This is a genomic window from Pseudomonas sp. 3JA (genome assembly GCF_036961705.1).
Lineage (GTDB): Bacteria > Pseudomonadota > Gammaproteobacteria > Pseudomonadales > Pseudomonadaceae > Aquipseudomonas > Aquipseudomonas fluorescens_Q.
In genome coordinates this window covers 1-57,671 of the sequence record NZ_JBAMDJ010000010.1, presented here as the reverse complement: position 1 = coordinate 57,671, position 57,671 = coordinate 1, and the positions used below count along the sequence as shown (strand labels likewise).

At 59.8% G+C, this 57,671-nt stretch carries 43 protein-coding genes (1 of these 43 running past the window's edge); 21 read left to right on the top strand and 22 right to left on the bottom strand.

Annotated features, from left to right (window positions below; all coding sequences use genetic code 11):
- Positions 1-12 carry the final stretch of a GNAT family N-acetyltransferase gene (locus V7773_RS10220; RefSeq protein ID WP_336073278.1) on the top strand. Its footprint begins 1,113 nt before the window's first position, so only the last 12 of its 1,125 coding nucleotides appear in the window; the start codon falls outside the window, past its left edge; it ends in the stop codon at positions 10-12.
- 17 nt (positions 13-29) lie between these two features.
- Here the strand turns inward: V7773_RS10220 and aqpZ are convergent, their stop codons facing one another.
- The 5 genes from aqpZ to V7773_RS10195 all read right to left on the bottom strand — a co-directional run bounded on the left by aqpZ (position 30) and on the right by V7773_RS10195 (position 5,369).
- Entirely contained in the window at positions 30-719 is a 690-nt protein-coding gene (aqpZ, locus tag V7773_RS10215) for an aquaporin Z (RefSeq protein WP_092150831.1), read from the bottom strand.
- Positions 720-1,141: 422 nt separating this feature from the next.
- Positions 1,142-2,974, bottom strand: a complete 1,833-nt coding sequence (locus V7773_RS10210) for an ABC transporter ATP-binding protein (RefSeq protein ID WP_336073277.1) — start codon at positions 2,972-2,974, stop codon at positions 1,142-1,144.
- Between the two features lie 85 nt (positions 2,975-3,059).
- Positions 3,060-3,623: a peptidylprolyl isomerase gene (locus V7773_RS10205; RefSeq protein WP_336073275.1), complete on the bottom strand. Its 564-nt coding sequence runs from the start codon at positions 3,621-3,623 to the stop codon at positions 3,060-3,062.
- 4 nt (positions 3,624-3,627) lie between these two features.
- Positions 3,628-4,431 (bottom strand): alpha/beta fold hydrolase, encoded by an 804-nt coding sequence (locus tag V7773_RS10200; RefSeq protein ID WP_336073274.1) that lies wholly within the window; start codon positions 4,429-4,431, stop codon positions 3,628-3,630.
- 14 nt (positions 4,432-4,445) lie between these two features.
- On the bottom strand, positions 4,446-5,369 hold the full coding sequence (locus V7773_RS10195; RefSeq protein ID WP_060738713.1) for a LysR family transcriptional regulator: 924 nt from the start codon (positions 5,367-5,369) through the stop codon (positions 4,446-4,448).
- Positions 5,370-5,419: 50 nt separating this feature from the next.
- Between V7773_RS10195 and V7773_RS10190 the strand changes: the two genes are divergently transcribed.
- The 4 genes from V7773_RS10190 to V7773_RS10175 all read left to right on the top strand — a co-directional run bounded on the left by V7773_RS10190 (position 5,420) and on the right by V7773_RS10175 (position 9,604).
- Entirely contained in the window at positions 5,420-5,734 is a 315-nt protein-coding gene (locus V7773_RS10190) for a hypothetical protein (RefSeq protein WP_003198925.1), read from the top strand.
- Positions 5,735-5,884: 150 nt separating this feature from the next.
- A complete protein-coding gene (locus tag V7773_RS10185) occupies positions 5,885-6,484 on the top strand; it encodes an FMN-dependent NADH-azoreductase (protein ID WP_072341417.1) in 600 nt (199 codons plus the stop codon).
- A 304-nt stretch (positions 6,485-6,788) separates the two neighbouring features.
- The gene (locus tag V7773_RS10180) at positions 6,789-8,657 is read left to right on the top strand and encodes an ATP-binding protein (RefSeq protein ID WP_336073272.1); all 1,869 of its coding nucleotides are present in this window, start codon (positions 6,789-6,791) and stop codon (positions 8,655-8,657) included.
- An 80-nt stretch (positions 8,658-8,737) separates the two neighbouring features.
- Positions 8,738-9,604: a carboxylate/amino acid/amine transporter gene (locus V7773_RS10175; RefSeq protein WP_336073271.1), complete on the top strand. Its 867-nt coding sequence runs from the start codon at positions 8,738-8,740 to the stop codon at positions 9,602-9,604.
- Between the two features lie 129 nt (positions 9,605-9,733).
- On the opposite strand, the gene V7773_RS10170 is transcribed toward V7773_RS10175, so the two are convergent.
- Positions 9,734-11,032 (bottom strand): mechanosensitive ion channel family protein, encoded by a 1,299-nt coding sequence (locus V7773_RS10170; protein WP_336073270.1) that lies wholly within the window; start codon positions 11,030-11,032, stop codon positions 9,734-9,736.
- 193 nt (positions 11,033-11,225) lie between these two features.
- Between V7773_RS10170 and V7773_RS10165 the strand changes: the two genes are divergently transcribed.
- Both V7773_RS10165 and V7773_RS10160 read left to right on the top strand, forming a co-directional pair.
- Positions 11,226-12,572 (top strand): DEAD/DEAH box helicase, encoded by a 1,347-nt coding sequence (locus tag V7773_RS10165; RefSeq protein ID WP_063322464.1) that lies wholly within the window; start codon positions 11,226-11,228, stop codon positions 12,570-12,572.
- Between the two features lie 227 nt (positions 12,573-12,799).
- Complete coding sequence (locus tag V7773_RS10160; protein WP_170862028.1) at positions 12,800-12,961, top strand: hypothetical protein; 162 nt, start codon at positions 12,800-12,802, stop codon at positions 12,959-12,961.
- Between the two features lie 243 nt (positions 12,962-13,204).
- On the opposite strand, the gene V7773_RS10155 is transcribed toward V7773_RS10160, so the two are convergent.
- On the bottom strand, positions 13,205-13,480 hold the full coding sequence (locus V7773_RS10155; RefSeq protein ID WP_092150995.1) for a hypothetical protein: 276 nt from the start codon (positions 13,478-13,480) through the stop codon (positions 13,205-13,207).
- Positions 13,481-13,846: 366 nt separating this feature from the next.
- On the opposite strand from V7773_RS10155, the gene V7773_RS10150 reads away from it, so the two are divergent.
- The 6 genes from V7773_RS10150 (at position 13,847) to V7773_RS10125 (ending at position 33,545) form a co-directional block, all read left to right on the top strand.
- Entirely contained in the window at positions 13,847-16,351 is a 2,505-nt protein-coding gene (locus V7773_RS10150) for an exo-alpha-sialidase (protein WP_336073269.1), read from the top strand.
- A gap of 323 nt (positions 16,352-16,674) precedes the next feature.
- A complete protein-coding gene (locus V7773_RS10145) occupies positions 16,675-18,381 on the top strand; it encodes a ShlB/FhaC/HecB family hemolysin secretion/activation protein (protein ID WP_336073267.1) in 1,707 nt (568 codons plus the stop codon).
- Between the two features lie 24 nt (positions 18,382-18,405).
- Positions 18,406-31,920: a two-partner secretion domain-containing protein gene (locus tag V7773_RS10140; RefSeq protein WP_336073266.1), complete on the top strand. Its 13,515-nt coding sequence runs from the start codon at positions 18,406-18,408 to the stop codon at positions 31,918-31,920.
- 18 nt (positions 31,921-31,938) lie between these two features.
- Positions 31,939-32,298 (top strand): hypothetical protein, encoded by a 360-nt coding sequence (locus V7773_RS10135; RefSeq protein WP_336073265.1) that lies wholly within the window; start codon positions 31,939-31,941, stop codon positions 32,296-32,298.
- 179 nt (positions 32,299-32,477) lie between these two features.
- On the top strand, positions 32,478-32,687 hold the full coding sequence (locus tag V7773_RS10130; protein WP_336073263.1) for a hypothetical protein: 210 nt from the start codon (positions 32,478-32,480) through the stop codon (positions 32,685-32,687).
- A 162-nt stretch (positions 32,688-32,849) separates the two neighbouring features.
- Entirely contained in the window at positions 32,850-33,545 is a 696-nt protein-coding gene (locus V7773_RS10125; protein ID WP_336073262.1) for a transposase, read from the top strand.
- 60 nt (positions 33,546-33,605) lie between these two features.
- Here V7773_RS10125 and V7773_RS10120 read toward each other — a convergent pair whose 3' ends face one another.
- The 4 genes from V7773_RS10120 to V7773_RS10105 form a co-directional block, all read right to left on the bottom strand.
- Entirely contained in the window at positions 33,606-33,905 is a 300-nt protein-coding gene (locus V7773_RS10120) for an addiction module antidote protein (protein WP_063322459.1), read from the bottom strand.
- Positions 33,898-34,200, bottom strand: a complete 303-nt coding sequence (locus V7773_RS10115; RefSeq protein ID WP_063322458.1) for a type II toxin-antitoxin system RelE/ParE family toxin — start codon at positions 34,198-34,200, stop codon at positions 33,898-33,900. The genes V7773_RS10120 and V7773_RS10115 overlap by 8 nt, the downstream gene beginning before the upstream one ends.
- A gap of 117 nt (positions 34,201-34,317) precedes the next feature.
- Complete coding sequence (locus V7773_RS10110; RefSeq protein WP_336073261.1) at positions 34,318-34,590, bottom strand: hypothetical protein; 273 nt, start codon at positions 34,588-34,590, stop codon at positions 34,318-34,320.
- Positions 34,591-34,853: 263 nt separating this feature from the next.
- On the bottom strand, positions 34,854-35,585 hold the full coding sequence (locus V7773_RS10105) for a DUF899 domain-containing protein (protein WP_336073260.1): 732 nt from the start codon (positions 35,583-35,585) through the stop codon (positions 34,854-34,856).
- Between the two features lie 298 nt (positions 35,586-35,883).
- Here V7773_RS10105 and V7773_RS10100 point away from each other — a divergent pair, with 298 nt between their 5' ends.
- A complete protein-coding gene (locus tag V7773_RS10100) occupies positions 35,884-36,276 on the top strand; it encodes a hypothetical protein (RefSeq protein WP_063322456.1) in 393 nt (130 codons plus the stop codon).
- 62 nt (positions 36,277-36,338) lie between these two features.
- On the opposite strand, the gene V7773_RS10095 is transcribed toward V7773_RS10100, so the two are convergent.
- The 3 genes from V7773_RS10095 to V7773_RS10085 all read right to left on the bottom strand — a co-directional run bounded on the left by V7773_RS10095 (position 36,339) and on the right by V7773_RS10085 (position 38,381).
- Positions 36,339-37,205: a DUF6279 family lipoprotein gene (locus tag V7773_RS10095; protein WP_336073259.1), complete on the bottom strand. Its 867-nt coding sequence runs from the start codon at positions 37,203-37,205 to the stop codon at positions 36,339-36,341.
- A gap of 81 nt (positions 37,206-37,286) precedes the next feature.
- Positions 37,287-38,003 carry a TorF family putative porin gene (locus V7773_RS10090; protein WP_072341448.1) on the bottom strand — a complete coding sequence of 239 codons (717 nt, stop codon included), beginning with the start codon at positions 38,001-38,003 and terminating at the stop codon, positions 37,287-37,289.
- A 189-nt stretch (positions 38,004-38,192) separates the two neighbouring features.
- A complete protein-coding gene (locus V7773_RS10085) occupies positions 38,193-38,381 on the bottom strand; it encodes a hypothetical protein (RefSeq protein ID WP_018607615.1) in 189 nt (62 codons plus the stop codon).
- A 339-nt stretch (positions 38,382-38,720) separates the two neighbouring features.
- Between V7773_RS10085 and V7773_RS10080 the strand changes: the two genes are divergently transcribed.
- Entirely contained in the window at positions 38,721-39,557 is an 837-nt protein-coding gene (locus V7773_RS10080) for a CvfB family protein (RefSeq protein WP_060738695.1), read from the top strand.
- 389 nt (positions 39,558-39,946) lie between these two features.
- Positions 39,947-41,401 (top strand): NCS1 family nucleobase:cation symporter-1, encoded by a 1,455-nt coding sequence (locus V7773_RS10075; protein ID WP_092347168.1) that lies wholly within the window; start codon positions 39,947-39,949, stop codon positions 41,399-41,401.
- Here V7773_RS10075 and V7773_RS10070 read toward each other — a convergent pair whose 3' ends face one another.
- On the bottom strand, positions 41,402-42,574 hold the full coding sequence (locus V7773_RS10070) for an MFS transporter (RefSeq protein ID WP_092150974.1): 1,173 nt from the start codon (positions 42,572-42,574) through the stop codon (positions 41,402-41,404).
- Positions 42,575-42,677: 103 nt separating this feature from the next.
- On the opposite strand from V7773_RS10070, the gene ptrR reads away from it, so the two are divergent.
- Together ptrR and V7773_RS10060 are read left to right on the top strand one after the other, a co-directional pair.
- A complete protein-coding gene (gene ptrR / locus V7773_RS10065; RefSeq protein WP_063322451.1) occupies positions 42,678-43,571 on the top strand; it encodes a putrescine utilization regulator PtrR in 894 nt (297 codons plus the stop codon).
- 139 nt (positions 43,572-43,710) lie between these two features.
- Positions 43,711-43,839, top strand: coding sequence for a PA1414 family protein (locus V7773_RS10060; protein ID WP_256222727.1), 129 nt, complete (start codon positions 43,711-43,713; stop codon positions 43,837-43,839).
- 237 nt (positions 43,840-44,076) lie between these two features.
- Here the strand turns inward: V7773_RS10060 and V7773_RS10055 are convergent, their stop codons facing one another.
- From V7773_RS10055 to speB, 4 genes are all read right to left on the bottom strand, one after another.
- Positions 44,077-45,465, bottom strand: a complete 1,389-nt coding sequence (locus V7773_RS10055; protein WP_336073255.1) for a sodium:solute symporter — start codon at positions 45,463-45,465, stop codon at positions 44,077-44,079.
- A 194-nt stretch (positions 45,466-45,659) separates the two neighbouring features.
- Positions 45,660-47,174 carry a purine-cytosine permease family protein gene (locus V7773_RS10050; protein ID WP_256572705.1) on the bottom strand — a complete coding sequence of 505 codons (1,515 nt, stop codon included), beginning with the start codon at positions 47,172-47,174 and terminating at the stop codon, positions 45,660-45,662.
- 51 nt (positions 47,175-47,225) lie between these two features.
- Positions 47,226-47,651, bottom strand: coding sequence for a YybH family protein (locus V7773_RS10045; RefSeq protein WP_336073254.1), 426 nt, complete (start codon positions 47,649-47,651; stop codon positions 47,226-47,228).
- 9 nt (positions 47,652-47,660) lie between these two features.
- On the bottom strand, positions 47,661-48,611 hold the full coding sequence (speB, locus tag V7773_RS10040; protein WP_003198979.1) for an agmatinase: 951 nt from the start codon (positions 48,609-48,611) through the stop codon (positions 47,661-47,663).
- A 350-nt stretch (positions 48,612-48,961) separates the two neighbouring features.
- Between speB and V7773_RS10035 the strand changes: the two genes are divergently transcribed.
- Both V7773_RS10035 and V7773_RS10030 read left to right on the top strand, forming a co-directional pair.
- Positions 48,962-49,855 (top strand): LysR family transcriptional regulator, encoded by an 894-nt coding sequence (locus V7773_RS10035; RefSeq protein ID WP_003184133.1) that lies wholly within the window; start codon positions 48,962-48,964, stop codon positions 49,853-49,855.
- 2 nt (positions 49,856-49,857) lie between these two features.
- Positions 49,858-50,454 carry a tRNA-uridine aminocarboxypropyltransferase gene (locus tag V7773_RS10030; protein WP_336073253.1) on the top strand — a complete coding sequence of 199 codons (597 nt, stop codon included), beginning with the start codon at positions 49,858-49,860 and terminating at the stop codon, positions 50,452-50,454.
- Positions 50,455-50,639: 185 nt separating this feature from the next.
- Here the strand turns inward: V7773_RS10030 and V7773_RS10025 are convergent, their stop codons facing one another.
- The 3 genes from V7773_RS10025 to V7773_RS10015 form a co-directional block, all read right to left on the bottom strand.
- On the bottom strand, positions 50,640-52,004 hold the full coding sequence (locus V7773_RS10025; protein ID WP_072341479.1) for an HlyD family type I secretion periplasmic adaptor subunit: 1,365 nt from the start codon (positions 52,002-52,004) through the stop codon (positions 50,640-50,642).
- A gap of 244 nt (positions 52,005-52,248) precedes the next feature.
- Positions 52,249-54,408 (bottom strand): type I secretion system permease/ATPase, encoded by a 2,160-nt coding sequence (locus tag V7773_RS10020; RefSeq protein WP_336073252.1) that lies wholly within the window; start codon positions 54,406-54,408, stop codon positions 52,249-52,251.
- A 30-nt stretch (positions 54,409-54,438) separates the two neighbouring features.
- Positions 54,439-55,797 carry a TolC family outer membrane protein gene (locus tag V7773_RS10015; protein WP_063322445.1) on the bottom strand — a complete coding sequence of 453 codons (1,359 nt, stop codon included), beginning with the start codon at positions 55,795-55,797 and terminating at the stop codon, positions 54,439-54,441.
- A gap of 455 nt (positions 55,798-56,252) precedes the next feature.
- Here V7773_RS10015 and V7773_RS10010 point away from each other — a divergent pair.
- A partial coding sequence (locus V7773_RS10010) for a retention module-containing protein (RefSeq protein ID WP_336073251.1) occupies positions 56,253-57,671 on the top strand: 1,419 nt, incomplete at its 3' end.

The window sequence follows — 57,671 nt, the reverse complement described above, 5'->3', positions numbered from 1 at the left end:
CGGCAGTGCTGATTTTTCGCGGGTGTGACTCAGCTGTCTTCGTTGCCCAGCCAGCGGTAAGAGACACCACCAATGACAGCACCCAGCAGCGGTGCTACCCAGAACAGCCACAGTTGCTCGATGGCCCAGCCGCCGACGATCAGCGCCGGACCGGTACTGCGGGCCGGGTTGACTGAAGTGTTGGTGACCGGGATCGAGATCAGGTGAATGAGCGTCAGGGCCAGGCCGATGGCAATCGGTGCCAGCCCGGCCGGGGCACGTTTATCGGTGGCGCCGAGGATGATCAGGATGAACATTGCCGTCATGACCAGCTCGGTCACAAAACCGGCCGCCAACGAATACCCACCGGGTGAATGCTCGCCGTAACCGTTCGACGCCAGGCCGGACGCGGTCAGGTCAAAGCCTTCCTTGCCGCTGGCGATGAAGTAGATCAGCGCCGCGGCCAGCACACCACCGATGACCTGGGCGATGATGTAGGCCGGCAATTCCCTGGCCGGAAACCGCCCGCCCACGTACAAACCCACCGACACGGCCGGGTTCAGGTGGCAGCCGGAGATATGACCGATGGCGAACGCCATGGTCAACACCGTCAGGCCGAATGCCAGGGCAACCCCCAGCACGCCAATCCCGGAGGCGGCCAATACCGCGCTGCCGCAGCCGCCCAACACCAGCCAGAACGTACCCAACAACTCAGTCGTTGAACGTTTGAGTAAAGACATAAGCATCCTTGAAAAAACAGTCGTGATAATCGGTTATGCATCCTGCAGCATTACGACAGGCTCATCTCCAGAACCTGGGCTGAGTACAGCAGGGTTTATCGACAAATCCAGCGGCACAAAAAAACCGCCAGAGTCATGGACTGGGGCGGTTTTGGCCGTGGTCGGCGGGGAGTATGTCGTTGCTATATGGGCTAAATGGATTCTGGACAGATTTTTTCAGAAAGGCCTTGGGGCTGCACTGGCCCTACTGTTTAAGCAAAGACCCTGTGGCGAGGGAGCTTGCTCCCGCTGGGGTGCGAAGCGCCCCTCCAATCTGAGCCTCAACGCAATAAATAGGTTGGACGCTCAGCCTTATTGGGGCTGCTTCGCACCCCAGCGGGAGCAAGCTCCCTCGCCACAGGGTTCGGTGGTGTCTGGTTGATTCAGTCGATCCCCACGAACCCACCCGTCTGGTGCTGCCACAACCGCGCATACAACCCACCCTGGGCCAGCAGTTCGGCATGGCTGCCGGTTTCGGCGATGCGGCCATTTTCCAGCACCACCAATCGGTCCATCCGGGCGATGGTCGAGAGGCGGTGGGCTATGGCGATCACGGTCTTGCCTTGCATCAGGGTCTCGAGGCTTTCCTGGATCGCCGCTTCGACTTCCGAGTCCAGTGCTGACGTCGCTTCGTCCATGATCAGGATCGGCGCGTCCTTGAGCAGCACCCGGGCAATGGCGATGCGCTGGCGCTGGCCGCCGGACAGCTTCACGCCGCGCTCACCCACATGGGCGTCGAAACCGGTACGACCTTCGGCATCCGACAACAATGGAATGAACTCATCGGCCCGGGCCTTGCGCACGGCTTCCCAGAGTTGCGCATCGGTGGCGTCTGGCTTGCCGTAGAGCAGATTCTCGCGAATCGATCGATGCAGCAGCGAGGTGTCCTGGGTGATCATGCCGATGCGCTCGCGCAAGCTTTCCTGGCCGACCTCGGCGATGTCCTGGCCGTCGATGAGGATGCGCCCGCCTTGCACGTCATAAAGACGCAGCAGCAGGTTGACCAAGGTGGATTTACCCGCGCCGGACGGGCCGATCAGGCCGATTTTTTCCCCGGGCTTGATGATCAGGTTGAGGTCGCCGATCACGCCGCTTTTCTTGCCATAGTGGAAATCCACGTGCTCGAAACGCACCTCGCCGCGAGCGACCGCCAGGGGCTTGGCCTGGTCGCGGTCGGTGACGCTGACTGGCTGGGCGATGGTCTGCAGGCCGTCCTGGACCATGCCGATGTTCTCGAAGATGCCGTTGACCACCCACATGATCCAACCGGACATGTTGACGATGCGGATCACCAGCCCGGTCGCCAGGGCAATGGCGCCGACGCTGATCAGCGATTGAGTCCAGAGCCACAGCGCCAGCCCGGTGGTGCCGACGATCAGCAGCCCGTTCATGCCGGTGATGACCACGTCCATGCTGGTCACCACGCGACCGGCCAACTGGGCTTTTTCGGTCTGCTCCTGGATGGCTTCGCGGGCGTACTGCTGCTCGAAGTTGGTGTGGGCGAACAGCTTGAGGGTGGTGATGTTGGTGTAGCCATCGACGATCCGGCCCATGAGCTTGGAGCGGGCATCGGACGACACCACCGAGCGCTCCTTGACCCTTGGCACGAAGTAACAGAGTGCGCCGATGTAGGCGGCGATCCACATCAGCAGCGGAATCATCAGGCGCCAGTCGGCTTCGGCGAACAGCACCAGGGAACTGATGGCGTAGATCAGCACGTGCCACAGGGCGTCCACGGCTTGTACCGCCGAGTCGCGCAGGGAGTTGCCGGTCTGCATGATGCGCTGGGCGATGCGCCCGGCGAAATCGTTCTGGAAGAAATTCAGGCTCTGCTTGAGCACGTAGCTGTGGTTCTGCCAGCGGATCAGGCTGGTCATGCCGGGGCTCAGGGTCTGGTGCACCAGCAGGTCATGCAGGGCCACGAAGATCGGCCGAAAGACCAGCGCCACCACCGCCATCCAGGCCAGTTCCAGGCCATGGACCTTGAAGAAGTCCACATTCGGCGTGCCCTGGGTCAGGTCGATGATGCGGCTCAGGTAGCTGAACAGTGCCACTTCGATCAGCGCGCCGATCAGGCCCACCACCAGCAGCACGACGAAGCTGGGCCAGACCTGTTTCAGGTAATAGGTGTAGAAGGGCAGGACGCGGTTCGGCGGGGCCGAGCTCGGGGCGTCGCGGAAGATATCGATCAGTGTTTCGAAACGGCGAAAAACCATCTGTAAATGCCCTGGCAGGGGCTCTCCTTTTTGCTAATGGGCGGTGCGGGATGACCCGCGCCGCCCAGGCTTGCCGTGTGCCGCTTCAGTCGATGCGCTTGGCCGACTTGATGAGCACAGGGTCGATCGGCACGTTTTGCATGCCTTGTTTGGTCGTGGTCTGGGAGTTGACGATGATGTCCACCACGTCCATGCCCTTGACCACCTTGGCGAACACTGCGTAACCGGCGTCACGGCCCGGATCGAGGAAGGCGTTGTCGGCCACGTTGATGAAGAACTGGCTGGTGGCCGAGTCCGGGTTGGATGTGCGGGCCATCGACAAGGTGCCACGAACGTTGTGCAGGCCATTGCTGGCTTCGTTCTTGATTGGGGCCTTGGTGTCTTTTTGCTGCATCTGTGCAGTGAAGCCGCCGCCCTGGGCCATGAAACCCGGGATCACTCGGTGGAAAATCGTATTGGTGTAGAAGCCACTGTCCACGTACTCAAGGAAGTTCTTGGTGCTGATGGGGGCCTTGACCGGGTCCAGTTCGATTTCGATCTGGCCGTTGGTGGTTTCCAGCAATACATGGGGTGCCTTGGCGGGAGTCGCAGCCATCAGGTTGGCGGCAAACAATACGGTGCCGGCGGCAAGGGCGATTTTTTTCAGCATGGGGTCAGTGATCCTGAGTGGTGGAATCGGTTGCGGTCAAAAAGTCGAGCAGGGTTTGGTTGAAGCGTTCGGGTTGATCCAGCGGGGTGGCGTGCCGCGAATCGGCGATGACCACCAGCCGTGCATCGGGCAGTAGCCTGACGTAGGCTTCTTTCAGTGCCACCGGGGTGTAGTCATGGTCGGCGCAAATGACCAGGGTTGGACAGGCGACCTGCGACAGTCGTTCCTGCACGCCCCATCCCACGATCGCATCGAAGCTGGCGAGATAAGCACGTTTGTCGTTCTTTGCCCAGCGCCGAGCCATTTCCAGGCGTAACTCGGTTTGTTCGGGCTTGGGGAATAACTTGGCGCCGAGGGCCTTGCCGATGGTCTCCAGGCTGAGGATGCGCATCAGGCTCCAGCGCTTGAACCATTGCCAGCAGTCATCGGGCGTGCGGACTTTGACTTCGGGAGCACTGTTGACGATGCACAGGCTCCTGACCAGGTTGGGTTGGTCCACCGCCAGCTGAAAGCAGATCATGCCGCCCATGGACCAACCCACCAGATGCACCGGGCCGAGGTCCAGGTGTTCGATCAGGGCGACCAGGTCGGCGCTGAACCCTTCGATGCTGTAGCGCTCGCGCGGCTTGTCGGAGCGACCGTGGCCGCGCACATCCGCCACGATCAGGTGGTAGCGGGCGGACAGCACCGGGATCTGCTTTTCCCAGTCGCGGGTGCTCGAGCCCAGGCCGTGGACCAGCAGCAAAGGCGTACCGTGGCCGTATTCCTCATAGTGCAGGTTGCAACCTTCATGTTCAAAATAGGCCATCGGCGAAGTCCTTGTCAGGCTTGTTCAGGGGCGGCGAACGGCGCATCCAGCGGCGCGGTGTCGAAGGTGCGCAGCAATTCGATCAGGATCTGCGTGGCCGGGCCCAGGGGTTTTTCCTTGTTTGAGAAAAGATAGAAGGTCGAGTTGCGGCTGCCTCCCTGTTCCAAGGGTAGACGCTTGAGCACGCCTTCCTTGAGTTCCCGTTCGATCATGTGCCGGGGCAGCCAGGCGAAGCCCAGGCCGCTGCCGACAAAACTCGCGGCGGTGGCCAGGCTGCCCACGGTCCAGCGCTGCTCGGCGCCGAGCCAGCCGACGTCGCGGGGCTGTTGGCGGCCGGAGTCGCGGATGACCACTTGCAACTGGCTTTCCAGGTCCTGGAAGTTCAGCTCGCGGTTGAGGCGGTGCAGGGCATGCTCGGGATGGGCCACCGCGATGAACTCCACGTCGCTCAACTCCGCCCCCAAGTAACCGGGAATGCTGAAGCCGCTGATGGCCAGGTCGGCCACGCCTTCGAGCAGCACTTCTTCGACACCCGACAACACTTCTTCGCGCAGCCGCACCCGGCAGCCACGGCTTTGTGGCATGAACGCCGTCAAGGCGCGAACGAGGCGGGCGTTGGGGTAGGCCGCGTCGACCACCAGGCGCACTTCCGCTTCCCAGCCTTGCTCCATGTGGTGGGCCAGGTCTTCCAGTTGGCTGGCCTGTTTCACCAGTTGCCGGGAACGGCGCAGCAGTACGCCGCCGGCTTCGGTCAGCACGGCCTTGCGCCCATCGATGCGCAGCAACGGTACGCCGAGCTGATCCTGCATGCGGGCCACGGTGTAGCTCACTGACGACTGGGAGCGATGCAGCACTTCAGCGGCCTGGGCGAAGCCGCCGTGGTCGACCACGGCCTGCAAGGTGCGCCATTGATCAAGGGTTACGCGGGGCGCTTTCATATCGAGCTCCTCTTGTCCTAAGCTGGCAGTCCCTTGGTGGAGACTGCCGAATGAAGAAAATCTGTTGTGTGGTGCTGGCCTTGCTGCCACTGACTGCGTTTGCCTACCCGATCGATGTGGAAAAACACCTCAACGGCCTGAGCATCGACTACAACGCCTATGACACCGATGCCGATATCGGTTCCATCCAGGTCAACAACTACGGCAGCACCGACGCGGCTTGTACCGTGGTCTTCAGCAATGGCCCGGAAGCACCTCGCACCCGCAAGATCGAAGTCGCCGCCGGCAAGTTCAAGAACGCCACGGCCAAGTTCAACCGCAACATCATCAAGCTGCGCATCAAGCTGACCTGTCAGCCGAAATAGCCCGGGAGTGGGGCAGGCAATATTGCTTGCTCCGCTTATAAACGAATTTATCGATGCTTTACAGCAGTTATTTGCGCTTTTTCATCGATATGATCGCGTTTAACCTTCATTCCATCGACTGACAACATTCTCAGATGGAGCCTACAAGCCATGTCCCGCGTTCTGATCATCGAAAGCAGTGCCCGCCAGCAAGACTCGGTGTCCCGTCAACTGACCCAGACCTTTATCAGCCAGTGGAAAGCGGCACACCCGGCCGACGAAATCAGCGTTCGCGACCTGGCCGTCAATCCGGTGCCGCACCTGGATGCCAATCTGCTGGGTGGCTGGATGAAGCCGGCCGAGCAGCGCAGCGACGTTGAAAACGCCTCGCTGGAGCGCTCCAACCAACTGACCGATGAACTGCTGGCCGCCGATGTGCTGGTAATGGCTGCACCGATGTACAACTTCGCCATTCCCAGCACCCTGAAAGCCTGGCTCGACCATGTGCTGCGTGCCGGCGTGACGTTCAAATACACCCCCACCGGCCCTCAAGGCCTGCTGGCCGACAAGCGCGCCTTCGTGCTGACCGCCCGTGGCGGCATTCACGCCGGCGGCAGCACTGACCATCAAGAACCCTACTTGCGCCAGGTCATGGGCTTCATCGGGATCCACGACGTGACCTTCATCCATGCCGAAGGCATGAACCTGGGCGGCGACTTCCAGGAGAAGGGCCTGAATCAGGCCAACGCCAAACTGTCCCAGGTCGCCTGATCCGTTAATCCTCGGATAATCGCCAGGTGGTCTAGTGGCCTGGCGCTTCCCTTCAAATCGTTTTGCGCATCGAACCTCCCTTTGCACTTATTGCTCCTGAGTGCATCAGCCCGATTGAACGCTTTAGCGAGATCGGGCTTTTTTTTTGGGGGGAAATAGAAATAACCACTACCTCACATGAACGGCCCCTCAAGCTTTTGAGGGCTGGGAGATAGGCAGGCGGCAAACTCACTCGGATTGGGCAAGTCTGTCGACGTCTGGCTGTGGTAATTTATGCGCCGATTTACAGTAGGGAGGCTGTGATATGTTAAAAATCAAACGGCAAACATGGGCCTTATTTCTAGCCTATCTCATAGGGGCAGGTGGCTATATCTACTACCTCTATGTCGAGACGCAAAGCGTCCTTACTGACAACATTAATAATAAATTGCTGCATGCCGCGCTGGGGGCTTCGGCGATCCTCGGCGACCGTTACCATGACAATCTGGTCGATAAGCAATCCAAATCGCAAGCGCAGGACTGGGATACCATTCAGCGCCTCTCCGGCTTCAACGAGTCCATGGGCACTGCGTTTGTCTATAGCGTGATCAAGCGAGGTGCAAAGGCCTACCTGGTCAGTTCCAGCGCATCGAAAGAAGAAATTCAAGAGCAGAATTTCGTGCGTTTTTTCGATCCTTATCCCGATGCCAGCCAGGCTTTACTCGATAGTTTTGAGCGTACCGAGCCAACCTGGATCGACTACTCGGATCATTGGGGTGATTTTCGCGCGGTCTTTGTCCCCTTAAAATCACAAGACGGTACGGTGTATGTTGTCGGGGCGGAAGTTACCTTGGCGGACTACTACCAACAACTTAATCATGACTCGCTGTACCACATCATCCTGGCCATCCTGGTATTTCTCGCTTTCCTCCTTTTACGCATGCGCGCTCATCTTCAGCAACTGCGAGTCAATGAGCAGGTATTGAATCAGGCTAAAAATGCCGCCGAAGACGCTGATCGTTCAAAAACCAGCTTTCTGGCAACCATGAGTCATGAAATTCGCACCCCGATGTACGGTGTCATTGGCGCGACCGAATTATTGGCCCGGTCCGCCCTGGATCCCGAGCAACGCCGTCTTCTCACAACGATTCATTCCAGTGGACGGACCCTGCTGTCTCTTATCGATAACATTCTCGATCTCGCCAAAATCGAAGCGGGCAAACTTGAATTGAAACCTCGTGTTTTCGAAGTGAGAGCACTGGTTTCATCCTGTATGGAACTCATCCGGCAAAATATCCAGGACAAACCCATCGTGCTGGAGGCGCAGTTTTCCCCAGACGTACCGCCTTTGGTCAAGACCGATATGGATTGCCTTCGCCAGATATTGATCAACTTGCTGGGCAATGCGGTCAAATTTACCGAAGCCGGAAAAATATCGCTCCTGGTCACCACCAGCGGTTACGGCTCTCAAGCGTGGCTCGACTTCTCCATACGCGATACCGGCATCGGTATCCCCACGGAACGGCAAGACAATCTGTTCAAACCCTTTGTCCAGTTTAAAGGGGCGGCTAGCCAACGCTTCACTGGGAGCGGGTTGGGTCTTTCTATCTGCAAGAACCTGCTCGAGGCGCAGCAGGGGACTTTAACGTTCACCAGTCAGCCAGGTTTAGGCTCGACATTCTCCTTCTCTCTGCCCTTGGCGCTTTTTTCAGTCTCGGAAATACCCATCAAGGATGATCATGTGGCGGTTGGCTTCGACTCGTCTTTTGCCGAGGATTATCCGCTCGATATCCTTCTGGTGGAGAACCATCCGGTGAGTCAGAAAGTGGCCATGGCGATGCTACAAGAGTTGGGTTATACACCCGACCTTGCGTCAGATGGCCTGGAAGCGGTCAATCGTTGCATGGCTTCGACGCCAGAGATCATTCTGATGGATATCAACATGCCCGTGATGGATGGGATGGAGGCTGTGCGTAGAATTCGCGAGTTACCCCAGGGCGATACTTGCTACATCGTTGCTTTCACCGCGAGTGTTTTTTCCAGCGAGATAGAGCGTTTCAGGGCCGCGGGTGCCGATGACGTCCTGACCAAACCGGCAAACTTCCAGGCGCTGACCCGAGTGCTCCAGCGTGCCGCCAGCCATCGGCACCAGCGTCAGGCCACTCCTTGGGTCGTGGATGAATTTTCAAGTTAGTGGAGTATTTGTGGGGGCGAGCAAGCTCGCTCCCACCGTTCAAAAGCGCTATCTTCGCCGCCATTCGAAACGAGGGCGGTATGGGCTATCTACTTTTTGTGACATTGATCCAGGCGTTTTCCTTCAGCCTGATCGGCGAGTACCTGGCTGGGCATGTGGACAGTTATTTCGCGGTGCTGGTGCGGGTGTTGCTGGCCGGGCTGGTGTTCATTCCACTGACGCGCTGGCGCCAGGTGGAGCCGGCGTTCATGCGCGGCATGTTGTTGATCGGTGCCTTGCAGTTTGGCGTGACCTACGTCTGCCTGTATCTGAGCTTCCGAGTGCTGACGGTGCCCGAGGTGCTGCTTTTCACCATCCTGACGCCCCTGCACGTGACCTTGATCGAAGACGCGCTGAACCGTCGCTTCAACCCCTGGGCGCTGATCGCGGCGCTGGTGGCCGTGGCGGGGGCGGCGGTGATTCGCTACGACCGGATCAACCCGGATTTCTTCATGGGCTTCTTGCTGCTGCAACTGGCCAACTTCACCTATGCAGCCGGGCAGGTGCTGTACAAGCATCTGGTGGCCCGCCACCCGAGCGATCTGCCGCACTACCGGCGCTTCGGTTATTTCTATCTCGGTGCGCTGATGGTGGCGTTGCCGGCTTTCCTGCTGTTCGGCAAGGCCAACTTCTGGCCTGAAGCGCCGCTGCAATGGGGCGTGTTGGTGTTCCTCGGCCTGGTCTCCACCGCGCTGGGGCTGTACTGGTGGAACAAAGGCGCGTGCCTGGTCAATGGCGGGACGCTGGCGGTGATGAACAACCTGCATGTGCCGGTGGGGCTGCTGGTGAACCTGTTGATCTGGAACCAGCACGAGGCGTTGGGGCGGTTACTGTTGGGGGGATCGGTGATATTGGCGGCGGTGTGGATCAGTCGGTTGGGGATACGCCAACCTCAGCCTTCACACTGATCCCCTTGTGGGAGCGAGCTTGCTCGCGATGGCGGAGCATCAGTCAGCATCTATGTTTCTGACACACCGCTATCGCGAGCAAGCTCGCTCCCACATTAGGGGATCTACCACAGGGGATCTGTGGTGGTTTCAGATCACCTGCTTCTGCGGCTCCGGCAGGTGGCTTGCCCCCAGCACCGCCGGCAACAACCCTGAACGCAAATCCGTGCCGCTGGGCTGCTGATACAGGTTCAACCCAAACTCCGGCATCACCGCCAGCAGGTAATCGAAAATATCCCCCTGGATACGCTCGTAGTCGGTCCACGCGGTGGTGCGGGTGAAGCAGTAGATTTCCAGCGGGATGCCTTGGGCGGTGGTCTGCAACTGCCGGACCATGCAGGTCATGTTCGGCTGGATCTCCGCGTGGCTTTTCAAATACGCCAGTGCATAAGCGCGGAAGGTGCCCAGGTTGGTCATCCGCCGACGGTTGGCCGACATCGCCGCGACGTTGCCCTGGGCCTCGTTCCAGGCCTTGAGTTCGGCCTGCTTGCGGCCGATGTAGTCGGTCAGCAGGCGCACCTGGGTCAGGCGTTGTTCTTCCTCGTCATGCAGGAAACGCACGCCGCTGGCGTCGATGAACAGGCTGCGCTTGATCCGCCGCCCGCCGGATTGCTGCATGCCACGCCAGTTCTTGAACGACTCGGACATCAGCCGCCAGGTTGGGATCGAGACGATGGTCTTGTCGAAATTCTGCACCTTGACCGTGTGCAGCGTGATGTCCACCACATCACCGTCGGCGCCGACCTGGGGCATCTCGATCCAGTCGCCGACCCGCAACATGTCGTTGCTGGTCAGCTGCACGCTGGCGACGAACGACAGCAGGGTGTCCTTGTAGACCAGCAGGATCACCGCCGACATCGCTCCCAGGCCCGACAGCAGTAACAGCGGCGAACGGTCGATCAGGGTGGCGACGATGATGATTGCGCCGAATACATACAACACCATCTTCGTCAGTTGCACATAGCCTTTGATCGAGCGGGTACGGGCGTGCTCGGTGCGCGCATAGACGTCCAGCAGGGCGCTGAGCAAGGCACTGAGAGCCAGCACCAGGAACAAAATGGTGAAAGCCAGGGCGACATTGCCGAGGAAAATCAGGCTGGTCTTGCTCAGTTCCGGCACCAGGTGCAGGCCGAACTGGATGATCAGCGACGGCGTCATTTGCGCCAGGCGATGGAAGACCTTGTTCTGGCGCAGGTCGTTGACCCAGTTCAAGGCTGGTTGGCGCCCCAGCAACTTGGCGGCGTGCAGGATCAGGTAGCGCGCCACACGGCCAAGCACCAGGGCGATGACCAGCAGCAACATCAGGGCGAGGCTGGAATGCAGGAGCGGGTGCTGGTCAAGGGCACCCCAGAGGTCTTGGAGGTTGACCCAGAGTTGTTTGATGTCCATGGACGAAACGGTTCTTCTATAAAGACGCGACGGGACGATTAGAGCATTTAAGCCCGGTCAAGTGACCGTTGATGCAATAACGGCTGATAAAAATGCACTGATTTGCCGCCGTTTGTATAAAGAAACTCGGCCTTCGCGCTCGAAACCGTTACCCTATGCAGCTGTTTTTTTGCATTTCTTCGAGGTAGCACCCGTGTTTTCCCAATTCGCCCTGCACGAACGCCTGCTCAAAGCCGTGGCCGAGCTTAAATTTGTCGAGCCAACGCCGGTGCAGGCAGCGGCTATTCCGCTCGCGCTCCAGGGGCGTGACCTGCGGGTGACGGCGCAAACCGGCAGCGGCAAGACCGCCGCGTTCGTGCTGCCGATCCTCAACCGCCTGATCGGCCCGGCCAAGGTCCGCGTCAGCATCAAGACCCTGATCCTGCTGCCGACCCGTGAGCTGGCCCAGCAAACCCTGAAGGAAGTGGAGCGCTTCTCGCAGTTCACCTTCATCAAGTCCGGCCTGATCACCGGCGGCGAAGACTTCAAGGTCCAGGCCGCCATGCTGCGCAAGGTGCCGGACATCCTGATCGGCACGCCGGGGCGGATGATCGAGCAACTGAACGCCGGCAACCTTGACCTCAAGGAAGTCGAAGTGCTGGTGCTGGACGAAGCCGACCGCATGCTGGACATGGGTTTTGCCGAAGACGTGCAGCGTCTGGTGGACGAATGCGTCAATCGCCAGCAGACCATGCTGTTCTCCGCCACCACTGGCGGCTCGGGCCTGCGCGAGATGATTGCCAAGGTGCTGAACAACCCTGAGCACTTGCAGCTCAACGCGGTCAGCCAACTGAACTCCACCACCCGCCAGCAGATCATCACTGCTGATCACAACCAGCACAAAGAACAGATCGTGAACTGGTTGCTGGCCAACGAAACCTACGAAAAAGCCATCGTATTCACTAACACCCGGGCCATGGCCGACCGCATCTACGGTCGCCTGGTGGCTCAGGAATACAAAGCGTTCGTGCTGCACGGCGAGAAAGACCAGAAGGACCGCAAGCTGGCCATCGACCGCCTCAAGCAGGGCGGCGTGAAAATCCTCGTCGCCACCGACGTCGCCGCCCGCGGCCTGGACGTGGAAGGCCTGGACATGGTCATCAACTTCGACATGCCCCGCAGCGGCGACGAATACGTGCACCGCATCGGTCGTACCGGCCGCGCCGGCAACGACGGCCTGGCGATCTCGTTGATCTGCCATGGCGACTGGAACCTGATGTCGAGCATCGAGCGCTACCTCAAGCAGAGCTTCGAGCGCCGCACCATCAAGGAAGTCAAAGGCACCTACGGCGGACCGAAGAAGGTCAAGGCCTCGGGCAAGGCCGTTGGCGTGAAGAAGAAAAAGGTCGACGCCAAGGGCGACAAGAAGAAAACCGGCGCCAAGGCCCCGACCAAGCGCAAGACCGCCAACCGCCCGAAGGCCGACGCCCCGTCGCTGGTCAGCAAGGACGGCATGGCCCCGCTCAAGCGCCGCAAGCCAGAAGCGCCTGCGGCTGAGTGAAGCGGCGCTAGTGCCTCATGAAAAACCGGACCCAAGGTCCGGTTTTTTATGGGTGAAACTCGACCTTAAGTTCGATGCAGAACCTGTGGCGAGGGAGCTTGCTCCCGCTGGGCTGCGCAGCAGCCCCAAAGTTGCGTGTTCACCCATTATTGCGCGGTGAGACTTGTTTTTGGGGGGGCGCTTCGCACCCCAGCGGGAGCAAGCTCCCTCGCCACAAAAGCGAAGCGGTGCTCAGACTAGGGCACTCACCCAGCTTTCTTTTCTGCGCCAAGGCCCCGACCAAGCGCAAGACCGCCAACCGCCCGAAGGCCGACGCCCCGTCGCTGGTCAGCAAGGACGGCATGGCCCCGCTCAAGCGCCGCAAGCCAGAAGCGCCTGCGGCTGAGTGAAGCGGCGCTAGTGCCTCATGAAAAACCGGACCCAAGGTCCGGTTTTTCATGGGTGAAACTCGACCTTAAGTTCGATGCAGAACCTGTGGCGAGGGAGCTTGCTCCCGCTGGGCTGCGCAGCAGCCCCAAAGTTGCGTGTTCACCCATTATTGCGCGGTGAGACTTGTTTTTGGGGGGCGCTTCGCACCCCAGCGGGAGCAAGCTCCTCGCCACAAAAGCGAAGCGGTGCTCAGACTAGGGCACTCACCCGGCCTTCTTCTCCGCATCCTTCAACTCTTGCAGACGCTTATCGATCAACTGGCACTTGTCCGGCACATCCTTGCTGGCAGTCTCCAGGTCCATGGCCTGCAACTCGTCGTTGATTTCCTTGGCCTTGGCCGGGTTCTGTTCGGTGAGCTTGGTCACTTCATTTGCCAATTGTTCGCGCTTGGCGGTCGCTTGCTCTGGCGTGCAAGTGGCCCAGGCGGGCAGGGCGCAGGTGAGGGTGGCTGCGAGGGTGAGTTTCAAGAGGGTTTTCATGGCTGGGCCTCATATTCCTTGTTGGGCAGGTAATGGGTTGAGGCCGGTATTGGGTGGAAAGTTCATTAGCCGCCATGCTGGCTGCCGCTTGGCAGGGTGCCTTTTTTCAGAATTTCCCTAGCCGATATTAAACCGTCGTCTACCATGGAGAAAGGCGACTGGTAGCCCTATGCCTGCAACGCCGGGTCGCTGCTTCACACAGGATGTAAGTGCTTTATTAGCTAGGAGGCTAACAATATGTCTGTCGCAATGCAGTCAATGACTTCCAAAACATCCAGTTCAGCTCGCATTGAACAATAGAACAACTACGCCTGTCAGGACGTATCCACGGCCTGTGGTAGCCGTTAATTCAAAGGAATGAAACCTATGAGTCTTAGAGCGATATTCAGTCGGCTGATGTTGTGTCTGTGGGGTTTGTTTGCGCTCTCATCGGCCTATGCGGAAAGTCTGATCATCGCCACACCGCAACAAGGTGTGGGAATAAAAGTCGATGTCTTTGACAAGCCCGACGCCTCAAACGGTATTCCTTCCTCGACGAGCCTGGTGGGATTCGGCCTCCCAGCGGGATTTATACCCGCGGTGCAGTCGTTCAAGGGAAAAATTTATATGTTCTGGTCCAATAATTATGATTCAGAGCATATCTATTCTTCCTATTCGACAGATGGGAAAAACTGGTCCCCTGCTAAAACTATCCCAGTGAATGGCTACCGATGGGGTGGGGATATTTCAGTGACTGTATTTAAGCAGAAGCTTGTGCTGACCTTTGCCGATCCTCAGCAACGCTTGAGGACCACCAGCTCTACAGACGGCGTCAGTTGGACCGATATTCAAACTATCAATACCAGCCCTATGGCCGGCGTTAACAGCCCCGTTGTGTATAACGGTCAATTATTCATTTTTTATCACAAAGGTGACGGTAATGCTAAAACTGTTTATTACGTCACTTCGAATGATGGTTTTCTGTTTGGCCGGGAAACTCCAGCGTTCCAGGAAAGCACTGACACGCCTCTGACCAAAGTGGTGCCTGTCGTCTATAACGGTAAGATTTGGGTCTATTACACGCTGGAAAATCGCCTCATGTACGCACGCACCTACGACCGTGGCGGCCAGTGGGGAGAGAGGCAAGAGCTGAAAGGTATAAACAGTAAACTTTTCCTGAACAGTGCAGCAATGATTAACGATCGTGTGTTTGTCAGCAACAATACAAAAACTTTTTACTCCAGCGATGGGGTTAACTGGAATCCGTATTTCGCTGCGAGTGGGCTTGATAACTTTCCCTCGGTTTTGGGCGTTTCCTATGGCATTACCGCAAGCGATCTAACCGTGCGCAACCCGCAACTGCCCTCGGACCTGGCCACAGGCCTCAGCCATAGCGACTATGCAACGTTCGCCTGGCGCAGCTTTTTCGCACTGAACAATACAGCTGCCGCACCATTGCCCGCTAACCGCGGCGTCGGCAATCCCGCCAGCAGTTTTGCTGATTCGGGCAAGGTGCCAAAGTCTCCCAGCCCCTTGTTATGGCAAACCTTCGCGCACCGTACTGAGTTGTTTCCCGCGGGACCACAAAAAAACACCGCAGGTGGTCCGACGCGCCCGTTTGGTTCTGACCCGCAATACAGCTATATACAATTTCCCCAGGGTATTCGTTTGGCGCCTGGCGCCACCTTTAATCATTACAACAATCTGGATGAGGCGACCCAAATAGGACAAAACGCTATTTTCTTCCCGGTCAATCCGCCAAATGTGGCGAAGACAGGGAGAGATTATGCCCCTTCAAACGACAGCCAGATCCTGTTCGAGGCCAAGGCGAACCCCGTCGTTTACGAGTATGCGAAAGGCCTGACCAGCTTCCCGGATACGAATGTAGTGCTGCCCGACGGCGCGGTGGAGGTCAAGGCGACATGGCGCAAGCTGGCAGACATCCCGGTTCAAAATCGCGCGCGTTACCACACGGCGACGGTGGTGACCTATAAGGGCCTCGACAGTGACCCGGTGGCGCAGAACGAAGACTACGCACTGGTCGCCTTACATATAATCCATAAGACGTCCAACTACCCGACCTTCATTTTCGCCACGTTCGAGCACGAAGATGCCCTGACGCTGCCCGACGGTAAATCACCGACCGGGCTCTACTACATTGCCAACTACAACAAGATTGATTACCCCGGTTTCGATATAAACAACCCCCCGACCGCCACTTTCTCTGACGGCAACAAGACCTATACGGTTTCCCTGCCAAAAGCGGGAGCAGTCGCAAACGCGAGCCTTGATCCGCCGGTCTACTCCGGCAGTAACGGGATCCCTGAAGGGCAGGCCGGCCCGATCCGGGTCGTGCAACCGCTCACCATGGATGTCGAAGTCGCGGCGGTGAACAACCAGGTCAAGCAGTTGATGGACGGCAGCGGCGAATTCAACAATTCGGTCTGGAAGCATTATCGGCTCAAAGGCGTTCAAGCCATCCCGTCGAGCACTCAAACCGATCCGGATTACTACCTGGCCAATATCATGGTCGAAAGCAGCCAGCCGGGGATTCAGCTGTTTCGTGGGAGCAACGTATTCCCCATCCCGAAGAACAACACCCTGATCAATGCGCGCAACCAGCTGAACATCAAGGTACCGGATTACGACCACAGCACCCAAGGCCTGACCATGGGCGGTTGCATGGGATGTCACGGCATCGCCCAGAGCTCGCTCAAACAAGGTTTCAGCTTCCTGTTCGATGCGATCAATCCCACGCTCAGCAAAGGTGTCACCGGTTTTGCGGGCCCAGAGACCGTAGGCTTACCTGATCCGCGCACCATGAAGGCACGGGCCCTGAAATATTCTTTCGGTCCTCAGAACACGGCAGCCGTCGAGGAGGCAAGCAAGTAGTCGTCAAACCACTGCCCAGCAGGATAGCCCTGCTGTCCGAGGCGAATTCCTAGCCCTTTCATAAAGAACCGGACCTTGAGTCCGGTTTTTTATGAAGCCCCTTCGACACAAAATTACCCCCGGCGAACGCTGCTTGTCCGTTTTGTAGGAGGTTTCCAGAGTAGCCTTGGGACCTTTCGTACCCCCGTACCGGAGCCATCCGATTTCAGATGAATGGTTCCAGCAATAGCCTTAAAGCCCAATCCATTTAGTTGACGTCAAAATGATGGCTCATTAATATCACGCCACTATTTTGATGTCATTTTCCGCTCGAGGGATCGAACATGTCCTCACCCGCCTTTTGGGCGAGGTTGTGCGTGGCTGTGCTGTGCCTTTCTCCGCTGACCCTGGCTCGCGCCGCCCCCACTCCAGGCGAGACGGACCTGATCCGCGAGCGACAGAACCGTTTGCTCGAAGAGCAGCGTCGTCGCCTGGAGGAACTCAAGGACCTGCCCGGCCAGGAGGCGAAGCCGGCCCAGCCGACCGCACCTGTCGATACCCGTTGCTTCCCGATCAAGACCATCGAACTCAAGGGGGCCGACAGCCTGTCCGCCAGTGAGCGCGAACGACTGCTCAAGCCCTACATCGGCCAATGCCTGGGTGTGCCGCAGCTTAACGAACTGCTCAAAGTCATCACCGACCACTACATCGAAAAGGGGCTGGTCACCAGTCGTGCCTATCTGCCGCAGCAGGATTTGTCCGGTGGGCATCTGAGCGTGCTGGTGGTGGAAGGGCGACTTGAAGGCCTGAAGGGGACCGAGGACAGCAAGCTGTCGGACCGTGAATTGGGAATGGCTTTTCCCGGCAAGGCCGGTGACCTGGTCAACCTGCGGGAGATCGAGCAGATGGTGGATCAGCTCAATCGCCTGCCGTCGAACCAGGCCAAAATGGAGCTGACCCCCGGCCAGGAAGTCGGTGGCAGTGAAGTGCGGGTCACCAACGAGCCGAAAAAGCCCTGGCGCGCCGGCCTGTCGCGCAGCAACGACGGCCAGCGCAGCACCGGTGAGCAGCAGTGGGGCAGCAGTTTCGAGTGGGACAGCCCGCTGGGCCTGGCCGACCAGTTGATGTTGCGCGGCGGTCATGACGCGATGACCGACCACCAGCACACCTCCAACAACGCCATGCTTTATTACAACCTGCCTTGGGGCTGGTGGAACGTCAGCTACACCTACAGCCAGAGCGAATACCGCTCGCAAATTCCGGCCAACGGTTTCAACTTCAAGCAGACCGGCGACAGCCAGAACCATCAGTTGCGGGTCGAGCGGGTGATCCATCGCGATGCGCTGAGCAAGACTTCCCTCAACACCGGCCTTTCGTACCTGCGCACCAACAACTTCATCGAAGACAGCAAGCTTGCCGAGAGCAGCAATCGCATCAGCGAGGCGCAGTTCGGGATCAACCACGGACGGCGAGTCGGCAGTGCCTTCGTCAACCTCGACCTGGGCATGCAGGAGGGCATCGGTGCCTTGGACGCCCAGGGCGATCACGACCCGGGCCCTGGCGTACCGGATGCGCGCTATCGCAAGTACACCGCCACCGCCAGCTACCTGCAGCCTTTCAAGTTGTGGGACGAGTCCTTCAGCTTCAGCAGTCTGATGACCGGCCAACGCAGCGAGGACGTGTTGTTCAGCCCCCAGCGCATGAGCCTGGGCGGGCAATCGTCGATCCGTGGCTACAAGGACCAATCACTGTCCGGCGACAGCGGCGGCTACTGGCGCAACGACCTGCGCTGGAGCCGCCCGGTAACGGTGGAGTGGCTGCGCCCGGTGTTCGCCGAATACGGCACCAGCCTCGGTTATGACCAGGGCGTGATTCGCGGCGACCGCTACAACGGCGGCCAGCACGGGCGCATGTCGAGCAACTCGCTGGAGCTGTTCGCCCGCGGTGAGCACCTGAGCGCCAGCGTCACCTTCGCCCATTCCCTGGAACGCCCGGATGCCCTGAGCGAGCGCGAAGCGCCGATCTACTTCCGCGTGGACGTACTCCTCTAAATTTTGCTGCAACGAGACCTGAACATGGACGACCGCCAATACGCCTTCCTGGCCCGCCAACCTTCCGCAGCCCTGCACGCCCGTGACCGGTTCTGGGGCATGCCCAAGCGCGGCCTGGCGTTCCTGTTGGCCAACGTCATGTTCTGGCAACCGCTGTGGGCCCAGGCCGACGGCATTGTGGTCAGCGCACCGGGCACCGGCCTCAGCCAGGCAGGCAATGGTGTGCCTATCGTCAACATCGCCAAACCCAACGGCAGCGGTCTGTCCCACAACCAATTCAAGGACTACAACGTCGGCAGCAACGGCGTAATCCTCAACAACGCCACAAACCGAACCCAGTCCACGCAACTGGGCGGGATCATCCTCGGCAACCCAAACCTCAACGGCACGGCCGCCACCACCATTCTCAACGAAGTCAATGGCGGCAACCCGAGCCAGTTGCGCGGCTACACCGAAGTGGCAGGGCAGTCGGCCCACGTCATCGTCGCCAACCCTTACGGCATCAGCTGTAATGGCTGCGGTTTCATCAATACCCCAAAGGCGACCCTGACCACGGGCAAGCCGATCATCGAAAACGGTCAGGTGAGCCGCTACCAGGTTGACCAGGGCAGCGTCGCCATCGAAGGCGCGGGCCTCAACGCCAACAACGTCGACAGTTTCGAAATCATTACTCGCAGTGCCAGGATCAATGCCGAGATCCAGGCCAAGAACCTGACCATCGTCGCCGGGCGCAACGACGTCAACGCCAATACCCTCAACGCTACCGCCCGGGCGGACGACGGCAGCGCCAAACCGCAACTGGCCATCGACTCCTCGGCCTTGGGCGGCATGTACGCAGGCACTATCAAGCTGGTGGGCACCGAAGCTGGCGTCGGCGTGAAACTGGACGGCAAACTGATCGCCAGCGGCGGCGACATTCAGCTCGATGCCAACGGCCGCCTGAGCCTGGCAGAGACCTCGGCCAGTGGCGCCATCAATGTCAAAGCCGCGAGCCTTGATGCCCGAGGTCCGGCCTACGCCGGCACCAGGTTGAACGCCCAGACCCAGGGCAACTTGAGCAACCAGCAGAGTCTTGCGGCGCGGGACAGCATTACGCTGAACGCGGGTGGGCAGTTGACCAACAACGGCATTATCGAGGCCGGGGTCAACGCGGATAACACCCGTAACGCGGCGGGGGACGTGAGCCTGGAGGCGCAGAGTCTGAGTAACAACGGTAAGAGCGTTGTTGCCAGTCGTAACCTCACAGTCGACGTTGCGCAGACGCTGAGCAACAAGGGTGGGACGCTGAGCGCCGGGCAGGCCGCCACGGTCAACGCCGCGACCTTGGACAATCAAAGTAAAGGACGGGTGCTCAGCAGCAATACGCTGAACGTCACCGCCAACACGCTGCTCAACACCCAGGGCACGGTCAGCAGCAACGGCAACCTGACGGCCAATGTCAGGCAGTTGAATAACAACGGTGGCGAACTCACCGGCTTGAGCGGCGTTACATTGCGCGTTGCGTCGCTGGACAACGTGGCTGGCCTGGTCGCGGCAGGGCAGGGGTTGGATATCAATGCCAGCGGCCAAGTGAACAACCGCAGCGGCCGGCTCACTTCAAGCAAGAGCGTGCAGCTCAGCGCTGCGTCGATGGATAACACCGCAGGCCGTTTGCTCAGTGACGGTGCGCTCACCGCCAGCATTTCGGCGCAGTTGCTGAATCAGGCGGGATTGCTGTCGTCGGCGGGGCTGCTGACGCTCGATGCGGCGAGCCTGGATAACCGTCAGAACGGCGTCGTCACCACAACCCAGGCCGCCAGCCTTGATGTAGGTAAGTTGGATAACCGCGGCGGTGAGCTGTCGAGCCAGGGTGTCCTGACGCTGACCGGCACCGAGCTGGACAACAGCAACAGCGGCAAAGTAATTGCCTATGGTGATCTGCGCCTGACGCTCGAACGCCTGACCAACCAAAGCCTCGGATTGATCTCGACCCGAGGCGTCCTGGCGGTCAACGCCGGCCAACTCGACAACCGCCAGGGGTCGCTGTATGCCCAGCGAGGGATGAACCTGGACCTGCGCGGGCAACTGCTCAATGCCCAAGGCAGCCTCAAAAGCGACGCCACCGCCAGCGTCAAAGCCGCCGGTATCAATAACGATGCGGGTCAGTTGACCAGCGTCGGTGCGTTGAGCATCGACAGCGCCGCGACCCTGAGCAACCTGGGTGGCAGCCTGATCAGCGGTGACACGCTGCTACTGAAGGCCGGTCAGGTGAACAACACCTCCGGTCGCATCGCCAGCGCCAAGGCCCTGAACGCCAGCGTCACCGGGCTGGAGCAACAGAACGGCCAATTGGTCAGCAACACCAGCCTTTCCCTTGACCTCAACCATGGGCAATTGAACAACCAGGGCGGGCTGATCAGCACCCCCGGCGCGCTGCTGTTGAACAACCTCGCCGCTGTGAACAACCGTGACGGCGAGATCTCCAGCGACAAGTCCTTCAGCCTGAATGCAAACAGCCTGGACAACAGCGCCGGCAAAGTCGTCAGCAAGCAGGGCCTCAACCTGACCATTGCCCAGGCGTTGAACAACGCCCAAGGATTGGTCTCGGCCAATGGCCTTGCCGTGCGCGCAGCCAGCCTGGACAACAGCAGCGGCACCTTGAGCAGCGACGCCGACCTGAGTGTGAACGTCGATGGAACGCTGACCAACCTGGAGGGCGAAGTGTCCAGTGCCGGTCTGACCCGGCTCAACGCGATGACCCTGAACAACCGCAATGGTCAGGTGCTGGGCGATAACGCCTTGAACATCAGCCTGGGCGGCGCGCTGGACAACCGCGAGGGTGTGCTCGGTTCGGGCAAGGTCGTGGACATCCAGGCCGCGAGCCTGAACAACGGCAACGCTGGCCAAGTGATCAGCGACGGCAGCCTGAGCGCACGCATCAGCGGCCTGCTGGACAACCAGAGCCAGGGCGAAGTGATCGCCAAGGGCGCACTTGACCTGCAAACCGATAGCCTCGACAACCGCGGCGGTCGTCTCACCGGGGTCGATCTGCTGACCGTGCGCAGCGATTCGCTCGATAACCGTGGCGGCAACATCCGCGCCGACAAAGCGCTGCAACTGACGGTCGCGCAACTGGACAACCGTAACAACGGGATCATCACCGGCAAGGCCGGCGTCGGTGTCGAAGTCACGCGGCTGGACAACAGCGGTGGCCTGCTGAGCAGCGTCGGCCCGTTGAACTTGAAGGCCAATGAAGTGCAAAACGCCCTTGGCCGCATCTCCAGCCAAACCGACCTCACCGCGCGGATCGATACCCTGCAACAGCAGGGCGGCGCGTTGGTATCACAAGGCAACCTGAGCCTGACCGGCAGCGTTCTGGATAACCGCAACGGTGGCTTGGTCGGCACCACAAAAGCGCTGGATTTGCAGGTTGAGCAGATCGATAACCGGGCGGGCGAACTGTCTGCAGGGCTGGACGTCAAGGTTGGCGCTCAACGCCTGGACAACAGCGACGGCGGCAAATTGATTGCCGGCAGCACGCTTGAATTGAAAGTTGCGCAACTGATCAATCAGACCAAGGGGCTGATCCACGCCCAAGGCCGCCTCATGCTCACGGGCAGTACGCTGGACAACAGCGGTGGCGCACTCAGTAGCCTGAATGCTTTGGTGATCACACTCGACAACGCATTGTTGAATAACAAAGGCCTGATCAGCAGCGAAGGTGAACTGAGCGTCGACGCCGGCAGCCTCGATAACACCGCCGGCAGCCTCGGCAGTGCCGGCGCGTTGTCCATTGTCAGCCAGGGTGGGCTGATCAACCAGGGTGGCTCCATCAGCACCGACGCCGGCCTGAGCCTCAAAAGCGCCAGCCTGGACAATAGCCAGAAAGGCCTGGTCTCGGGCAGCGCCGCCACCCAAGTCAGCACCGGCGCTCTCAACAACAGCCAGGGCGGGCGCTTGACCTCGAGCAACACCCTCGCGCTCACCGCCACTCAGGTGAACAACGCCGCCGGCCGTATCGCCAGCAGTCAGGCTCTGACTGCATCGGTCACCGGGCTGGATCAACAGCAAGGAGAGTTGTTCAGCAACACCAGCGTCAGCCTGGACATGAACCAAGGCCAGTTGAACAACCAGGGCGGCCTGATCAATGCCGCGGGTCTGTTGCTGCTGAGCAACCTCAAGGACGTCAACAACCAGGGCGGTGAAATTTCCAGCCGGCTAGCGTTCACCCTGGCCGCGCGGAACCTCGATAACAGCGGCGGCAAACTGCTTAGCAACCAAGCCCTGATGCTTCGAACCGTGCAGGCGCTGAACAACGCCAAAGGGATTATTTCGGCTGCGTCCGTGGACAGCCACAGCGCCAGCATGGATAACAGCGATGGGCTGATCAGCAGTCGCGATCAGCTCGATGTGAAGGTCGATACGTTGCTCGACAACCAGCGCGGTTCGCTGATCGCCGACGGCGCACTGGTATTGAACGCTGATCGCCTGGATAACCGCGCTGCCAGTATCGCCGGCAAGGCCGGGCTCGACGTCACCGTCACTGCGCTGGACAACCGTCAAGGCACACTGGTCAGCACCACGGACCTGACGTTGCAAGCGTCGAGCCTCGACAACCGCCAGGCCGGTTTGATCGGCGCGACAAAAGCGCTGGATATCAACGTTGACGACCTCGACAACCGTGGCGGCGAGCTGAGCGGTAACACCGGCGTCACACTGGTGAGCAAAAACCTCGACAACAGCGACAGCGGCCAAATATTCGCCGGGCAAACCCTGAAGCTCACCGTGGACAAGCTGCTCAACCGGACCAAAGGCCTGCTCAGTGCCAAGACACAATTGAGCCTCGACGGCGGTTCCCTGGACAACAGCGGCGGCTATCTGGTCAGCCAGCAGAACCAGCGCATCGACCTCAGTGGCGACCTGATCAACAGTCAGGGTCAAATCAGCAGCGAAGGCGCCCTCGACGTCAGCGCCGCCAACCTGACCAACACCGACGGCAGCCTGTCCAGCGCCGCCAACCTCACCGTTAAAAGCCTGGGCCGCCTCGACAACCAGGGCGGCGAATTGGTGACCGACGGCGCGTTGCTGCTCAGCAGCACGGCCCTGGACAACCGTCAGCAGGGCAACATCAGCGGCAAAGGCGCGGTGAACGTCTCTACCGGCGCGTTCAACAACAGCCAGAACGGACGCCTCAACAGCGGCAGCACACTGACCCTCAAGACGGCCCAGGTCACCAACCAGGACGGCGGCCGCATCGGCAGCCAGGGCGCACTGACTGCCTCGGTTTCCGGCCTGGATCAACAGGGCGGCCAGTTGTTCAGCAACACCTCGCTGAGCCTGGACATGAACAACGGCCAGCTCAACAACCAGAATGGCCTGATCAACGCCCCCGGTACGTTGCTGCTGAAAAACCTCCTCGGCGTGAACAACCAGGGCGGTGAAATCTCCAGCGCCCAAGCCTTCACCCTGGCGGCACAAAACCTCAACAACGATGGCGGCCGGCTGCTCAGCAACCAGGGCCTGACCCTGCGCATCGCCCTGGCGCTGAACAACGTCAAAGGCATGATCGGCGCGGCCAGCGTCAATGTCCTTGCGCAAAGCCTGAACAACAACGGCGGCACCCTGACCAGCCGTGGCAAGCTCGACCTGACGGTTGGCCAACAAATAGACAACCAGGCCCAAGGCCTGATCAGCGCCGCGCAGTTGCTGACACTCAACAGCGGCAATTTGAACAACCAGGGTGGCAGCGTGTTGGCGGGCGGTGCATTGGTCCTCAACGCCATGGCCCTGGACAACAGCGCCAACGGCCTGATCAATGCCCAATCCAGACTCACCCTCGGCGCCGATTCGCTGGACTCCAGCGACGGCGGCGAAGTGTCGGCCAAGGGCGATATGAACCTGACCCTCGCGGCGCTGACCCAAAACGGTGGACGTCTACTGGGCGAACAAGCCGTGACGCTGAACCTCGGCGGTCATGACCTGAACAATCGCAACGGCCTGATCACCGCCAAAGGTTTGCTGACCGTCAACGGCCTGCGCAACCTTGATAACCAGGGTGGCGAAATCTCCAGCAGCCAGAGCTTCAACCTCAGCGGCCAGACGATCGATAACAGCGGCGGCAAGCTGATCAGCAGTCAGAACCTGAGCCTTGATGGCGATAGCCTGGTCAACCAGAACGGCTTGATCTCTGGATGGCAAGACTTGCAGGTCAGTGGCAGCAGCCTGGACAACCGCAACAATGGCACGCTCTCCAGCCGCAATGGAGACGTTGGCGTCACCCTCAGCGGGGCACTGCTCAACAGCGCTACCGGTGCGCTGGTCGGCCAGAAAAAACTCACTGTCAGCGCTGCCAGCCTGGATAACCAGGGCGGGATTCTGTCCAGCGGCGCCGACCAGACCCTGACCGTCACTGGCGGTTTGCTGAACAACGCCCAAGGCGGCTTGATCGACAGCGGCGCGACCTTGGTCATGAACGCCATGACCCTGGGCAATGCCGGCGGTACTGTCAACGCACAAAAAGCCCTGAGCTTCACCGGCACCAGCCTGGACAACAGCGGCGGCAACCTGAGCGGTAACGCCGCCGTGACCCTCAATCTCAAGGGGGCCCTGGACAACCACGGCGCCAAGCTTGCCAGCGCTGGTCCGTTGACGGTGAAAGATGCGACCGCGATCAACAACCAAGGCGGTCAATTGGTCAGCCAGGGCGAAATGACCCTGGGCACCGGCACCCTGGACAACAGCCATACCGGCACTGTCGCCGCGAAAAATGCGCTGACGGTCACTGCCTCCGGAGCCGTGCAGAACCATACCAACGGGCTGATCTACAGCCAGACGGCGGACGTTGAACTCAATGCCGCGAGCCTTGCCAACGGCCAAGGCGAGATGCAAGGCCAGACGGGTGTGAGTCTTGAATTGCGCGCGGACCTGGACAACCAGGGCGGCAAACTCATCGCCCAAACCGGCGATGTCAACGTGATCGCGGCCAACATCGATAACCGTGGCGGCACCCTCGCCAGCCTCAAGGGCGCCCTTGAGGCGAGAACCGTAGGGGTGCTGCGCAACGGCTTCGATGTGAACAACAAGGGCGGTGTGATTCAAGGCCAACGCCTTGACCTGCGCGCCTTGGCCGGGCTGAACAACAACGGTGGCCGGATTGCCGCGCAGGCGGGCGATATCGTCATCGACACCGCCGGCCTGAACAATCGCAGTGGCGGTCTCTATGCCTCTGGGCTGATCAAGGTCAGCGGCACCGGTGCCAGCCTGGACAACACCGCCGGCCAGATCGCCGGCAACGCCATCAATTTGGACCTGGACGGCGCCCTGACCAACCGTGGCGGCATTCTGGAAAGCGACAGCACCTTGGCGGTGAGCGCCGCCAGCCTCGATAACCAGACGGGCCAACTGCGTGCCCTTGGGGTAACGGGCAAAACCGACTTCCAGATCGGCAGCCTCTTCGACAACCGCAATGGCAAGCTGGAAAGCGCCAACAGTCACCTGACCCTGTCCGCCAACAGCTTCCTCAATGGCGGCGGCCAATTACTGCATCTGGGCGACGGCACGTTCGACATCTCCCTGGCCAACGTCACCGGCGCCGGCGGCGACATCGTCACCCGCGGCGGCTTGACGCTAAAAGCCGACACCTGGACAAACACCAGCGTCATCCAGGCCGGGCGGCTGACGGTCGACGTCAACAATTTCACCCAGACTGAAACTGGACAACTGTTGGCTTCAACTCGGTTGGAAGGTACGGGCGGGAACTGGGTCAACAATGGATTGATCGCCAGTGATGGTGGCCTGGGCTTGCAGTTGACTGGGCGATATAGCGGCAATGGCCGGGTCACCAGCCTGGGCGACATGACGGTAGATGCCGCTGCGATCGACTTGAGTAGCGTGGCCAGTATCACCGGCGGCGGGACCACGACGATCGGTGGGCGCGGTGGCCTGGGCAGCCTGAACAACTACGGGCGGCTGACATCGGCGGGTGCGTTGAATATCACGGCGGGCACCATTAATAACTATGGGACGGTTGCCGGTGCGGATGGTTTGAAACTGACGGCTTCGACCTTGCTGAACGATCAAGGTGGGTTTTTGTTCAGTGGGGCGGACATGAAATTGCGGGTGGGGAGTTTTACCAACCGTAAGTCGGATGTTTATGCCCTAGAGAACATTGATGTAGCGCGCAATGATCTGGGGGGACGGTCGGCGTTGATGGAGAATGATTCGGGCACCATGGAGAGTGGGCGGGATTTTTCCATTAATGCGGATTCGATTATTAATAAGCGCGGGGATTTTAAGACTGAGGCGGAGTTGTATTCTTCGGCGTTGGGTTTTCGTTGCAATACTTGCGATTCGCTTCCTCAATATGGAATTGATTGGCTACGCTATCATCTCGTCTATCAACAGCAATATCGTGTAGTGGTATCCGGAGACTCTACAGCGAAGTCGGCTTCGCTGAGTGCGGGTGGGGATCTTAATGTTAAGGGGACCTCATTCACCAATTCAAACTCGTCGACCACAGTAGGTGGAAATATTTCTATTGTTGTTGATGATTTTGATAACTCGGGCACTGCTTTGGGTGATTATACGAGTTATCAATATATAGCGTATTCAGCTAATGAACAGATTGGAGAGATGCGTTCAATAGTAAATTACAATGCGTATAACGATTCTGGTTACAATCAAGATATTCGTTTTTGGAATTCTTCCGGTGTTGAGAGCTCTGTGCAATCCCGTGTTGCAGTGCAAGGGGCCAAACCTATTGATAAAGAATATTACCAAGTGATCGGTCCGGCTGTAATTTCTATTAATGGAAGTGGTTTTAGAGGGTATCCGGAAGTTGATTTTGAGCAATCTAAGTATAAGGATGGTGTTCAGATAGATTTGCCTGATTTTATAAAGAAACTCACGCCCTTTAACCAAACAATAATTACGTCCACTGCATCCGACAATTTTGCTCCAGCCATCATCCAGGCTGGCGGCAACGTCTCCATTACCGCAAAAAACAAAATCACCAATGGCGTAGAACGCCCGTTCTCAGCAGGCATTTCAACGTCGACGCGCAATGTCACAACCGCCGCCTCAGGCTCAGGCAATACCACGGTCGTGACCCTGAACAGCCAGCTCCCACCGGACTTGGCTCAACAACAAATAAACCCCCTGACACTCCCCGGCTTTAGCCTCCCCACCGGGCAAAACGGCCTGTTCCGACTCAGCGGGCAGGCTGCCAGCGATGCGTCAGTCTCCCAGACGCCGGCCGTGTCGCAGAGTTGGACAATCGGCGGCGCCAGCGTGAGCGCATCGAATCGATCCACCGCCACTCCAACCGCCAATGTCCGCGACATCCAGATCGCCGATGCCACCCAGGTTTCCACCGCCGAACGACAGGTGCAGTTGTTGAATCGTGAGAGCGGCGGCGTCACGGCTGGCGCGTCCGCCATTCAGGTCACCGCTCCAACGGACTCGTCCACAGGCACGCCGCAACTGCCAGGGCATTCCCTTGACGGTACCATCACCCGTGGCGTCGACATTGCACTGGACACTTCGAGCACGCCGCCGATCGGCATAAGTCGTCCAACCGACGCCTCGGTAAGCGCGCCAGCGCCTGTCAATGGCCAAACGCTGGCGCGGGTCACGGGGCTACCAAGCGCAACCGTGGCTTCCAAACCGCAAAAATACCTGATCGAAACCAATCCGGTTCTCACCGAACTCAAGACTTTCATGAGCTCGGATTATTTGCTGCGCAACCTCGGCTACGACCCCAACATCAGCGCCAAGCGCCTGGGCGATGGCCTATTCGAGCAAAGACTCATCCAGCAGGCCGTCGTCGCCCGCACCGGCCAACGCTTTATCGACGGCCAGACCTCCGATGAGGCGATGTTCGAGTACCTGATGAACAACGCCATCGCCAGCAAGGACGCCCTCAACTTGTCGGTAGGCGTCACCCTCACCGCCCAACAAGTCGCCGCCCTGACCCACGACATCGTCTGGCTCGAAGAGCACGAAGTGAACGGTGAAGAGGTGCTGGTGCCGGTGCTGTACCTGGCCCAGGCCAATAATCGTCTGGCGCCTAATGGTGCGTTGATTGCTGGTCAGAACGTTACGTTGATTGCCGGCAAGGATCTAGAGAACGCCGGCACGCTTCGGGCTACGAATAACCTCTCCGCATCCGCTGGCGAGAACCTGACGAACAGCGGATTGATTGAAGCCGGCAACCGTCTCGACCTGTTGGCCGGCAACGACATCGTCAATAAATCCGGCGGCATCATCGCCGGGCGTGACGTCAGCATGAATGCGATCGTTGGCGACATAATCAACGAGCGCACGTTGACCACCGCAAGTATCAGCAACAAGGGCTACACGCAGCGGCAGGACTATGCGGATAACGCCTCGCGTATCGAGGCGGCCAACGACCTGACCATGGGGGTTGGTAGAGACGTCAACAGCGTTGGCAGCGTCATGGTCAGCGGACGCGACACCCAAATCAATGCAGGGCGGGATGTCAATATCGTTTCTGCGCAACAACAGACCGCTAACACCGGTGGTACCCGTAGAAGTTCGATCACTCAATTGGGCTCGGAGGTGGATGCAGGGCGCGACGTTGTTGTGAATGCCGGTCGAGACTTCAACGCCATCGCGAGCCAGATCAGTGCTGATCGCGATGTAGCGCTGGCCGCCGACGAGAACATGACAATCTCCTCCGGCGCCAACGAAACCCACTCTTACTACAAGTCGAAAAAGGTCACGGCCCAAAAGGACCACGTCAAACAGATCGGCAGCGCTATCAGTGCTGGAGGCGACGTGAGGTTGGATGCCGGGAAAGATATGGCGCTTATCTCCAGCCGTATCAACGCCGGTGATGAAGCTTATCTGGTGGCTGGAGAAAGCCTGGCGCTTCTGGCCGCGCAGGACAGCGATTATTCGCTGTATGAGAAAAAGAAGAAGGGGAGCTGGGGGAAGAAACAGAGTCGGCGTGATGAGCTGACCAAGGTGACTCATGTGGGGAGTGAGATTACCACTGGGGGCGATCTGACCTTGGTTTCCGGTGAGGATCAGCATTATCAGGTAGCCAAGCTGAACAGTGGCAATGACCTGACGATACAAAGTGGTGGCTCGATTACCTTCGAAGGTGTGAAGGATCTGGATAAAGAAGACCATTCAAAAAGCAAAAGCAGCATGGCCTGGAGTTCGATGTCGGGCAAAGGTCACACCGACGAAACTCTGCGTCAGACACAGATGGTCGCTGCCGGTGCCATCACGATCAAAGCAGTCGATGGGTTGAACATTGATCTTAAACAGGTCAACCAAGACACCGTCCACCAGTCGATCAAGGCAATGGTCGACGCAGACCCGCAACTGGCCTGGTTGGCGGAAGCTGAGAAACGCGGTGACGTGGATTGGCGGCAGGTCAAGGAAGTCCATGACTCCTATAAGTACAGCCACTCCGGAATGGGGCCGGCTGTGCAGATGATCATTGCGATCCTCGTGGTGTACTTCACCGCAGGTGCCGCCAGCGGTCTGATCGGCACTATGGCTGGGAGCACCGCAGCTGCTGGTTCAGGTACCGCCTTTGCAGCAGCCGGAACAGCCACCGCATCGGCAGTAGCCGGCGGCGCTGCAGCCGGGTCAACAGTGGCTGCCGGTTGGGCGAACGTGGCGCTCACGGCTATCGCAACGGGCGCTGCGAGCAACGCCACCATCAGCTTTATCAATAACGGCGGAAACCTGGGCGCCGTATTTAAGGATGTAACTTCTTCGGATGCCTTGCGCGGTTATGTGGTGTCGGGGGTTACGGCGGGATTGACGGCCAGCATCTTCGACAAGATGACCAGTACCACCACCACTGTGGAGGGCGCCTTGCCTAACGCAGGCAAGGTAATTGCCGAAGGCGGCTTAGGGAGTTTGGAAGGCATCGGTCGGTTCGGCGCTAACCAACTGCTGCAGAACGGTACGTCAACCTTATTGGACCGAGCGCTGGGTGGGGACAGCCAGTTCGACAATGCCCTGCGTACCAGCCTGGCGAACACCTTTGCTGCGGCGGGATTCAATCTCGTTGGGGATCTTGGCAAGAAATTCGATTTGAAAGAAGGGGGGCTGGCCAAGGTTGGCTTGCACGCGGTCATGGGCGGACTGGCGGCTGAGGCTGCCGGGGGAGATTTCAAGATTGGCGCATTGGCTGCGGGTTTGAACGAGGCTCTGGTTGATACTCTGGCCAAGCAGTACGAGGGAATGCAGCCCGAGCAGAAGCAAAAGCTTCTGGTGATGAACTCTCAACTGATCGGGGTGCTCGCGGCGGCGGCAGGCGGCAATGCAGCAGACTTGCAAACCGGTTCATGGGCTGCGCAGAACAGTACGCAATACAACCGTCAGTTGCACCCGGATGAAATCGAATTTGCCAGCGATAAAGAGCGCGTAAAACGATACGCGGCGCAGAATGGCTTAACCGAAGAAAAAGCACAGCAGGAACTGCTACGCACCGCCGCTGCCATGGTAGACCGTGGTTGGGACAGCGTGCTGACGGAGGGCAAGACGGCGAGGGCAGCTGATTATCTTCGAGTGGAGTTGAATCAGTACAAGAACGACAGTTTGTTCAAGGTGTCGTTGGCCGATTACAACAATGAGCGTGTTGGCTTGGTCGAGTTGTTCAAAGACAAGACCTCACTCGAAAAAATGCTCAAGAACGTTGCGTTGGTTGATCCGCTGGACTACCGGACCGATGCACGCTACATGCGCGAAGTGCTTGATGCCAAGGGGCGAGGAAGCCAGGAAGGATTCGCCTTGGCAGTGGAGGGCATGGCAAGCGGTCCGTCGAAGGCGGCGCTTTGGGCAATGGGAGCGGCCAACTGTCCTAGCTGTGCAGCGGCTGATGTGCAGGAGGCCTGGAACTCAGTATTGAAGATTCCAGAGGAGCTTCGTCTGAAGGGCTTTCTGGACAATCTGCATATCATGCAGGGCGGCGGTGCTGGGGTGGTACAGTCGAATGAGGCATCCAGTACCGCCATAGGTATTGGTATTGGGGTTGCGCTAGAAGGTGGACTTTCTGGATTAACAACCGGGAAGACGCCTGTAGGTAGCGTGGTACAAGGACCTAAATCCGTATTGGTTTATCTGGATAACAACAGTTCTCCGGATATTCGTAATCGGCTGATAGGAGCAGTTCAGGATGTTCGGCAGGATTTACCTGACAGAGGCAACGTTGCTTTTGCAGAGGTCAACATACCTGCGCTATCCAGTGAACAATTGCTAATGAAGTCTTTTAGCGGGTACGATCAGCGTGTTGACGATTTCCTACCAAAGCCAAATGGAAGCTTGGATACTTGGATTCTCAAGCCGGAAAGCGCAACTTCAAAATATATAGGTGGGCCTGGTGCATATTTGAGAGATGCGGATACTGAATTTAAGATCCTGGAAACAGTTGCGCAGAGACTTGGCCAGAATACTAACGCAGCGGGGCGTATAAACTTGCTTTCTGAAAAAGCAGTTTGTCCAAGCTGTACAGGTGTGATCTTACAATTTAGGGAACGTTATCCAAATATCCAGTTGAATGTGTTTACACGTGATTGAGTTTGATTTGGAGGTTCTTTGAGTTATTCCGATATGTTGTATGAGATGCAGGCTTCGTATGGTGAAGCTACTTATAATAAAGGTCTAACAATCTATCAGGCCTTTGCTTACGCTTATGATGAGATGGATGCGTTTTTGCATTCCAAAGCTTACAGGGTAAGGGTTCAGGCCTTCACCGCTTTATTTTTCGTGGCGATAAGGGGGGGAGTGGCGTTTGCTAGGAATGATCCTTTTACAGATGATGTTTTTGAAGAACTCAGCGATGCGTATTCTAAACTGTCTGAGCTTGGGTTAGGTAGCGGTAGTGATGAAGACGACAAGCTGATGCTTGAGCATGTACGCTTAGTTGCTAGCTTTACTGGTGTCATTAATTTTTAGGGATCTGAAAGTGAGAAAACGGGGACAGACCACGTTTTCTGTGATGGGGATAACGGGGACAGACCACGATTAGGAGTTGACTGGCAACAGGCTAGTCTTTTAATCGTGGTCTGTCCCCGGATTTCCGGATTTCTTGAAAATATATTTCTAAAAATCATGTTCCCTATGCGGACTAGGATATGGATATGTCTATCGTTCGGAAGGGTATTGTTGTCACTGGCGAATATTCTGGCTGGGAAATTGTTGTTGCGGACGACCGTGATGGCGACACTGGCGGGTATTGTCTTTACTTGAAGAAAAGTGATGTTGAAGGGTTTGACTACTGGTTCGAGCATGAGGCAGGGCTTCAGGCCCAGCTAGTTGATTTTGAGGTGGAGTGGATAGTTTAGTAAGTTAATTAGCATGGCTTTTATTTTGCAGTTGGTACAAAAGTCTAAGTTCGCACCTTGAATTTTGCGCCACCTCTGTGAGGTGGGGAGGCCGGCCAGATGATTCTCAGATTTATTTGATTTTTTGCTACGCTGAAAACTTCCATGGAGGAGGAATCAAATATGCCCAGGATGGGACGTATTGTTTTACCGAATTACCCGCATCACGTAGTGCAGCGAGGCCGGCAGGTGGTGTTTGCGGCGGCAGAGGATTATCAGCGCTATCTCTCTGATCTGCGCGAGCTAAAAGATGCGTTCGGGGTGAAGGTCTACGCCTATTGCCTGATGACGAATCATGTCCATTTGTTGCTAGCTCCTGGGGAGTCAACCGCTGGACTGGGGCAATTGATGAAAGCACTGGCTGCCCGTGCGACGCGCTATCGCAATCGATTGGAAGGGCGCTCAGGCACCTTGTGGGAAAGTCGTTACAAATCCAGTGTGGTGCAGTCGGATTCATATTTGCTCGCTTGTAGTCGTTACATTGAATTGAATCCTGTGCGCGCTCGCATGGTCGCCGATGTCGCAGACTATGCATGGTCGAGCTATCGAAGTCGGGTAGATGATGAATCTGGTGGGGGCTGGTTGGATGCTGATCCCTGCTTCATGGCTTTAGGTGATACCCCGATGGAGCGGTGGCTTCGGTATGAAGAGTTTGTGCGCCAGGCCATTCCGACTGATCAGCTTCGATTAATCCGCGATGCTTTGCAGCGAGGTCAACTGACGGGTACAAGCTGTTTCGTAGATGAGGTCGAGCGGATTGTGGGTGTGCGGGTAGAGCAGCGAGGGCAGGGGCGGCCGAGGACTGAGCCGCGAAAATAAATCTGTCCCCTTTTTCCCCTTTTTTCCCTTTTTTCCGTCCCCTTTTTTCTTCCATTAGGACTACGGCGCAGTGTGCGTGTGTGGCCGAGCCGTCATATCGACACCAAGTGCCTTCATGACCGCCAGGAGTGTTTTCAGAGTGGGATTACCATGCTCGCTGAAGGAACGGTATAGCTGTTCGCGCGACAGGCCTGTTTCCCTGGCCAATTCGGTCATCCCCTTAGCTCGCGCGACTACCCCCATCGCTTTGGCGATGTAACTTGCATCGCCGGTTTCCAGAGCATCGCTCATGAACTCCGCGATGGCTTCGGGAGTACTGAGGTATTCTGCGGGGTCAAATTCTGTAAAAGTCTCAGTCATTTTGTGCTCTCCACGCCTGCATTATCTGGTGGGCGGTTTCAATGTCGCGGCTCTGACTGCCTTTGTCGCCGCCACAGAGCAGAATCACCAGCACGTCGCCCTGCTGGTAGAAATACACCCTGTAGCCAGGTCCGTAGTGAATTCGTAGCTCACTGATACCATGGCCGACTGGAGCGACATCGCCAGGTAAGCCCTCTATCAGTCGGTTGATCCGTGAGGTGATACGAGCTCTGCCGGTGCCATCCTTGAGCTTTTTCAGCCAGGATCGGAATTTGCTGGATTCGATCTTCTTCATGAAATGTAGTCTATAAAATACAGAAAAGGCAAGGCTGCATATTTAGGGTCAAGCGTGTGCCTTGTTATTCCACTAATTAGAAAGTGAGACGGGCGACCCAGAGGTCGCCCGTTTTCGTTACTCAGCAGCTTGCGCCCGCAACCGTCTCCCAATCACGTCCATCAAATCACACCCATCGCGCAACGCTATCGTTAGCATTTTGCAAAAGTCCGAAAGCACCACCGTATCGGAGCTGATATCTGAACGAAACGCGATGTTTTCCAGCAGTTGGGTCACGGTGCGAATGCGGTAATCAGCCGTTTCGAAAAGAACGTCGAGCGGGGCCTCAGTGTCGATGAGCAGGGTAGCGGGGGTACAGTCAATGCCGGTGATGGGCATGTATCTGGTCATATTCAGAGCCTCGAAAATTAATGAGTCTCTCTGTGGATCGGGTCGCCAAACCCGGTCGCTTCTTGGGCGACAACGGACTATAGATCGCCCCGTTCCAGAGCCACAAGACGCCACTTTCCGAGCTTTGTGTAGGACCTTTAGCCCTGCATCAGTCGGCTTTTTGGGCTGCCGCGGGTCAGGCACTGCAGGCGACTGCTGCGCAGTCGAGCGGGAGCAAGCTCCCTCGCCACGGGGATCGCGCTCGACTTGTGTGGGTTGGCGCATCAGCTGTGGCAGCAGCTGTGTGGCTTGGCCTCGTCGTATTTATCGTGATGCCGCACCCAGTCCATGATTTCGTCTTCGTTGCGGCCCTTGGGCGTCAGGTCGAGGTAGTTGTAGGTGCCGACCAGCATGTCCAGGCCACGGGCGTAGGTGGAGTAGGTGTGGAAGATGTCGCCGGCTTCGTTGCGGTAGAAGACGCTCAGGCCGGGGAGTTCGCCTTCGGTGGTGTCGGTTTTTTCGTAGTTGTAGGTGGCTTTTCCACCGGCGGTGTCTTCGGCTTTGAAGCTGACGCCGAAGTCGTAGTTGAAGTCGCAGCCGTTGGACGAGACCCAGTCGAAGGTCCAGCCCATGCGGCGCTTGAACGGCTGGAACTCGGCGAAGGGGGCGCGGGAGACGGCGACCACGGCCACGTCGTGGTGGGCCAGGTGTTGGTTGGCGCCGTCGATGTGGTCGGAGAGGAACGAGCAGCCCTGGCAGCCTTCTGTCCAGCCGGGGCCGAACATGAAGTGGTAGATGATCAGTTGGCTGCGGCCGCCGAACAGGTCGGCCAGGCTCAGTTCACCGTGGGGGCCTTGGAAGCGGTAGGGTTTGTCGATTTTTACCCAGGGCAGGGCGCGGCGTTCGGCGCTGAGTTTGTCTCGTTCGCGGGTGAAGGCTTTTTCGTGGGCCAGGTGTTGGCGGCGGGCGGCGAGCCACTCTTCCCGCGAGACGACCGGATGATTCTCAACATTCATGATGAATTCTCCTGCATGGCAGAGCCGCTGAGTCGGCACTTTCTGTAAGTGGTCGTCTGGCTCTGGATGAATTCGACAGGCCGTTGGTCGGTTTGTGAAATAGCTAGCCGTTAAGCTTGTACACCGCGCGGTTGGATTCAGGGCTGCTTCGCAGCCCAACGGGGATAAATCCCCTCGCCACAATAAATTGGATAGGCCTCAAGTAAACAGCATTGCGCCCGGAAACCTGGCTGAACGGCGGCGCAGCACCTCGGTCACAACCTAGGTAGGCATCTCACTCTTCAGAGGATGGACCAGGATGACGACTTATAACTGGGACTTGATCGAAAAGTTGTTGCACGAAGTGCAGAACGGCGCCGGCCACAGTTTTACGCCTAGGCCTTATGCGGAGGAATACGCAGCTCAGAAGGCGGCGGCGGGTGAGGAAATCGAGAACCTCGATCATCTGAAAGCGGTCGCCGGGGAGTATGAAAAGTTACTGCTGGAGCGTGGCTATATCGAGCCGCGGCCGGAGGAAGAGGGCGGTAACGGCGAGAACTTCGTGCTGACGCCCCGTGGCTCGCGGTTGTTGAGCCTGATCGACAGCAGCATTCCGGGCAATGATCATCCGCGCCAGGTGCTGGATGAGCAGGACGATGCGCTGGATGAGTTTACGTTTGATGATTTGGCGTCCAAGGCGCAGATTGCCTAGGAACCAGGCACAAACCTTGTGGGAGCGAGCAAGCTCGCTCCCACATTGGATCTTCAGTGGTTTTAAGATCGTGCTGCTTTCAGGCACTTCAAGTCAGTGAAATCCTTCTTCACCCCGTCGATTTTCTTCAGCAGCCGTTCGCGCTGGGGCGGGGTGCTTTCGGCCATCAGGTCCACCAGCAGGCTGCGGGCCTGGGCTTCGGTTTTGCTGAAGGCCTCGTGATAGGCCGGGGTCCAGAGACTTTCCCGATTGACCAGCAGTTGCTCGATGCGTTTCGGGAAGTCAGGACTGTGGCGCTGGGCCACGGCTTCGCTGAACTGGTTTTGCCAGTGGGCGCGGTTGGCGATCCATTGCTGGTTCTGGTCACCCAAGGCGGTGGACCAGGCCATCACCCGTTGGTGCTGGGCTTCGTTGAGCGGGCCGAGCCAGTCGTCCAAGCGTTTGACCATGCGGTCGCTGCGTTCCTGGATCTGTTCCTGCAACGTCGGCTTGAGGTACTGCTGCTGGCGTTTGCGCTGATCCTTGACGAAGGCGGCATCCATGTCATCGACTTGGTCGTCGTTCAGGCCTTGCAGCAGTTCGATGGCCGAGGGAGTGATTTGCCGTGCGGTTTCGGCGATGGCGGCCTTGGCTTCTTGGGTACGTTGTTGCAAGGCTTCGTCGGTTACCTGGTCAGTTTTCACCATGGTCTTGAGGCGATCCAGCCAGTCGAGGTAGTCGGGCAATTGGGTTGTGCAATGCCAGGTCAGGTGGTCCTTGAGGCGTTCGTTGAACCAGTCTTTTTGCTCGCCTCTGATGTCCAGGTAATCATTGAGGGTCCAGGGGATGATCAGGTCGAGGTTGCGGTAGGCCAGGCCGATGCGGCTGCAGGCGGTGAGCGTCAGCAACAGGGCGATGAACATGGCAGTGCGGGTCAACCAGCGCGGCATGAGCGAGTCCTTGCGAAGGCGTAGGTGCTTTGTTTGAGCATCGCAGACGCGCGGCAGTTCAGCCGATTAAATGCGTAACGCTTAGTAAAAAGGGTGGGCCATCTTGAGGGTCAGCAGGCTGTCGCACTCGCTGTTGTGGCCCGAGTACGCCGAGCAACTGCTGCCGCTGAGGCTTGAGTCGCTGTAGATCAGATCCAGGTCGAGGCCCTTCCACGGACGGGAAATTTTCAACGACCAGTCGCTGAAGCTGCCGACATAACCGTTCTCCACCGAGACTGGCGTATTGAGTTGGTGGGTGGTGTATTTGGCGCTGATGCCAATGCCGAACGGCACGTTGCCGCCCAGGTCGGCGAACAGTGTGCTGTTCTGTTTGTCCGGGTCGTTGCTCAGGGCCGCGCCAAAACGGCTGCCGAGCACGGTCAGGCCGCCGTAGAACTCCTGGCTGTCGAGGGTATCGACGGTGGGGTAGCTGTAGTGGATCAGGCCGACTTCGTAGCCCAGGGTCTGGTCGAAGGGTTGTTTAAAGCCCATGTAGGAATCGACCTCAAGGTCGGCGGACGATGTCAGGCCGGCGCTGGGTGACCACTGGCCAACGTACCAGCCGCTGTCATGGCTCAGGTCCAACCCACCATGAAACGAGCCGGTGCTCGACGGCGTGACCAGGCCCTCGGCCATGCTACGGCTGGGAGTGGTGCCCAGTTTGAGATCGAAGTCGCCGAGTTCGCGTTGGAACACCTGCCCCTGGGCGAGGGAGCACGTCAGCAGGCTGATCGCCAGCGCAACAATAGGAATACGCATGCTTCACTCCATGAAATAGCGAGGAGCAGGAACTAAGCTGAAACGCTTGGGCTAGAGAGGTGAAAGCATACCGGCGAATGCTCGGCTGCGAAGGCCGTTCGTCGATTCATGGGAAATGGATAGGGCGGGGAGGGTTCCAGTCCAAGCGCTTCGAAACTCAAAGCGCTTTGGGACCAGGTGACGCGCAGGTTACTTCTTGCCCAGGCTGATCTGCTTGGACGGGCCGAATGTCTGGCCGCTGACGCCTTTGGCAATTTGCTGGATCTCGCCGCCGGACTTGAGGAACGCAGCGATCTGGTCGTTGATCGACTCGCTGGTTTCAACGGCTGGAGCTGGCTTTGCTTTGCTGTTGGATGCTTTTACGCGCATGACGGCCATTAACCTGTAGATAATTAATTGGGCCAGGCATCGTACAGGAAATACTTGACAATTGCTTGGCAAATATCCTTCTGAATTATCGCCAGCGTGATGGGAATAATCAGCCGTTATCCGGCAATAATTGCCCTAAGCCTCTGTTTTAAATAACAACCGTGTGAAGAATATTGTGCCGAGAAAGGACGGCATGCACCGTCTCCGGCCTGACGAATGGCTGTGCCTCGGATGGAAACCCAGGAAAATCAACGGTTGTGCCGGGCCTTCCAGGCAAACCTTGCCGGCGGCCACGAATCGCGCCGCAAAACCGGGTAGAATGCCGCCCACGCAATGAGGGTATTGGAAATGGCTTTAGTCGGGCGCTACAACAGTTTGCAAGTGGTTAAACACACTAACTTCGGTTTATATCTGGATGGCGGGGCGGACGGCGAAATTCTGCTGCCCAACCGTTATATCCCCAAGGATATTCCCAGCGAAGATGAAGACTGGCTCAATGTTTTTATTTATCTGGACAGCGACGACAAACTGATCGCCACCACCGAAAAACCAAAAGTGCAGGTCGGTGAGTTCGCCAGCCTGAAAGTGGTTGAGGTCAACAGCATCGGCGTGTTCCTGGACTGGGGCCTGCCCAAGGACCTGTTGCTGCCGTATTCCGAAGAAAAGCGCCAAATGACCGCCGGCGAATACTGCGTGGTGCACGTCTACCTCGACAAGCACACCCGTCGCATCACCGCCACGGCACGCCTGGATCGCTATCTGGACAAGACCCCGGCCAACTATACGCCGGGCCAGGAAGTGGATTTACTGGTCGCCGAAGCCACCGACATGGGGTTCAAGGCGATCATCAATAACAAGCACTGGGGCTTGATCCACAAGAACGAAATCTTCAAGTTCATGCGCGCGGGCATGCAGGAAAAAGGTTTCATCAAGGAGATTCGCCCAGACGGCAAGATCAGCCTGAGCCTGCAGCCGGTGGGCCAGGAAGCTGCCACTAGCCTGAACGCCAAGATTCTCGCCAAGTTGCGAGAGAACAACGGCACCCTGGCGGTCAGCGACAAGAGCGACCCGGCGCTGATCAGCAGCCTGTTTGGCGTGAGCAAGGGCAACTTCAAGAAGGCCATTGGTGCGCTGTACAAGAATGGGCAGATTGTCATTCATGCCGATCGCATTGAATTGAGCTAACTGCACACAATTCCTGTGGCGAGGGAGCTTGCTCCCGCTGGGCTGCGAAGCAGCCCCAAACCAGATGCACTCAATCCAAGCTAAGACACCGAGGTAGCATGTTCGAAGGGGCCGCTTCGCGCCCCAGCGGGAGCAAGCTCCCTCGCCACAGGTTGATCTTCGCTGTATACAAAATCTTGCACCTTTAGCATGCACCTGCGCCCTGTTCGTGGGCGTATGCCTGTTCCTGCGTGGTGTTTCTCTGCGCCACACACCCCGGTTTGTCTAACATCCAGCGCCTATGGCACGCATTCTGCGTGGAAACGCGTATACAAACCATGCCGGCTCCCGTGCGCAGTATGGTGAGCAGGTCGATACGGGGGCACGGCGGTACTCAAAGGAGCCCCGCAATGTCCGAGCAATTGCCCAATGGCTACAGCCCCCGCCTTTACAACGAGGACCTGGGCCCACTGCCGCAGAAATGGAATTGGTACAACATCTTCGCGTTCTGGATGAGTGATGTGCACAGCGTGGGCGGTTATGTCTTCGCCGCCAGTCTGTTCGCCTTGGGCCTGGCGAGTTGGCAGGTGCTTATCGCCTTGCTCGGCGGGATCTGCATCGTGCAGTTGATCGCCAACCTGGTCGCCAAGCCGAGCCAACAGGCGGCGGTGCCGTACCCGGTGATCTGCCGACTGGCGTTCGGGGTGTTCGGGGCGAATATTCCTGCGGTCATTCGCGGTTTGATCGCCGTGGCCTGGTACGGCATTCAGACTTACCTGGCCTCCAGCGCGCTGATTATCGTGGTGCTGCGGTTTTTTCCTTCGATGGAGGTCTACGCGACGCCGCATTTTGCCGGTTTGTCCTACCTGGGTTGGTTCGGTTTCCTCAGCTTGTGGTTCGTCCAGGCGCTGGTGTTCTGGACCGGTATGGAATCGATCCGTCGTTTCATCGACTGGGCGGGGCCGGTGGTGTACGCCGTGATGTTCCTGTTGGCCGGCTGGATCGTGTGGAAGGCCGGTTGGAGCAACATCAGCTTCACCCTGGCGGAAAAGTCCTTGTCCGGCTGGCAGGCGTTCGGCCAAGTGATCGTGGCGACGGCCCTGGTGGTGTCGTACTTTTCCGGTCCGACCCTGAATTTCGGCGATTTCAGCCGTTACTGCCGGAGCATGTCTGACGTGCGCAGGGGTAATTTCTGGGGATTACCGGTGAATTTCCTGGCGTTCTCCCTGGTCACCGTGGTGATTGTTTCCGGGACCTTGCCGGTGTTCGGTGAAATGCTCCACGACCCGATAGCCACCGTGGCGCGCATCGACAACGACGTGGCGGTCTTGCTGGGGGCCTTTGCCTTCGTGACGGCGACCATCGGCATCAACATTGTCGCCAACTTCGTCTCGCCGGCCTTCGACTTCGCCAACGTCGCTCCCAGCAAAATCAGCTGGCGCGCTGGTGGCATGATCGCGGCGCTGGCCTCGATTTTCATCACGCCGTGGAACCTGTTCAATAACCCTGAAGTGATCCACTACACCCTGGACGTGTTGGCGGCGTTTATCGGCCCGCTGTTCGGGATTCTGCTGGTGGATTACTACCTGATCAAAAAACAGCAGATCGACGTCGATGCGCTGTTCAATGACGGGCCCAGCGGGCGCTATTACTACAGCGGCGGCATCAACTGGACGGCGGTGAAGGCGTTGATTCCGGCGACGCTGATGGGGGTGGCGATCACCTTCACGCCGATGCTGCAATCGATGGCCAATTTTGCCTGGTTTACCGGTTGCTTCCTCGGCGGGGTGTTGTATTTCGCCTTGGCGCGACGCGAGCCGGCCACGCAGTCGAGCAAGGCGTTCAGCCCGGCCGGCCAGGCCTGATCAACGCAGGGCGGTCTGGGCGCAAGGGTTCGCCGCGCCCCGGCTGGCGGGCCGCAGCAACAGGCCACCGGCCAGCACCAGGCCGCTGCCGGCAATGATCAGTGCCGGTTGCAGGCCGCCGCTGAAATGGCTGCTCAGCGCCGCCAACAGGGGGCCGCTGAGCTGGCCCACGGCAAAGCAGGCGGTCAACAGGCCAGCGTTGCGCTGGGTGGCGTGGGGCGCCAGTTCCCGGGAGCGCAGCATCACCAGTTGCATGCAGGCCAGGAACGGCGTGCCACAGAGGATCACCCCCAGCGCCAGCCCCGGCCCGCTGCCCAGCAGGCAGGCAAATACCCCGGCGGCTTGCAGCCAGAGCGTGCCGATCAGCCAGCGGCCGGTGGTGTTCGGGTTCGGCCGCCGCCGGCTGACCAGCAACACGCCGCTGGCGGCGGCCAGGCCGAAGCAGGGCCAGAACAGATCGGCCAGCCATTGGCCGTGGAACTGCGCCGAGGCCATTTGCGACAGGAACGTCGCCGGAATGATGTAGCCCACGCCGTACAGGGCGTACACCACGCCCAGTCGAGCGATGCCGGTGTTCGGCGAAGGGGCGGTCGGCCCTGCGACAGGTGCTGCGGCTGCCGGCTGCGGCAGGATCGGCAAGATCACCAGCAACATCGCCAAGGCCACGCCGGCATACACCAGCCACAGGGTGGCGGAGGTCTGGCCCAGTAGGTTCGAGCCGAGGGCGAGCAGGCCGGTCAGGAAAATCCCCAGGCCCGGGCCGGCAAACACCAAGGCACCGAGCCGTGGCCGTTCCACCGCCGCGGCCAAGGGTTGGCTCAGGGCGGTGATCATCACCATCACCCAGGCGCTCGCCACGCCGGTGCCGAAGCGCAACGCCAGGTGCGGCCAGAAGCCCCAGGCCCAGAACGACGCCAGGGTCAGCAGCACGCACAGCCACAGGCCGCCGAGCAACCGCCGCCGCACCTGTTCCGGACGACGGGCGAACATGGCGTCCAGCGCGCCAAGGAAATACCCCAGGTAGTTGGCGGCGGCAATCAGACCGGCGGCGGTCAAGTCGACCTGACCTTCGCCGATCAAATGAGGTAACTGGGGCGTCAAGGCGAAGCGGCCAATGCCCATGGCCATCATCAGCGCGATGAAACTGCCGAGCAGGCGAATAAGAGGTGACATGGTCGTTCTCCGGTGTCGGGGCGAATGACCGTCAGGCTAGGACTGATTGACTTTCATTAAAAATGAATAATAGTGAGTAACTTGTTCTTTTTTTGAGAAGGTCATGGAGTTCAGCCAACTGCGGATTTTCCAGGCCGTGGCCGAGGAAGGTTCCATCACCCGGGCCGCCGAGCGCCTGCACCGGGTGCCGTCGAACCTGTCGACCCGGCTCAAGCAGCTTGAAGAGCAACTGGGCGTGGACCTTTTCCTGCGGGAGCGTCAGCGTTTGCAGTTGTCGCCGGCAGGAAAAGTCCTGCTGGACTACGCGGCCAAGCTGTTCGCCTTGCACGACGAGGCCCATGCCGCCGTGCAGGGCGGGCAGCCGGCCGGGGACTTCCTGCTGGGCACGATGTACAGCACGGCGGCGACGCATTTGCCGGACCTGCTGGCGGCTTATCACCGGGCGTATCCGGCGGTGAACCTGCAAGTGCAATCGGGGCCCAGTGGCGAGCTGCTTGAAGGCCTGCTCACCAACCGGCTCGACGCGGCGCTGGTGGACGGCCCGCTGGAGCTCGCGGGGTTGGATGGCGTGCCGTTGTGCGACGAGCGGTTGGTGCTGATTACCGAGGCCGATCATCCGCCGGTTCGCAGTGCCCTGGATGTGCAGGGCCGCGCGGTGTTCACGTTCCGGCGTGGTTGTTCGTACCGGATGCGATTAGAGGCCTGGTTTGCCCATGATCACGCGACCATGGGCCGGGCGATGGAAATCGAGTCTTACCAGGGGATGCTGGCGTGTGTGATCGCCGGGTCCGGGGTGGCGTTGATGTCCGAGTCGATGCTGGCCAGCCTGCCGGGCCGCGAGCGGGTATCGGTGCATTCGCTGGCCGAGCCGTTCGCCAGTGCCACCACGTGGCTGATGTGGCGCAAAGGCATGGTCGGGGCCAACCTCAACGCTTGGATTGAATTGCAACAACAGGCCTGGCCGCGAACGCCCATGACGACGGCGCAATCGGCTTGAACTCCGGGAGGTGGATTTGGATCAATTCAGTAACAGATCATTGCAAACTGAGACGAGCATTGCGTAGAACATCGGACTATTATCAGTGCGAAGGGGCCACAGTAATTTGCCGCTCGTACCACCCTGAGGGGGCACCACGATGAAAGAGAAAATCCAGAATTGGCTTCATGACCTGGGTGTCGCGCTTGGCCTGATCGAGCCACCGATGCAACCGATACCGATCCGCACCGATGACGAGCAACGCCGCCGCCAACCGCGCCGCCGGTAACTACACCGCAGAATTTGGAGAGATCGCAGTCTTCGACCGTTTCAAACGAGACGGCCGAGGACTGCGATCTTTTATTTTGTATGCAATCTGTGGCGAGGGAGCTTGCTCCCGCTGGGCTGCGAAGCGGACCCCATCAGCTCCTGAGCCCTTTCTGACACACCGAGGCGCCTGGCTTTGGGCGCGCTTCGCGCACCAGCGGGAGCAAGCTCCCTCGCCACGGGTACTGCGTCGTACCGGTTAGATCGCCTTGGCCACCGCACTCGGCCGTGGCGACAACAAGCTCACCAGCACAAAACTCACCAGCGCCACGCTCAGGCTGTAGTAGATCGGCGTGTTGGCGTCCAGGCCATCCTTGAGCATGAAGAACAGCGCGGTCAGGAAGCCCAGCGACATGCTGGTGATCGCGCCGGCGGTGGTGGCGCGTTTCCAGTAGATGGCGCCGATCAGCGGGATCAGCATGCCGCCCACCAACAGGTTGTAGGCCAGGGTCAGGGCGCTGATGACGTCGCTGACCACCAGGGCGATCACCAGGACCACCGCCCCCATCAGCAGGGTCGCGATGCGGTTTTCGTGGACGTCGCCACTGCCGCTTTCACGGCCCTGGCGCAGACGGGGCAGCAAGTCCTGGACCACCGTGGTGGACGCCGCGAGCAGGCCCGCTGCGGCGGTGGACATCAAGGCTGCCAGGGCTGCGGCGATCACCAGGCCGCGAATACCGTTGGGCAGGCTGGTCTGGACGATGCTGGCGAAGGCGTTGTTGACGTTTTCCAGGTCCGGCAGCAATACCTTGGCCGCCATGCCGATCAACGCACCGGCCAGGCCGTACAGCACGCAGTACAGGCCGGCGGCGGTGCCGGCCACTTTGGCCACGCCTTCACTGCGAGCGGTGAACACCCGCTGCCAGATGTCCTGGCCGATGAAGATGCCGAAGAAGTAGATCAGGAAGTAGGTGAGGATGGTGTCCCAGCCAATCGCGGTGAAATCGAAGTAACTGGCCGGCAATGCCGCCACCATCGCGTCCCAGCCACCGGCATCGACGATGGACATCGGCATCAGCAGGAACACCAGGCCAACGGTCATGATCAGGAATTGCACGATGTCGGTGAGGGTCAGCGACCACATGCCGCCGATGGTGGAGTACAGCACCACCACGCCACCGCCCACCAGGATCGACACCCAGAACGGCAAGCCGAACAGCACCTGCATCACGGTGCCGATGGCGATGGTCGAGGTGGCGCCGATCATCAGTGCGTAAACCAGCATGATCAGCGCACTGGCCTGGCGCGCGGCCGGGTTGTAGCGGCGCTCCAGCACCTGGGTCACGGTGTAGATCTTGAGCTTGAGCAACGGCTTGGCGAGGAACAGGCTCAGGCCGACGATGCCCAGGCCGATGGCGCCGCACAGCCAGAATCCGGAAATACCGTAGACGTAGCCCAGGCGCACGGTGCCAATGGTGGACGCGCCGCCCAGGACGGTGGCGGCCATGGTGCCCAGGTAAAAGCCCGGGCCGAGATTGCGCCCGGCGACCAGGTAGTCGTCACGGGTTTTAGCGCGGCGCATGCCGTACCAGCCGAGGGCGATCATGCCAGTGGCGTAGAGAAGAACGACGATTAAGTCCAAAGCCATGATGGCGTGTCTCCGATTGTCTTTTTTATAGGAAGTCGGGGTGATGCCCTCCCTGGCACCGCGCCCTCAGTGCGAACGTGCTTGTGTGGCGAGGGAGCTTGCTCCCGCTGGGCTGCGAAGCAGCCCTTGATAGCGACTGCTGCGCAGTCGAGCGGGAGCAAGCTCCCTCGCCACAGGGGGGTTGTTGGCTCGGGTCAGACGGTCTGCCTGAGGGAGGGGCTATCGATTGACACCGAAGAGCCTTTGCTCCGCGGATCATCCGGCCCGTACACCGCCGCCGGTTCCGGGAATAACCCAAGCAGCACCAGGTACACCACCGAGGCCAACCCCAGGGTCACCGGCAGGCTGATGTCGATCCCACCGGCCAGTTCCCCCAGCGGCCCGACGAACTGCCCCGGCAGGTTGACGAAGCACAACCCCACCAGCGCGCTGGGAATCCACGCCCCGAGGCCGCGCCAGTTCCAGCCATGGCTGAACCAGTAGCGCCCGCCGGTTTCGCCGCGGGTGAACACTTGCAGGTCGTCCGGGCAGTAGAAGCCGCGGCGCACCAACAGGCCGATGATCATGATCACCATCCACGGTGTGGTGCAGGTGATGATCAGCACGGCGAAGGTCGAGACGCTCTGCACCAGGTTCGCCGCGAAGCGCCCGATGAAGATGAACGCAATCGACAGCACGCCGATCAGCAGCGTCGCCTTGACCCGCGACAGCACTCGTGGAAACACGCTGGACATGTCCAGCCCGGTGCCATACAGCGACGTGGTGCCGGTGGACATGCCGCCGATCACCGCGATCAGGCACACCGGCAGGAAGAACCAGCTCGGCGAAACCGCCAGCAGGCCGCCCACGTAGTTGTTGGCCGCGATGTAGTCCGGCGCCTTGATCGCCACGATGGTGGCGGTGGCGAGGCCGAACAGGAACGGGATCAACGTCGCCAGCTGCGCAGCGATCACGGCCAGCATGATGCGGCGCTTGGGCGTGTTGCGGGGGATGTAGCGCGACCAGTCACCCAGGAACGCACCGAAGGAAATCGGGTTGCTCATGGCCACCAGCGCCGCGCCGATAAACGCCGCCCAGAAGCCCGGCTGGCCGAGGCTGACGGTGCCGGCGAACTGGCTGTCGAAGGTCGGTGCGAAAGCCAGGATACCCAGCAAAAACAGCAGGCTGGCGGCCCACACGGCGATGCGGTTGACCCACAGCATGAAGCGAAAGCCGTAGATGCACACCGTCAACACCAGCAGGGCAAACAGGCCGTAGGCCAGGCCCAGGCTCAGGTCGGTTTCCGGCACGCCGATCAGCCGCTTGGCGCCGCCGATCAACGCGTCCCCCGAACTCCACACCGACAGCGAGAAGAACGCGATGGCGGTCAGCAACGAGAGGAACGAGCCGACGATCCGCCCGTGCACGCCGAAGTGCGCACCGGAAGAAACCGCGTTGTTGGTGCCGTTGAGCGGGCCGAACAGGCCCATGGGGGCGAGGATGATCGACCCCACCAACACCCCTAGCACAATCGCCCAGACACCGGCCTGGAATGACAGGCCGAACAGCACCGGGAAACTGCCGAGCACGGCGGTGGCAAAGGTATTGGCGCCACCGAAGATCAGGCGAAACAAGTCCCCCGGGCCGGCGGTTCGCTGGTGGTCCGGGATCTGTTCGACCCCGTTGGTTTCAATTTGCGTAAGGCTTTTATCGTTATTGTTATTCATGATCTGCTCCGATCATCAAGGCGCGCTCATCGTGTGTGAGCGTCGCCTGTTTGGCTAAGGGGGTGGCAGCCCTTCCGGCATGGCGGACAAATGTTCATGGCAGGCCAGCCATAGGCCCTGTTGTTCTTGTGCGCGGCCTTCCTGTTTGCGGAACAGGATGGTTTCGCGCTCCTGGCTAAAGTGTCGCTCCCCTTGCATGCGCAGCTCGGTGGCCACGTCATGGATGAAAATCGCCACGTCCCCTTGCAGGCTGACGAAGGCGTTGCTTGAGGTGCACGTGAGCACCTCGAAGCCATCCTCGGAGCGCCAGCGATCCCACAACGCCTGGTAGGCATCGCGTGACAGCAGGGGCTGTTCGAGGGTGTAGAACACGAAGCTCGCATCGGTGGTGAACGCGCCGAAGTAGGCGTCGCGGTCATTACGGGCGAAGGCCGACACCAGATCGGCGGCGGCCTCGAGAACCTGCTGTTGCTCGTTCATGGGCGCACCTCAGCGATGAACCACACCGGGCAGCACGCAGAGCATCTCGTACAGCAGGTTGGCGCCCAGCAACGAGGTGTTGCCGGTGGTGTCGTACGGCGGCGAGACTTCTACCAGATCGCAGCCGACCAGGTCGAGGCCCTGGCAGCCGCGCACGATTTCGATCGCCTGGATGGTGGTCAACCCACCGATTTCCGGGGTGCCGGTGCCAGGCGCCCAGGCTGGGTCGATACCGTCGATGTCGAAGCTCAGGTACACCGGGCCACCGCCGACTTTCTCACGCACTTCGGCCATCAGCGGGGCGAGGGATTTGTGCCAGCACTCTTCGGCCTGGACCACACGGAAACCCTGGTTACGGCTCCAGTTGAAATCATCGGCGGTGTAGCCCTGGGCCCGCAGGCCGATCTGCACCACGCGGTCGCAATCGAGCAAGCCTTCTTCGACGGCGCGGCGGAAGGTGGTGCCGTGGGCGATCTTCTCGCCGAACATGTGGTCGTTCACATCGGCGTGGGCGTCGATGTGCACCAGGCCGACCTTGCCGTGTTTCTTGTGGATCGCCCGCAGGATCGGCAGGGTGATGGTGTGGTCGCCACCCAGGGTCAGGGGGATGACGTTGTGTTCGAGGATCTTGTGGTACGACTCCTCGATGATCCGCACCGCGTCCAGCAGGTTGAAGGTGTTGATCGGCACGTCGCCGATGTCGGCCACCGACAGCGAGTCGAACGGCGCGGCGCCAGTGGCCATGTTGTAGGGGCGGATCATCACGGATTCGGCGCGGATCTCCCGCGGCCCGAAACGGGTGCCGGCGCGCAGGGAGGTGCCGATGTCCAGCGGCACGCCAACGAACGCAGCGTCCAGGCCGGCAGCGGTTTGCAAATGGGGAAGTCGCATCATGGTGGCGATGCCGCCGAAGCGCGGCATTTCGTTGCCGCCCAGTGGTTGGTGCAGAATCTTGTCCACGGGTAGGGCCTCATCGTTGTTTTACTTATCAGGGGCCGATTCTGCGAAAAGCGGTTGCCGTGAAGAATCGCTGGGGGCAAATACTTAGTTCAGATTTTTCTAAACTAATGGTGGGCGGGGCGATAGACTCCCAATCCGTGCAGTATCCCGTGTGGTCTGGGGGACATGGTGCCCCTGTGGCGAGGGAGCTTGCTCCCGCTGGGCGGCGAAGCCGCCCCAAAACCAATCACCTCGGTGCCTCAGGCAGATTGCAGCGATAGGTTTACGACGGCTGCGCCGCCGAGCGGGAGCAAGCTCCCTCGCCACAAAAGCTCTGCAAGTTCTATGTCCCGTGAGTTCAGGAGTATCTGATGGCCAACGCTCTACCCGACCTGAAACTGCTGCGCATTTTCGTCAGCGTGGTTCGGCACCAAGGGTTCGCCAATGCCCAGCACGAACTCAACCTGTCCACGTCGGCCATCAGCACCTACATGAGCCAACTGGAATCGGCCTTGGGCCTGGTGTTGTGTCATCGCGGCCGGGGTGGCTTCAGTCTGACCAGCAAGGGCGAGCTGTTCCATCAGGAAACCTTGCGCCTGCTGGGCGAGCTCGAAGGGTTCGAGCAGTACGCCGCCGCGCTTAAAGGGGAACTGCGCGGCACCTTGAACCTGGGGGTGATCGATTCCACTGTCAGCGACAAGGCCCTGCCGTTTGCCGAAGCCATTGGCGCCTACAGCCAGGAGCATCCGGCGGTGCATTTGCACCTGTCGGTCATGAGCCCTTATGAGTTGCAACTGGGCGTGCAGGATAATCGCCTGGACCTGGCCATCGGTGCGTTTTCCACGCGCATGAGCGGGCTGGTCTACATGCCGCTGTACCGTGAGCAGCACTGGTTGTACTGCAGCAACCGCCACCCGTTGTTCAACGAGCGGCGCATTCCCGAGCAGGTCATCACCCAACAGCGCATGGTCGGGCGCGGTTACTGGAGCCAGGCCGAACTGGCGCGCCACGGCTTCAAGCACAGCGCGGCGACGGTGGAGAGCATGGAGGCGCAGTTGATCCTGGTGCTGTCCGGTGCCTACGTCGGTTACCTGCCCGAGCACTACGCCCAGGCCTGGGTCGACAAGGGCGACTTGCGCGTGCTGCTGCCAGCGACCTTTGGTTATCAGGCGCCGTTTTCGATGATCGTACGCCGTGGTCGTAGCCGCGAGCCGCTGATCCAGACCTTCCGCGATTTGCTCAAAGCTCAACTGAATCAGGCCTGACCATGTCCAGAATCCAATGCCCGCGTTGCCACAGGCCGCAAAGCCATTGCCTGTGCCCGCTGATCCCCAGCCTCGACAGCCGCACCCGCGTCTTGCTGTTGCAGCATCCCAGTGAAGTGAACCATGCTTTGAATACCGCCCGGCTGGCGGCATTGGGACTCAATAATGCCGAGTTGATCGTGGGTGAGGTGTTCGAGGATTTGCCCCGGTTGCTCAATCAACCGGGGTATCAGGCGCGCTTGCTGTTTCCCGGCGACGAGGCGCAGCCGTTGCAAGCCTATGTCCTGTCCGATGAGCCGCTGCTGTTGGTCGTTCCCGATGGCACCTGGCGCAAGGCGCGCAAGTTGCTGCACCTCAACCCGTTGCTGGCGGCACTGCCGAGAGTGACCCTGGCCGAAGGCGCTGTGTCCCGTTACCGCTTGCGCAAGGCGCCCGGACCGGGGGCGTTGTCGACGGTGGAGGCGATTGTCCAGGCGTTGCAAACGCTGGAGGCGCCGACGAGTTTCGAGGCGTTGTTGAGGCCGTTCGAAGCGCTGATCGAAGGGCAGATTGCGGCGATGGGGGAGGAGACTTACCAGAAGAACCATGGAGGGGTTTAGAGGCCCCTGTGGCGAGGGAGCTTGCTCCCGCTCGGCGGCGCAGCCGTCGTAAAACCTACTGGCGCGGTCTGTCTGATACAGCGAGGTGAATGGTCTTGGGGCTGCTTCGCAGCCCAGCGGGAGCAAGCTCCCTCGCCACAGGGGTTAACCATGTCCCCGGACCAAACAGGCGAGTCAAATCCAGATCAGCGCTCGCGCATCGCCTCGGTCCGCGCCTTCAACACCGGCTTGAGCAAGTAATCCAACACACTCTTCTCTCCGGTAATGATATCCACCGTCGCCACCATTCCTGGAATGATCAGCAAGGGTTTGGCATCCCCGCCCAAGTGGTTTTTGTCGGTGCGCACCTGGATCAGGTAGAAGCTGTTGCCCTTGTCGTCGGTGATGGTGTCGGCGCCGATCAGTTCGAGCTTGGCGCTCAGCCCGCCGTAGATGGTGTAGTCGTAGGCGCTGAACTTGACCATGGCTTTCTGGCCCGGGTGCAGGAACGCCACGTCCTGGGGGCGGACCTTGGCTTCGATCAGCAGGTTGTCTTCCAGGGGCACGATTTCCACCATGTCGTTGCCTGGCTGCACGACGCCGCCGATGGTGTTGACCTTCAGTTGCTTGATCACCCCATGCACGGGCGAGACCACCGTAGTGCGTGTCACGCGGTCGTCGATGGCGATGCTCGATGCGGTGATTTTCGACAGTTCGGTGCGTTTCTCGTTGAGGTCCTTGGCTGCTTCGGAGCGAAAGGTCTGTTCCGATTCGTCGATCTTGCTCTTGATCTCGTTGATCGCCGATTCGGCTCGGGGAATGGCCAGGGTGGTGGCGTTGAGCGAGCCGCGGATTTCCACCGCGCTGCGTTTGAGCCGCAGGATCTCCACCGGTGATACCGCCCCGGTGCGCACCAGCGGGGCGGACATGTTCATTTCTTCTTGCAGCAAGGCCAGGGCCGAGCTGAACTGGCCTTGCTTGGAGCGAAACTCCGCCAGCTCCTGGGTCTTCTGCCGCAGCTGTTCGGTCAGGGTCCGTTGTTCACTGGCCAGGCGCCGCTGGCGTTGTTCGTACAGTGAGCGCTCGTCCTCGGCCACTTGCGGGGCCTTGGCGATCACCTCGGCCGAAAGATTGAACGGCCGGCCCTCGGCCTCGGCCGACAGACGCTCGACCTGGGCGGTCAAGGCATAGCGGTCGGCTTCGCTCTCGCCCTTGTTCGACTGATATCGGGTGTCATCCAGGCGCAGCAGGGTGTCGCCCTTGTTCACCATCTGGCCTTCACGGACGAAAATCTCGGTGACGATGCCGCCCTCCAGGTTCTGGATCACCTGGATCTTGCTCGACGGAATCGCCTTGCCTTCACCGGTGGTGACTTCCTGCAACACCGCCAACTTCGCCCAGACCAACCCGGTGACGATCAACCCGGCGGCCAGCCACACGGTGACCCGCGAGCGCCGGGGCGAATCCTGCAGCGTGGCGCCGGCGGTTTCCGGCATGAACTCGCTTTCGGCGCTTTTGCTGAAACTGCCGAAGTAGCTTCGAGCGGTTGAATCCGGTGTTTGGGCTGACATGGAGCGGTACCCGTCGGTTAAGTGAAGTGGAGCCGGTCGCTGCTTTTTAGAAAAGAGCGGGTGCTGCTTTTAGAAGAGAGCTGGGCGCTGCTTTTTGTGGCGAGGGAGCTTGCTCCCGCTCGGCGGCGAAGCCGTCGTAAAACCTGTCGAGGCGGTCCGTCTGACACAATCGGGTGAATGGCTTGGGGGCTGCTTCGCAGCCCAGCGGGAGCAAGCTCCCTCGCCACAGGTGTTGTGGGGGCTGTTAAACCGCCGCCGTTCCCACCCGTCCCTTGCGCAACGCATCGATGACTGCTTCCTTCGGTCCATCCGCCACGATCCGTCCGTTGTCCAACACCACCAAGCGGTCCACCAGGCTCAGCATCGAGGTGCGGTGGGTGACCAGCAGCACGGTCTTGCCCTGTACATGGGTGTGGAGTTTTTGCCGCAGGACGTCTTCGCTGCTGTTGTCCATGGCGCTGGTGGGTTCGTCCAGCAGCAGGATCGGCGGGTCGAGCAGCAAGGCCCGGGCCAGCAGCACGGCTTGGCGCTGACCACCGGAAAGCAACTGCCCGCGCTCGCCCACCGGGCGGTCGAAACCTTGGGGATGTTGGCGCGCCAGTTCGGTGACACCGGTCAGTTCCGCCACTTCCAACATGCGCGCGTCGCTGATGTAACGGGCGCCCAAGGTGAGATTGTCCCGCAGGCTACCGGCCAGCAGCGGCAGGTCATGGGCAACGTAGCCGATCTGTTGGCGCAGGTCGGCGACGTCCAGTTGCCGCAGGTCCAGGCCGTCGAGCAGCAACTGGCCTTCCTCCGGCGCATAGAAACCCATCACCAGGCGCGCCAGGGTGCTCTTGCCCGAGCCACTGCGGCCGATGATCCCGACCCGTTCGCCGGGCTTGAGGCTGAAGCTGATGTTCGCCAGTGCTGGGCTGCTCTGGCCGTTGTAGTGGAAGGTCACGCCGCTGACGTCCAGCGCGCCCTGCAACTGGGTGCGATCCAGCGGCCGTTGTTTGGCATCGCGTTCCTGGGGCAGCGCCATCAGGGCATCGGTGCTGCGCATGGTGAGCTGGGCTTGCTGGTAACGGGTGATCAGCCCGGCGATCTGCCCGAGCGGGGCGAGCACCCGGCTGCCGAGCATATAGGTCGCCACCAGCGCGCCGACGCTGAGGTTGCCGGCGATGATGCTGTAGACCCCGGCGACGATGGTCGCCATGCCGGCCAGTTGTTGCAGGAACAACGTGCCGTTGGTCGCCAGAGCCGAGAGGTTGCGCGCGTGGCTTTCCAAGCGGGTGAGGGCTCCGTGGGTGCTTTCCCACTGATGCTGGCGCTCGCTCTCGGCGCTGCAGGCCTTGAGGGTTTCCAGGCCGCCGAGGGTTTCGATCAGCAGAGCCTGGCGCTGGGCGCCGAGGGCCAGGCTTTTTTGCACGGTGTCGCGCAGGCGCACCTGGATGATCATCGCGAAGACAATGGTGATTGGAAACGCCACCACTGGAATCACCACCAGCCAGCCGCCCAACAGGCCGATCACCACCAGCATCAGCAGGGCGAAGGGCAGGTCGATCAGGCTGGTGAGGGTCACCGCCGTGAGGAATTCGCGCAGGCCCTGGAAGTCGTGGATGCTCTGGGCGAAGCCGCCGATGGTCACGGGCTTGGCCTTCATCGCCATGCCGGTGATGCGCTCGAACAGGGTGGCGGAGAGAATCACGTCGGTTTTCTTGCCGGCGGTGTCCAGCAGATGGGCGCGCACCACCCGCAACACCAGTTCGAAACCGGTGCCGATCAACAGCCCCACGGCCAGCACCCACAAGGTCGACGTGGCCTGGTTCGGCACCACGCGATCGTAGGTCTGCATGACGAACAGCGGCACCATCAGGCCTAGCAGGTTGATCAGGAAACTCGCCAGGATCGCGTCGCTGTACAGCCAGCGCGACAGTTTCAAGGTGTCGCGAAACCACGCCTCGACCCGCGGCACCAGGGGCGCGCGCAGGTCTTCGAGTTCATGGCGCGGCCGGGCGAATAGCGCCTGGCCACTGTAGTCGAGGGTCAGTTCCTCGCGGCTGACCCACTGCTCGCCACCATCGGCTTCGCTGGGCAGGATCAGTGCCTTGCCATCCTCGCCCCAGCGCCGCAATACCGCACAGCGGCCCCCCGCCAGGATCAGCATCACTGGCAGGTTCAGGGGGGAGATGTCCGCCAGCTCACGACGCAACAGCCGCGCCTGCAAGCTTGCCCGGGCCGCTGCGCGGGGCAGCAGGTCCAGGCTCAAGCGTTGGTGCGCCATAGGGAGCCCGGCGCTGAGGCTGGCGCGGCTGACCGTCGCGCCATGGAGTTTGCAGAGGATCAACAGACCGTCCAGCAAGGGATCATCGAAATTCAGGCGCGGATCAGCGCCAAGGGTTGCGGGTTCCATGCTGGTCACAGTGTTCGCTCCCATTTTTTTTCGAGGGGGCTACTTCAGTTCCGGCAGCCGAGCCTGGTTCTTGACTTCGGTCTGCGCGACCGTATCGGCCGGCAGCACGATCCGTTGTTTGTGCAACAGCAGGCCCATGTTCGCCAGCACCCGGTACATCGAGTACTCCTCGGTGTAACGCACCTCGGTGTAGCGACGGTTGGCGTTGTACAGCTCGTTTTCGCTGTCGAGCAGGTCGAGCAGGGTGCGCTGGCCGAGACCGAACTGATCCTGGTATGCGGCGCGCACACGGGCGGTGGTGTCGGCGTATTCGCGGGCGGTGGGGGTCTGTTTGCGGGCGTTGAGCATCGCGTTCCAGGCCAGGCGCGTGTCTTCGTTGAGCTGGCGCAGGGCATTGTTGCGGATGTCCATGGCCTGGTTGATCTGGTGGGCGTTGGACGCCAACCGCGCCTTGTCGCTGCCACCGCGGAACAGGTTGTAGTTCATCACCACGCCGACCCGCCAGTTGTTGTCGTGACCTTCTTCGCCACCGATGTTGTTATTGGCGCCCACCGCTGCCTCGGCGTCGAAGCGTGGGTAGAACGGCGACTTCGCCACTTCGTACTGGCTCTCGGCGGACTGTATGTCGGCCTGGGCCGATTTCAGGTAGGGGTTGTTATCCACCATGCTTTGCTGGGCTTCGCGCAGGTCGGCGGGGATTTCGCCTTTGGTCGAGGGCGGTGTCTCCAGCTCATCGGGCATGCGTCCGACCACGCTGTAGAAGTTGGCCTCGGCGTCGGCCAAGTCGACCTGGGCGGTGTCGTAGTTGTTTTCCGCCAGGGCCCGACGGGCATTGGACTGGTCGGAGTCGGCCGTACTGCCCACCCCTCGCTCGGTGCGCAGGCCGATCTGGTCGTTGACCCGCAGGTGCGCCTGCAGATTGTTCTTGGCCAGGGTCACCAGCTCGCGGCGCTTGAGCACTTCCAGGTAGACCTCGATGGTGCGTAGCGCCAGGTCCTGGGCGGTGCCTTGGGCGTAATAGGCCCGGGAGTTGACCACGCCCTGGGTGCGGTCCACTTCATTGGCAGTGTTGAACCCGTCGAAGATCATCTGCCGCAGGCGCAGCTCCGATTGGGTATAGGTGAGGATGTTGGTGTGGTGGTTGCCCAAGGCCCGGGTGTTGGTGTTGTCGCTATAGCCACGACCGTAACCGGCATTCAAATCCACCGATGGGAAAAAGCCCCCTCGGGCGACCTTGACGTCTTCATTGGCCGACAGACGGCTGTCCACCCGTTGTGCCAGCTCTGGGTGAGTGGCAATGGTGCTCTGGATCGCCTCGGTCAAGGACATTGCCTGCGCCTGAGAAGAGCAGGCCATGGCCAGTAAAACCGCGCTGCAGAGGGGGGTTAGAACGCGCATGGGGTGCATCTCCTGAGGTCTGTAGTGCTTCGCTTGTCGCCAAAATATTGACGTATTAAAGATCAAAACCGTTTCAACCTTGTAACAACACAGCTAAGAACATCCTGAGCAAAACCTAAGAAGAATTTCTCATAAGGCTTATTCCGAAAAAAACTTATGAGCTTGAAAAAAACCGGCACATTGTTCAGAGCGAAAGCCTTTTAGTTTGCGGGTTGCGACGGCTTTTAGGCGTCAATAAAAGTTCCATGCAAATTTTTAAACGATGTGAAGAAGTGTCGAAAGAGCGATCTGTGAGGTGGTTTTTGGTGACGGTTTTTTGTCGTTTTGGCGAATTGCCAGCACCTTCTGCTTTCACGAAAGCTGGCAGATTTTCCAGCTTTCTGGATTGCCAAACCTGAGGACGGATTCTTCACCCAGACACGTGCCGATTGCGGTCGGCAACGGAGGAAATGCACATGGCAGCGCTCATCGGTATCGTCAGCAAAATAGTCGGGCAAGTATTCGCAGAAGCGGCCGGTGGCCTGCGGCGGCCTCTGGTCGAAGGCGATCGGCTTTATGCCGGCGAACACCTGGTCACCGGTGCCGAAGGGGCGGTGGCTGTTCGTATGCAGAACGGCCAGACGTTGACCCTGGGCCGCGAAAGCAACCTGACCCTGACTCCGCAGTTGCTCGCCAACCATGCGCCGCATGTCGACACGCCTGACGCGGCGACACCGAGTAACGCGCAACTGACCGATGTGCAAAAGCTGCAGCAAGCCATCGCCGCCGGTGCCGACCCGACCCAGACCGGTGAAGCCACGGCCGCCGGCCCCGAGGGTGGCAACCCGGGGGGCGTGGGCGGTGGGCACAGTTTTGTGCTGCTGGAAGAGGTTGGCGGGGAGGTCGATCCGCAGATCGGTTTTCCGACGGCCGGGTTCAACGGGATTCCCGAGTTTCCACAGCTGCGCCTGGCCGGTGATCCGGACAACACGGGCGACGATGCAACCGTGCCGCCGGTGACACCGGATAACCCGGTGACCCTCGACGGGGTCAATGTCGAGGGTGGCGAACTGACCACCAACGAGGCCAATCTGGCCGATGGTTCGGCCAGCAATCCGGGGGCGTTGGTGCAAAGCGGCACCTTCACGGTTTCCGCGCCTGACGGGCTGAGCAGCCTGAGCATCGGCGGCATCAACGTGATCACAGGCGGCGTGCCCACGGGCTTCCCGCAAACCATCACTTCGGCGCTGGGCAACACGTTGACCATCACCGGCTATGACCCGGCCACGGGGGTGGTCAGCTACAGCTACACCCTGACGGACAATGAAACCCATCCTGCCGGCGGTGGTGCCAACAACATTACCGAGCAGTTCCCGGTGGTGGCTGTCGACACCGACGGCGACACGGCCACCGGCACCCTGGACGTCAACATCACCGATGACGTACCCCAGGCGATCGACGACAGCCACGCCAACACGGCGTCGGAAACCCTGGTGACCCTCACCGGCAACGTATTGCCCAACGACCATCAGGGCGCCGACCGGATCCCCACCGGTCCCGACAGCGGGCCGATCATCGGCGGCACGTTCACCGGCACCTACGGCACCCTGGTGCTCAACCCCAACGGCACGTACACCTACACCCTGAACCCCAGCGACCCGCAATTCGTCGCGTTGCACGGTGGGGGCAGCGGCACTGAGACGTTCACTTACACCCTGACCGACGCCGACGGCGACACCAGCACCGCGAACCTGGTGCTGCAAGTGCATAACAACGACGACCCTGTGGTGTTGGTGGGCCTTGATGCCGAGGGTGGTGAGCTATCGCTGCAGGAAAAAAATCTCAGCGACGGTAGCAGTCCGGATGCATCGGCGCTGACTCAAAGCGGCACCTTT

Excerpts from the sequence above, each read along its gene's own strand:
- V7773_RS10200 (WP_336073274.1), bottom strand. The coding sequence starts at position 4,431 with ATGGCCTATTTTGAACATGAAGGTTGCAACCTGCACTATGAGGAATAC.
- V7773_RS10030 (WP_336073253.1), top strand. The coding sequence starts at position 49,858 with ATGTCCAGAATCCAATGCCCGCGTTGCCACAGGCCGCAAAGCCATTGC.
- V7773_RS10130 (WP_336073263.1), top strand. The coding sequence starts at position 32,478 with ATGGATATGTCTATCGTTCGGAAGGGTATTGTTGTCACTGGCGAATAT.
- V7773_RS10080 (WP_060738695.1), top strand. The coding sequence starts at position 38,721 with ATGGCTTTAGTCGGGCGCTACAACAGTTTGCAAGTGGTTAAACACACT.
- V7773_RS10110 (WP_336073261.1), bottom strand. The coding sequence starts at position 34,590 with ATGACCAGATACATGCCCATCACCGGCATTGACTGTACCCCCGCTACC.
- ptrR (WP_063322451.1), top strand. The coding sequence starts at position 42,678 with ATGGAGTTCAGCCAACTGCGGATTTTCCAGGCCGTGGCCGAGGAAGGT.
- V7773_RS10190 (WP_003198925.1), top strand. The coding sequence starts at position 5,420 with ATGAAGAAAATCTGTTGTGTGGTGCTGGCCTTGCTGCCACTGACTGCG.
- V7773_RS10095 (WP_336073259.1), bottom strand. The coding sequence starts at position 37,205 with ATGCCGCGCTGGTTGACCCGCACTGCCATGTTCATCGCCCTGTTGCTG.
- V7773_RS10035 (WP_003184133.1), top strand. The coding sequence starts at position 48,962 with ATGGCCAACGCTCTACCCGACCTGAAACTGCTGCGCATTTTCGTCAGC.
- V7773_RS10090 (WP_072341448.1), bottom strand. The coding sequence starts at position 38,003 with ATGCGTATTCCTATTGTTGCGCTGGCGATCAGCCTGCTGACGTGCTCC.
- aqpZ (WP_092150831.1), bottom strand. The coding sequence starts at position 719 with ATGTCTTTACTCAAACGTTCAACGACTGAGTTGTTGGGTACGTTCTGG.
- V7773_RS10055 (WP_336073255.1), bottom strand. The coding sequence starts at position 45,465 with ATGGCTTTGGACTTAATCGTCGTTCTTCTCTACGCCACTGGCATGATC.
- V7773_RS10150 (WP_336073269.1), top strand. The coding sequence starts at position 13,847 with ATGAGTCTTAGAGCGATATTCAGTCGGCTGATGTTGTGTCTGTGGGGT.
- V7773_RS10100 (WP_063322456.1), top strand. The coding sequence starts at position 35,884 with ATGACGACTTATAACTGGGACTTGATCGAAAAGTTGTTGCACGAAGTG.
- V7773_RS10075 (WP_092347168.1), top strand. The coding sequence starts at position 39,947 with ATGTCCGAGCAATTGCCCAATGGCTACAGCCCCCGCCTTTACAACGAG.
- V7773_RS10115 (WP_063322458.1), bottom strand. The coding sequence starts at position 34,200 with ATGAAGAAGATCGAATCCAGCAAATTCCGATCCTGGCTGAAAAAGCTC.
- V7773_RS10145 (WP_336073267.1), top strand. The coding sequence starts at position 16,675 with ATGTCCTCACCCGCCTTTTGGGCGAGGTTGTGCGTGGCTGTGCTGTGC.
- V7773_RS10170 (WP_336073270.1), bottom strand. The coding sequence starts at position 11,032 with ATGGACATCAAACAACTCTGGGTCAACCTCCAAGACCTCTGGGGTGCC.
- V7773_RS10185 (WP_072341417.1), top strand. The coding sequence starts at position 5,885 with ATGTCCCGCGTTCTGATCATCGAAAGCAGTGCCCGCCAGCAAGACTCG.
- V7773_RS10210 (WP_336073277.1), bottom strand. The coding sequence starts at position 2,974 with ATGGTTTTTCGCCGTTTCGAAACACTGATCGATATCTTCCGCGACGCC.
- V7773_RS10025 (WP_072341479.1), bottom strand. The coding sequence starts at position 52,004 with ATGTCAGCCCAAACACCGGATTCAACCGCTCGAAGCTACTTCGGCAGT.
- V7773_RS10085 (WP_018607615.1), bottom strand. The coding sequence starts at position 38,381 with ATGGCCGTCATGCGCGTAAAAGCATCCAACAGCAAAGCAAAGCCAGCT.
- V7773_RS10015 (WP_063322445.1), bottom strand. The coding sequence starts at position 55,797 with ATGCGCGTTCTAACCCCCCTCTGCAGCGCGGTTTTACTGGCCATGGCC.
- V7773_RS10175 (WP_336073271.1), top strand. The coding sequence starts at position 8,738 with ATGGGCTATCTACTTTTTGTGACATTGATCCAGGCGTTTTCCTTCAGC.
- V7773_RS10070 (WP_092150974.1), bottom strand. The coding sequence starts at position 42,574 with ATGTCACCTCTTATTCGCCTGCTCGGCAGTTTCATCGCGCTGATGATG.
- V7773_RS10205 (WP_336073275.1), bottom strand. The coding sequence starts at position 3,623 with ATGCTGAAAAAAATCGCCCTTGCCGCCGGCACCGTATTGTTTGCCGCC.
- V7773_RS10105 (WP_336073260.1), bottom strand. The coding sequence starts at position 35,585 with ATGAATGTTGAGAATCATCCGGTCGTCTCGCGGGAAGAGTGGCTCGCC.
- V7773_RS10155 (WP_092150995.1), bottom strand. The coding sequence starts at position 13,480 with ATGAAAACCCTCTTGAAACTCACCCTCGCAGCCACCCTCACCTGCGCC.
- V7773_RS10180 (WP_336073272.1), top strand. The coding sequence starts at position 6,789 with ATGTTAAAAATCAAACGGCAAACATGGGCCTTATTTCTAGCCTATCTC.
- V7773_RS10195 (WP_060738713.1), bottom strand. The coding sequence starts at position 5,369 with ATGAAAGCGCCCCGCGTAACCCTTGATCAATGGCGCACCTTGCAGGCC.
- V7773_RS10125 (WP_336073262.1), top strand. The coding sequence starts at position 32,850 with ATGCCCAGGATGGGACGTATTGTTTTACCGAATTACCCGCATCACGTA.
- V7773_RS10045 (WP_336073254.1), bottom strand. The coding sequence starts at position 47,651 with ATGAACGAGCAACAGCAGGTTCTCGAGGCCGCCGCCGATCTGGTGTCG.
- V7773_RS10140 (WP_336073266.1), top strand. The coding sequence starts at position 18,406 with ATGGACGACCGCCAATACGCCTTCCTGGCCCGCCAACCTTCCGCAGCC.
- V7773_RS10120 (WP_063322459.1), bottom strand. The coding sequence starts at position 33,905 with ATGACTGAGACTTTTACAGAATTTGACCCCGCAGAATACCTCAGTACT.
- V7773_RS10060 (WP_256222727.1), top strand. The coding sequence starts at position 43,711 with ATGAAAGAGAAAATCCAGAATTGGCTTCATGACCTGGGTGTCGCGCTT.